Raw genomic sequence first — 56,316 nt, 5'->3', positions numbered from 1 at the left:
ACTACGAGGCGGCGCAGGCCACCTTGCAGACCACGCAGGCCAACATTGCCGCGCTGCAGGCGCAGATCAAGCAGGCCGCCATCACTGCAGACACGGCGCAGGTCAACCTGGGCTACACCAAGATCAGCGCGCCCATCGACGGTGTGGTGGTGGCGCTGGTGGCGCAGCAGGGCCAGACAGTCAACGCCAACCAGACCACGCCGACCATCATCAAGGTGGCGCAGCTCGACACCGTCACCATCAAGTCGCAGATATCCGAGGCCGACGTGGTCAAGGTGCAATCCGGGCAGAAGGTCTACTTCACCATCCTGGGCGAGCCTGACACGCGCTACTACGCAACCTTGCGCACGGTCGAGCCAGCGCCAGACTCGATCCTGACCGACAGCACCAGCTCGACCTCGTCCAGCAGCAGCTCGACCACCTCCAGCACCGCCATCTACTACAACGGCTTGTTCGACGTGCCCAACCCGCAGGGCAAGCTGCGCATCTCGATGACGGCGCAGGTCTCCATCGTGCGGGCCGAAGCCAAGGGCGCGGTGACCATCCCGTCATCAGCGCTGGGCAAGCACGACGCCGACGGCAGCTACACCGTGCGCGTGCTGGACGCCGATGGCAATGCCGCGCCGCGCAAGATCAAGATCGGCATCAACAACAACGTGAGCGCCCAGGTGACCGAGGGCCTGGCCGACGGCGACCGCGTGGTGCTGGGCGAGGCCACGGCCGGTGGCGCCGCATTTGGCCCGGGCCGGGGCGGCCCGCCGATGCGCTTCTGAGGAAAGGTCCGCCATGAAGCAGGACTTCTCCCAGACCGCCAGCGCCGGCCACGCACCGCACACCGCGCCCCCCGCCCTGCTGGAACTGCGCGGCCTGCGCCGCGAGTTCCCCGCAGGCGACACGCCGGTGGCGGTGCTGCAAGACATCAACCTGGCGATCCACGCCGGTGAGATGGTGGCCATCGTCGGCCAGTCGGGCTCGGGCAAATCGACGCTGATGAACATCCTCGGCTGCCTGGACCGGCCCAGCGCCGGCAGCTACCAGGTGGCCGGCCGCGAGACCGGCGCGCTCGGGCCTGATGAACTGGCCGCGTTGCGGCGCGAGCACTTCGGCTTCATCTTCCAGCGCTACCACCTGCTGTCAGACCTGACGGCGCGCGGCAATGTCGAGGTGCCAGCCATCTACGCCGGCACGCCGCCACCGGCGCGCCATGCGCGCGCCGAGGCGCTACTCAAGCGCCTGGGCCTGGCCGAGCGCATTGGCTACCGGCCCAGCCAGCTCTCGGGCGGGCAGCAGCAGCGCGTGTCGATTGCACGCGCGCTGATGAATGGCGGCAGCGTGATCCTGGCCGACGAGCCCACCGGCGCGCTCGATTCCGCCAGCGGCGAAGAGGTGATGAAGATCCTGCAAGAGCTGCACGCCGAGGGCCACACCATCATCATCGTGACCCACGACATGGCGGTGGCCGAGCATGCAGAGCGCATCATCGAGCTGCGCGACGGCCGCATCATCGGCGACCGCCCCACCGCGCGCATGGCCGGCAACGCGCGCAGCGCGCCCGCGCCGCAGCTGGCGCAGCGCCCGGCCGGCGCGCGCGGCCTGTCGGCGCTGGCCGACCGCTTTGGCGAAGCCTTCCGCATGGCGCTGCTGGCCATGAACGCGCACCGGCTGCGCACCTTTCTGACCATGCTCGGCATCATCATCGGCATCGCCTCGGTGGTGGCCGTGGTGGCGCTGGGCGCGGGGTCGAGCCAGAAGGTGCTGGCCAACATCAGCTCCATCGGCACCAACACCATCGAGGTGTTCTCGGGCACCGGCTTTGGCGACCCGCGCTCGGCGCGGGTGCGCAGCCTGGTGCCGGCCGATGCCGACGCATTGGCGCGGCAGGACTATGTCGACAGCGTCACGCCCACGCTCACCAGCTCGCTCACCGGGCGCTACCGCAACATCGAGGCATCGGTCACCGTCACCGGCGCAGGCGAGCAGTACTTCCGCGTGCGCGGCGTGGAGATCGCCCAGGGTTCGGCCTTCGACCACGGCCATGTGCAGCGCCTGGACCAGGTCGCCGTGATCGACGACAACACGCGCAAGACGTTGTTCCCGAACGACCCTGACCCGGTCGGCCAGGTGTTGCTGCTGGGCAGCGTGCCGGTGCGCGTGGTGGGCGTGGCGGCCAAGAAGGACAGCGCCTTTGGCAACAGCGAGGCGCTCAACATCTTCGTGCCCTACACCACGGCCATGAGCCGCATCGTCAACCAGAACTACCTGCGCAGCATCACGGTGCGGGTGCGCGACGACGCCTCCACCAGCGCGGCAGAGCAGGGCATCAACCAGTTGCTGCTGCAACGCCACGGGCGCAAGGACTTCTATGTACTCAACACCGACAGCATCCGCCAGACCATCGAAGCCACCACGCGCACCATGACGCTGCTGGTGGCTTCCATCGCGGTGATCTCGCTGGTGGTGGGCGGCATTGGCGTGATGAACATCATGCTGGTCTCGGTCACCGAGCGCACCCGCGAAATCGGCGTGCGCATGGCCGTGGGCGCGCGCCAGGGCGACATCCAGCAGCAGTTTTTGATCGAGGCCGTGCTGGTCTGCCTGCTGGGCGGCGCGCTGGGCATTGCCTTGGCGCTGGCGATTGGCGCGCTGTTTGCGCAGGTCGGCGGCGACTTCGCCATGGTTTATTCCACCGGCTCCATGGTCGCGGCCTTTGCCTGCTCGACGCTGATCGGCGTGGTGTTTGGTTTCTTGCCCGCACGCAGTGCGGCACGCCTGAACCCGGTCGATGCATTGGCCCGCGAGTAAAGCCCCCCAGAACATGCGCAAGTACCTTCTCACTCCCCTATTGGCCGCCGCCCTGCTGGCCGGCTGCGCCACCACGCAGGCGCCCTATGCCGCGCCGCAGGCCAGCGTACCCACGCAGTGGTCGCACGGCAGCAGCGACGCCCGCGCCGTTACCGGTGCCTGGTGGACCGCCTTTGGCGACCCGGCACTGGACCAGTTGGTGCAGGCCGCGCTGGCCGCCAACAACGACCTGGCCGCCGCCAGCATCCGCGTGCGCCGCGCGCAACTGCAGGCCGGCCTGGCCGATGCCAACCTGCGGCCGCAGCTGAGCGGCAGCGTCAACAGCAGCGCAGCGCGCAGCCTGGACGGCGGCGGCACGACGCGCGCCGGCTCCAGCACGCTGGGCGCCAGCTACGAGGTGGACCTGTGGAACCGCCTGGGCGCGCAGCGCGACGCCGCGCGCTGGGAGGCCCAGGCCACCGTGCAAGACCGCGAATCCACGGCACAGGCCCTGGTTGGCACCACCGCCACGCTGTACTGGCAACTGGGCTACCTGCGCGAGCGCATCACGGCGGCCGAGGCCAGCGTGGCCTATGCCGAGCGCACTCAAGCGCTGGTGCAAGCGCAGTACCGCGCCGGCGCCGTGTCTTCACTTGAAGTGGCCGAGACCACGCAGACCGTGGCCAGCCAGCGCGCGGCACTGTCGCAGCTGCAGCAACAGCAGGTCGAAGCCGCCAATGCGCTGGCCCTGCTGTTCGATGGCCAGCAGCCCGATGCCGCGGCCAAGGCGCCGCAGCAATTGCCGCGCAGCGCGCTGCCCAGCGTGGCCGAAGGCCTGCCGGCCGAGCTGCTGGGCCGCCGGCCCGACCTGCGCGCGGCCGAACTGCGCCTGCACGAGTCCTACGCCACCATCGACGCCACACGCGCCAGCTACTACCCGGCGCTGACGCTGACCGGCGCGCTGGGCGGCTCCAGCAGTGCGTTGTTCAACGTGCTGCAGAACCCGCTCGCCACGCTGGGCGCGGGCCTGAGCCTGCCCTTTCTGCAACGCACGCAGATGGACCTGAACATCAAGGTCTCGCAAACGCAGTACGAGGAGGCCGTCGTCAACTTCCGCCAGACGCTCTACCAGGCGCTGGCCGATGTGGACAACGCGCTGTCGGCGCGCAGCCGCTATGCCGAGCAGGCCACGCAACTGGAGCAGTCACTCGCCGCCGCGCAAAAGGCCGAGCGCCTGTACGAGACCCGCTACCGCCTGGGCGCCGTGCCGCTGCGCACCTGGCTAGACGCCCAGCAAACTCGCCGCAGCGCAGAGACCGCGCTGGCCGAGAACCGCTACAACCAATTGGTGAACCACGCCACGCTCTCCAAAGCCCTGGGTGGTAGCGCGGGCAGCACGAGCTGATGCTTCTATTTTTATAGCTATTAGCCCAGGCTGCACCTGGGCTATAGGCATATTTCGCGACTTAAAAACCTAGCCGCGGCCAGACACCACCAGCCCCGAAGCCACACCGCCGAACAAATCGCCCTCCACCAGCGGCACGCCAGGGAAGGCCGCCGCCAGCGCCTGCTGGAACGGCCGCAGCGCCGAGGAGCCGCCCGTCAGGTACAGCGCATCGGGCGCGGCCAGGCCGGCGCGGCGCACGCACTCCTGTGCGCAGGCCACCACGCGCGCCAGCAGCGCCCGCAGGTGCGCGGCCAGCGCGGCGGCATCCAGGCTGGCCGCCAGGTCGGTCTCGACAAAGGACAGGTCCACCGCCGCCGTCTCGCCACCAGACGCGGCGATCTTGGCCGCCTCCACCGCATGCGCGATGCGGTGGCCGTGGCGCTCTTCCAGCACCGCCACCAGCCGCGCATGCAGGCGCTGGTCGCTGTAGTCGGTACGCAGCGCGCGCGCCGAGCGCAGCGCCGCAGGCGTGGCCAGGCGGTGGATCAAATGCCAGGTGGCCAGCTCGAAGAACACGCTGCTGGGCACCTCGCGCCCGCTCGGGCCGGTGTGGCGCAAGCCCAGCAGCGGCATGACCTCGGCCAGATTCAGCGCGCGGTCGTAGTCGGTGCCGCCAATGTGCACGCCCGAGGTGGCCAGGATGTCGGCGCTGCGATCAGCACGCTGCGCACGCTCGGGCCCCAGGCGCACCACGGTGAAGTCCGAGGTGCCGCCGCCAATGTCCACCACCAGCACCCGCGCCTCGGCCGTAATGCGGCGCTCGTAGTCCAGCGCTGCGGCAATCGGCTCCAGCTGAAAGGCGATGTCCTCAAAGCCCGCGCTGCGCGCAGCCTGGCCCAGCGCGGCCTCGGCCTGGGCGTCGCGCGCCGGGTCTTCGTCCACGAAGTGCACCGGCCGCCCCAGCACCACGCGCTTGGGCCGCGTGCCCAGCACGGCCTCGGCACGCGTGGCCAGCTCGCGCAGAAAGGTGGCCACGATGTCGCGGAAGGAGACGGAAGCACCGTGCACCGCCGTTTGCTCGTCGATCAGCGCACTGCCCAGCAGGCTCTTGAGCGAGCGCATCAGCCGGCCCTCCTCACCCGCCAGATAGCGCGCGATGGCGTCGCGGCCATAGTGCGTGCTGCGCCCTTCGTCCTGGAAGAACATGGCCGTGGGCAAAGCCGTGGCCGTGCCCTCCAACTGCAGCAAACGCAGGCCACCATCGGCCGTGCGTGCAGCCACGGCGGAGTTGGAGGTACCGAAGTCAATGCCCAACACGGGCGAAGCAGAGGACGGGGAACGATGAGGCATGCGCGGCGAGGGCCACCCGCGCGGACAAGCCGGGCACGGAGCGACTGGCAAAAGGGGCCGGATTGTAGTGGCAGTGCTCCGGCCACGCCGCGCTACTGCTGCTGGATGCCGGCCTTCTCGATCACCGCCGTCCATTTGGCGATGTCCCGGTTGGTGCGCGCTGTCATTTCGGTGGGAGAGCAGGCCTGGGCGACAAAGCCCATGTTCTGCAATGGAACACGGAACTCCGGCGACGCCACCGCCAGCTGGATTTCCCTGGCCAGGCGCTCGACGATGGCCGCGGGCGTGTGGGCCGGTACGCTGATGCCGCCCCAGGAGCTGGCCTCGAAACCCGGCAGGCCGCTCTCGGCCAGCGTGGGCACCTCGGGCAGACCGGGGAAGCGCTTGCTCGATGTGACCGCAAGAGCCTTCACGCTCTTCGCCGTGATCTGCGCCACCAATGGCGGCAGGATGTCCACCGCGACCTGCACGTCCCGGGCCCGCAGCGCCGCCAGGATGTCGCCATTGGATTTGTAGGGAACGATGACCGCATCGATGCCCGATAGGGATCGGAACATCTCTGCCGCCAACTGCTGCGTGGTACCTATGCTGGCCGTACCAATGCTGAGCTGGCCTGGATGCGTCTGCGCATAGGCCAGCAGGTCGGCAATGGAGTTGAAGCGCGATTGCCCGTCGACGATGAACACCGGATCGAACGAGGCAATCGAGGACACGTGCAAGAAGTCTCTGCGCAGGTTGTAGGGCGCGTTCTTGAACAGGATGGAGCTGATGGCGGGGCCATTGCCGGTCAGCAGCAAGGTGTAGCCGTCTGGCTTGGCCTTGGCCGCCAAGGTCGTGGCTACCACGCCGCCTGCGCCCACGCGGTTCTCCACGATCACCGGCTGCCCCATGTTCTCGGACATCTTCTGCGCCAGCCGCCGCGTCATGATGTCGCCGGCGCCGCCAGGCGCGTACCCAATCAGCAGCATGAGCGGGCGGGAGGGGTAGTCGCCCGCACGGGCTGCGGCGCCCATCGCGGCCAGCGATAAGGCAGCGGCGCCACGAAGCATGGCGCGGCGCGGGAGCAGGCCTGCGGCGGCCCTCTGCGCGGCATAGGAAAACTGGCTCATCTTGTCTCCAACTCTTTTTGATCAGCCCAGGTTCTCAGGCTGTCGCAGATGTTTGCACTCGGGATGCGGCCCGTCTATTGAGTAATTTCTCTCCCTGCTTGAGTGAGCGGTTAATCGCGGCTGATGCCCGAGGCCTTCACCACGGTGGCCATGAGCTCACGGTCACCAAGGAACACCTGGTTGAACTCGGCCGTGCTCATAGGCGCCGGGTCAATGCCGAAGTTCACCAGGCGCTCCCTCACCTCCGGCACCGCCAGCGCCGTGTTGACTGCAGCATTGAGCTTGGCGACGACCTCAGGCGGCGTCTTGCCCGGTGCAAGCAGGCCAAACCAGGACTCGAACAGGAAGCGCGGCAAGCCCGACTCCGCCACCGTGGGCACCTTCGGCAGCAACTGCGAGCGCTTGGCCGCGGTGGTCGCGATGATGCGGACCCGGGCATCGCTCAGGTAGATGCCCGCGCCCGCCGCTGGCACAAACACCACATGGCCACGGCCGCCGACCACGTCGTTGGTGGCCTCCTGCGTGCCCTTGAAGGGGATGTGCGTCATCGCTATGCCGGCCATGTTGGCAAAGTAGGCGCCCGCCAGGTGGGTGGAACTGGCCACGCCCGCCGAGTTGTAGTTGAGCACGCCGGGCTGCTTCTTGGCATAGGCGATCAGCTCGGCCACGCTGTTGACCTTCAGCGCCGACTGCACGATCAGTACATAGCTCTGCATGCCGATCAGCGCCACAGGGGCAAAGTCCTTGACCGGCTCATAGGCTGGCTTGGCACCCATGGCGGCAGTGACGAAGTGGCTGGACGCCGCCATCAACAGGGTCTGGCCGTCGGGTGGCGAGTGCGCCACATAGCTGGTGCCGATGGCGCCACCGGCCCCCGGCCGGTTCTCGATGATCCAGGTCTGCCCCATGGCCTTGGCGAAATCGTGCTGGATCAGCCGGGCCGGCATTTCGCGTGCACCGCCGGGCGCAAAGGGCACGATGATGCGCGCCACGCCCTGGCCCGTCTGGGCAAAGCTGGACCCGGCGCAGGCCAGCAGCGCAGACGCGATCAGTTGCCGCCGCGTGTTGGAGAGAGCACCAAGAGACTCGATGGATGTGTGCATACAGGTCAGGCTCGCATTGCGTTGTTGAAGTCGGCGAACAGCTCGTCCACCGCATAGGGGCGCGGAATCAGCCCCTGCTGGTGGGAGTAATGCAGCAGCAGCTCCAGCGCGCTGCGATTGGCGTCTATGCCGAAGGGCGTCAGGTCAGGGCCTGACGGGTTCTCTGCCGCAACCAGGGCCTTGCTTTGCTGCAGCAGCGCGTAAAGCTCACGGACTACCTCTGGGTGCTCCTGCATCAGCTCGGTGCGCATGGCAATCATGTGGTTGATCGGCACCATGCGGTGCCGTGCGCCCCAGGCACGGGCCGCGGCCTGCGGGTCTGGCAGCACGGGCTTCAGGCGAGGGTCGTCGGGCAGCTCGGTGCCGATGATGGCTGCGTCCAACTGGCCAGACAAGAGCATGTCCACCATGCCGCTGCCGGGCGGCGCCCGCTCGAAGCCCGGCGGGTCCGGAAATTCCGCCAGGTGGCCGTCCTCGAAGGTGACCCAATGGACCTTGCCCAGCGGCACGCCGTATTCCTGCGCCAGCACGCCGCGCACCCAGGTCACCGTGGTCTGCGCGTGGGCGCGAATGCCTATGCGCTTGCCCGCCAACTGCGCCACCGTGACCCGCGGCCGCTCAGCGTTGTAGACCAGGCAGTGGTGCTGGAAGCGCCCTGCCCCCACCGCAGCCGGAATCAGCGACAGCGGCTTGCCATAGGCCTTGGCCTGGAAGAAGGTCACCAGCGCAAGCTCGGGGATGTCGAACTCCAGATCCCGTACTGCGCGCTTGAACGCGCGGTTGGGCACCTTCACATCGGCAAAGTCGAACTCGCATGTCTGCGGTGCCAGAACCCCGTCCCGCAGGGCGCGGGTGATGGGGTAATGGCCAAGCAGCAGTTTCAGCTTCAACAGCGTCGCACTCATGGCGACACCTTCGCGGCGTCTGCGGTCTCCAGCACCGGGTACAGCACGCGGGCGGTGCGCGAGAAAATCCAGGCCTGCTCCTCTGCGCTCAGGCTGGCGGTTGCCTCCAGCGCCTCCTGCAACAGTGCCCCCAGGCCGCCGGCGGATGCAGGGAAGTTGGAGCCCCAGGCCATCCGGTGTGCGCCAAAGCGATCCGCCAGTGCGCGAGCGAAGCTGCCCTGCGTGGCGCGTCCCTCCTTGGATTCACGGACGTTGTGCGTCGTGTACTTGAGGTAGAGGCACGGGTACTTGGCCAGCGCAAACAGCGGGTTGGCTTGGGCATAGGGTGGCCCATCCTCCAGCGCGGGCCGCGCGCAATGGTCCAGCAGCACCAGCGCATCGGGGCAGCGTGCAAGCACCGCCTGCAGCTGGTCCAGCTTGTCCGAGCGCAATTGCACGCTGACAGGGATGCGCCGCTGCGTCAGGTATTCCCAGGTCGAGATGGAGCGCGGATCGTCCAGCCGCACGCTGGCGTCCGCAGCCGTATGACCGGCGACGAACACTCGCGCGCCGCTGAGCCCCGCTTGCAGCCAGTGCTCTATCCGCTCAATCGCATCGGCACCAGCGAAGTCCACCGAGAACACACCGACGAACTCATTGGGGTGGTCCTGCACGCAGGCAGCGACATAGCGGTTGTCATGGCCGTAGCAGGTAGAGGCCTGCACCAGCACCGACTGCGCAACGCCGCCCACCTCCATGGCCTGCAGCATGCCCGTGGCGTTGACGGGCCGCTCCCTCGACCAGTCAGATTGCTTGCCTCCCATGGGGGCCGCAGGAAAACGATGTGTGTCGTCGGCGATCACATGGTTGTGGATGTCGACAACGGGAAACGGTAGCAATGCGCTCATGCAGTCCTCATGCGAAAAGATCGCCGCATGATGGGCGCGCAGACATAAGTTATCCACTCAAATCTTCTGCAAACTTCATAAGCAATCACTGATGCCTGACACAATCGCGGCATGGCACAACTCGACTGGTACATCCGCGCCAATCTCAAGCCCAAGCACCTGCAGTTGCTGGTGGCCCTGGATGACCTGCGGCATCTGGGCCGGGTGGCGATCAGCCAGCATGTGTCCCAACCAGCTGTCTCCCTGGCACTGGCCGAGATCGAGAAGGGCCTGGGCCTGAAGCTGTTCGAGCGCACGCCGCGCGGTGTGGTGCCCAACAGCTATGGCGAATGCCTGGTGCGGCATGCGCGCGTGGTGCTGGCGGCGCTGGCAGAGGCGCGGGACGAGCTGCACTCCCTGCAGACCGGCGCCTCCGGCAAGGTCACCGTGGGGGCGCTGCCCGCCGTCACGCCTGGGCTCATTCCGCAGGCCCTGCTGCTGCTCAAGCACGACACACCCCACACGCGCGCGGTAGTGCGAGAGGGCCCGATGGAAACCCTGCTGCCCGAGCTGCGCCGCGGTACGCTGGACATGGTGGTGGGCCGCCTGATACGCCGCGAGGCATCGGGAGACCTGCTGGACGAGACGCTGGACGTAGGCACCATGGTGCTCGTCGTAGCGCGCCAGCATCCGCTCGCCCGGAAGAAGCGCTTGCGCTGGTCCGATGTTGCCGGCTACCCCTGGGTGCTGCCACCGGTCGGTTCATTGCAGCGGGAACCGCTGGAGAACGCCCTTCAGCAGAACGGCTGCTCCCTGCCAGCAGACTTCATCGAGACGCTGTCGGTGCACGTGGTGGCGGGCTACCTGCAGTCGTCCGATGCGATTGGTTCGCTGTCGCGGGTGGCGGCTCAGCACTACATCAAGCTAGGCATGCTGGCGCAGTTGCCGCTGACACTGCCCGACCCGCAACGCCCGATCGGCATGATGTGGAGCCGGCACAAGCCGGCATCGCCTGCGCTCCAGGCTTTCCAGGAATGCCTGCGCCAGGCAGCGCGGGCGGCGGCACCATAGCCACTGGCTCAGCTTTCGCCCGACACATACAGGCGGCTCAGCTTGGCCGCGGCCTCTTCCAGGCAGGCGATCATCAGGTTGGCGCCAGGTGTCAGCGCCCGGTTCTTGTTCCACAGGACACCGGCCGGCCGCATCAGCTTGGGCAGGCTGAGCGGCAGGATGGCCAGCGGCTGAGACGGGTCCTTGGCCGCAGCGCCGGCCATCACGCCAATGGCATCCGTGATGTTGAGGTAGGCCCGCGCCAAAGGCGTCGACAACGTCTCTATGTAGTTGCTGGTCAGCGCAATATCGTGGCGCTCCAGAATGCGCTCCAGCGGGTCGCGCAGCAGGGAGCCAGCCGGTGGTAGCACCCAGGGGTAGGACTTCAGGTCCGACCACTTGAGCTTCTTCCTTTTCGTCAGCGGATGATCGCGCCGCGTCATCAGCACTACCGGGTCTTCGAGCAGCTCCTTTTCTTCGAAGCCGGTCAATGAATTGCGCGTGGGCAGGCGGCCCACCACCATGTCCATCTTGCCCTGCCAGAGTTCGGGCATGAGCGTGCTCACGGTGCCCTCGGTGACCAGCACGCTGGTACTTGGCGCGCGCTGCTTCAGCAGGGCCAGCGCACGCGGCAGCAGCACCGAGGTGGATGCGGGAAACACCCCCACATGGATCTTTCCTTCCGTGCCGGAGCTGAGCGCGCGCAGCTCATCCCGGGCCTGGTTGATGTCCGTCAGCATGGTGCGAGCATGGCGTATCAGGCACTCGCCATAGGCCGTCGGCCGCAGGCCCTGCGCCGTGCGGGAAAACAGCTCCAGCCCCAGGCCTCGCTCCAGCTCGGACAGCGCCTTGGAAACGGCCGGCACCGTGACGTGGGAAATCTCGGCCACCTGCTTGAGGTTGCCGAAATCATCCAGCGCCACCAGCAGGCGCAGGTGGCGCGCCTTCAGGTTGATCTGCAAGTACCAATCAATTTGCGACATGAAGCTCTCCGTGCGCCGACGCTGAGCGGCTGCATAGGGTCTATGGGCACGCACATGCCGCAGCCGGCGTGGCGCTTAACCGGATCTTCAAGCAGCCGGCCGCTTTACTCAATCGACGCATACCCACCCGTCGTGCGAAATTGATGCGCGCAATCGACACCCAAAACGAAGGAGACAACGTGATTCCAAGACACCTCGCCTTGAGTTGTGCCATGGCATTGGCCTGCGGCACCGGCAGCGCCCCGGTGGCAGCCCAGGCCTACCCCGCCAAGCCGCTGCAGCTGTACGTGGCCTTCGCGCCAGGCGGCGCAGGAGACATCGTCGCCCGCCTCGTGACCAGAAAGATGACGGAGAACATGGGCCAGCCCGTGGTCATTGAGAACCGCCCCAGTCCCGTCGTGGCCGTGCTCACCGTCGCCAAGTCCAGGCCCGACGGCTACACCATGGTGATGGCAGGCAGCGGCACCGCCCTGACCTCGGTGCTGTTCAAGACCCTGCCTTACGACCTGATCAAGGACTTCAAGCATGTGTCCACGCTGGCCTCTTTCGACCTCACAGTAATCACGGGCGGATCGTCCGCCTTCCAATCAGTCGAGGACGTCCTGGCCTATGCCAAGGCAAATCCTGGCAAGCTGAATATCGGCACGGTTCGGGTCGGCAGCACGCAGAACCTTGCCGCCGAAATGTTCAAGTCGATGGCCGGCATCAACGCCACCATCGTGCCTTACAGAACCACCGCCGAAGTCATCTCGGCGGTGCGCTCCAACGACGTGCAGGTAGCACTCGAGATCCTGCCGCCCATCCTGGGCCAGATATCGGGAAAGACCGTGAAAGCGCTGGCGGTGACCTCGACCAAGCGGTTCCCAGGCTTGCCCGATGTACCGACCTTGTCGGAAGGCGCCCTGCCCGGCTTTGAGGCCAGCTCCTGGAATGGGGTGAGCGTGGCCGCCAGCACGCCGGATGCGATCGTTCAACGCCTGGCCAGGGAGATTGGTGTCGCTGTCGAGTCACCGGAAGTACAGAAGGAGCTTCAGACCGTCGGCATGGTTGGCGCCGCCAGCACGCCGGAGCAGATGACCCAGCGCATGAAAAACGACATGGCCAAGTGGAAGGCCGTGATCGACAAGGCTGGCATCCCGCAGCAGTAAGCCTTCTGCCTGCGGCCTGGACCGCAGGCAGATCCACCATCAGGTGCCCAGCGCTGCCGTGGTCTCATCAAACAGTTCGTCGACCGATATCCTGCGCGGAATGATCTTCTGCTCGAAGGCCCACGCGATGGCCATCTCAAGCCCCTTGCGATTGGCCTCCAGCCCGATCGGCGGGAAGGTCGCAACCGCATCCGCCGGCGTGAGCTTGCGACTTTCCACCAGCATCCGAAAGATTTCGCGCACGATGTCCGGCCGCTGCCTGGAAACGTCCTGGTGCACCACAAACATGTGATTGATGGGGATCACGCCTTCACGCTCATACCACTGTCGGGCCGCAGTATGCGGATCAGGGATCAGCCGGCTGATGCGGGGGTCGTTGGGCATGTCGTTGCCCAGGATGGCCGCAGCCAGTTCACCCTTGAGCATCATCTCGGGGATCGAGGCGCCCTTGGGCAACTGCTGGCAATTCGGCGGGTCCTTGTACTCCGACAGATGCGACTCGTCTATGGTGAGCCAGGTCACCTTGTCCAGATCGACCCCGTACTCATGCTGCAGGATGCCGCGCACCCACAGTCCGGTGGTCTGCGCGTAGGTACGCACCCCCACCTTGCGGCCCTCGATGTCCTTGGGCTTCAGGTCACCAAATTCCCTGTTGAAGCCCACGCAGTGATGCTGGAAGCGCCCCACCACCGGCACCGGCAACAGCACATAGGGCTTGCCATAGGCCTTGGCTTGCAGGTAGGTGACGATGGCCAGCTCGCCTGCATCAAAGGCGTTGTTGCGCACCATGGGTTTAAATCCATCGTGCGCGGTCTTGGGGCCGCAGAAGTCGAACTTCACCAGCTCGGAGCTGACGCGCCCATCCTTCATGGCCATGTTGACCGGGTTGTCGGCCAGGTTGGTTTTCAGCGTGGTGCACGCCGCTGCAGTAGTGCTCATGCTTGTCCTTATGCGTTGAAGAGAATCGGATCCGGCCCCTCAATCAGCCAGGTGCGGGTAGAGCTTCTGCGCCGTGCCGGCCATGATCCAGTGCTGGTCTTCCGGCGACAGGAAGGCGATGCATTTCTTCAGGTCATCCACCATGTCCTGCAAACTGCCCTCGGTGGCCGGGAAGTTGGAGCCCCATGCAATACGCCGGGCACCAAACTCCTGCACCACGCGCCCGAAGAAACTCTCAGGCGCGGCCTTGCCAGCCTGCGCCTCTGCGGTGTTGCGGCTGGTCATCTTGAGATAGACGTTGTCGAAGCGCGCCAGGTCAAACAGAAACTGCGCCCCGGGATACGGCGCGCCATCGGCGATGGGTGGCTTGAGCATGTGGTCGATTACTACCGGCGTCTTGGGGAAACGCCGCAGCAGCTTCTCCAACTGCGGCAGTGCCGCCGGTGTCATCTGCACACAGATGGAAAGCCCCAGGTCGCCGGCCGCCTCCCAACCAGGCAGCAGACGCGGGTCTTCCAGCCACGGCGCCTGGCCCGGCATGGTGCTGCCGGTGGTGAAGATGCGCAGCCCGCCCAGGCCGCGCCCAACCCAGTGGCGGATCTTGTCCGAAGCGTCCGGTGCCAGGATGTCCACCGAGAACACGCCATCAACGCGCTCGGGCTGGGCAGCAACGGAATCCGCCAGGTAGGAATTGTCAAAGCCGTAGGTGGTCGACGAATGCACGATCGCGGCCTTGTCGATGCCCGCGGCGTCCATGGCCGCAAGGTACTGCTCGAAAGTGGCCGGCCGCTTGGCCGACCAGCCCGATTGCTCACCGCCAAGCGGGGCAAGCGGATAGCGCTTTGTGTCGGGCGAAATGATGTGAGGGTGAATATCGATAAGGCGCGTAGCCATGGTCTGTCTCCGTTTTTCGGTAGGTGTGCTCAGGCACCAGGGTTGATGAACATGTCATCAATCGCAAAGCGCTTCTTCAGCAAGCCTTGCTGGAAGCAGTAATTCATCATGGCCTCGATGGAAGGCCGGTTGGCGTCTATGCCGTAGGGCAGCGGGTCGCCCACGATCCGGGCCATGGCACGGTAGTGCTCGTCCTTGTCCGACACCGATTCGCCTGCGGCCAACTGCTGCAGATAGAGGTTCTTCGACTCCAGGAACGCGTCGTACAGCGCCTTGCCCAGCCAGGGATGCTTGGCCATCAGCTCATCCTTGATGACGATCAGTCCATGCACCGGATAGATGCCGGTCTTCTTGAACCAGGCGGCTTCGAGCTTCTCTGCATCCTGGAACATCTCCAGGTACTCGGGCGGCTTGATGCGGCCACCGGCCTGCCAGCCGTCGGCCGGCGCGCCGGCGCGGCCTATGCCGGCGTTGTCGGTGAAGGCGGCTGACAGGTAGCCGCTGGCCATCAGGTCCACCAGCGACTTGCCTTCAGCGGCCTGCTCTACATTGGGTGGCAGCACCAGCGAGCGAACATGCTCCTCGTCATCCACCACCCAGGTGATCTTCGAGTTGTCGACGCCGTAGTCATTGCTCATGATCCCGCGCGTCCAGATGCCCGTCGTGACCGAGTAGGCACGCACGCCCGCGCGCTTGCCCTCAAGGTCCTTGGGGCCGCGAATGCCTGCGTCATCGCGATACACCAGCCCCGCATGGTGGAAGCGGCGGAAGATGAAGATGGGCAGGGCCTTGAAAGGCGCGCCAGCTTCACGCGCAATCATGTAGGTGGCCGGCGCCATCTCGCACACGTCGAATTCGACATCGCGCACCATGCGCCGGAAAGCGGCAATGATGGGCTTGACCTCGACGAAGTCCGGTGTGACGCCGGCTATGGGCACCTTGCCCTGCTTCAGCGCGGCGGTGTGGCCATAGGTGGCGATGGCCATCTTGAGTGGAAGGGAGGCTGCGTTGCTCATTTGTCGGTCTTCTGGTTGGGGGTGGGCAGAGCGGGAGGCGGCTGAACAAGGGCGAGGCGCATCACAGGTCGTCAATGCTGTCGACGTACACCAGCCCGGCCGCCTCCAGGCCGGCGCGCATGCCGGCAACATCGAGCGACAGCTCTCCTGCCTCATAGCGCTTACGGGACTTGGCTTCTTTCTCGGTGCGCTGGGCTGCCAACTGGGCCACCCGCTCGATGTCCGCGAAGGGCACCACAACAACGCCGTCGTCATCGGCCACGATCACATCGCCCGGGTTCACCAGCGCACCTGCGCACACCACTGGCAGGTTGACGTTGCCCAGGGTCGACTTGACGGTGCCGCGCGCCGAGATGGCCCGTGACCAGACCGGGAAGCCCATCTCGGTCAACGTACGCACGTCGCGGCAACCCGCGTCAATCACGACCCCGCGCACACCGCGAGCCTTGAGCGCGGAGGAGATCAGGTCGCCAATCATTCCGTCCGTGTTCTCAACCATCACTGCCACCACCAGTACGTCGCCAGCACAGCACTGCTCCATCGCGACATGCAGCATCCAGTTGTCGCCCGGCGCGGCCAAGGCGGTGACAGCGGGGCCTGCAATGCTGGCACCGGCAAAGATCGGGCGCATGTAGGGCTGCATCAACCCGGCGCGCCCCATGGCCTCGTGCACGGTGGCCGTGCCTGCCTCCTGAAGGGCCTTGATGGCTGCTTGCGGGCCACGTGGAATGTTTCGTACGACGACGTTTCTCATCATGATGTTGCTGGCTCAGTTACGGGGAATATTGGCGCGCGCTATGACTGCTTTCCAGCGCGCGATCTCGGACACCATCAGTTGGCGTGTTTGCTCGGGTGTCAGCGGATAGGGCTCGGAGTTCATGTCGCGCAGCTTCTGCGACACCTCGGGCGAATTGATGGCGGCGACAAAGGCCTGGTTCAGCCGCTGGACGATCGGGCGCGGGGTGCCAGCCTTGACCGACACCGCGTTGAAGGAATTGACCACGTAGCCGCGCAGGCCACTCTCCGCAGTGGTGGGCACATCGGGCAGGCTGCTGTTGCGTCCATCGGCTGCAATGGCCAGCGCACGCGCATTGCCGGCCTTGATCTGCGACAGCACCGGTGGCACAAACTCGAATGCCAGGTCAATGTCGCCCGAATGCAAGGCCGTATAGAGTGCTCCGGTCACCTTGAACGGCACCACCTCTGCCTCGACACCCGCCACGGACTTGAACAGCTCGGCCGCAAGATGCTGCGTCGAACCAATGCTGGAGGTACCAAAGGTAAGTCGACCAGGATGGGTCTTGCCGTAGGCGATCAGCTCGGCGACTGAACGGAACTTCGAGTCGGGCTTGACGAGCAGCACCAAGCTGAACTTCGACATCGCCGATACCTGCACGAAGTCAGTGAGGATGTTGTAGGGCAGCGACTTGAACAGGGACTGGCTGATGGCCGTGCCATTGCCGCCCATGACCAACGTGTAGCCATCCGCCGGGGCCTGCATGCCGCCCAGGAAGGCCTGCACGCCGCCGGCACTCGCCCGGTTCTCTATGACGATCTGCTGGCCCATGTTCTCGCTCATCTTCTGGGCGATGACACGGGCGGTCGTATCCCCTATGCCGCCGGCGCCATAAGGCAGCAGAAGCCTGATCGGCTTGTTGGGAAAGTCCTGCGCCAGAACCGGCGTGCAGGCGCCCATGCTGAGCACCGAAAGCACGAGCGTGGCGATGCAATGCCGCAAGCTGGATGTCGACCTTTTCACGGAATACCTGTCTCCAATGTGTGCGGCTTTCAGACGCCGCTTTTCTTCGAAGGCAAATATTTGCACGCACTCGTTTTTCGGTCTATTGAGATAAATCTCTTGTGAGTTGAGTGTTTGGTTAAGTTTCGAAGAAGGTCTCTTCCAACACCTCCTCTCCAGGCACGCGCACCGCTTGCATCACCAGGCTGCACACAAGCAAGGGCGCCACTGGCGTGTTTCCCTATTGACCGGTATGCCATCCGGCCCAGCGAAGCAACTTATTTCCGTGCGTTAACCAACTACTCAACGTAGAGGAAACATTACTCAATAGACGGGAGCAGCCCCTGGAATGCAAAGTCCGCAGCCGTAAGCGCAGAGACGCTCACATACGTCATCAACCAGAACGGAGACAGGTGACGAGCGGGTGCGACGAGCACCCACTTGGCATCACGAATAGATGAAACACCACAGCATGGTCAGCAGGACCGCGACCTTGATCGCCCTTGGCGTCCTGGCAGGCAGCGCCTGCGCCCAATCCTCTGTCACGATCTTCGGCGTAGTTGACGCTGCAATGCGCAGCGCACATACCGACAATGCCGGTCATGTGAACTCTCTGGTCAGCGGCGCGTACTCCAGCAGCCGCTTTGGCTTTCGCGGGCAGGAGGACCTGGGCGGTGGCCTCAGCGCCTCGTTCTGGCTGGAGTCCTTCCTGAATACGGACACCGGCACCACCACACCGGCCGGCTTCCAGCGCCGCTCGACCGTGAGCCTGAGCCAGCGGGACTGGGGCGAACTTCGCCTTGGCCGCGACTACACGCCCACGCACTCCAACTGGGCCAGGTTCGACCCATTCGGCTATGTGGGCTTGGGCGCCGTCCAACTCTTCGCCCTGAGTGCCACGGGCAATACGCCCGCCACTGCGGCCTTTGGCACGGCACCCAACACCATCCAGCGCGCCAACAACGGCGTGCAGTACCTGCTGCCCCGCAATGCCTGGGGCCTGGAAGGCGGCCTGGCAGCCAACTTCGGCGAGAACGGCACTGCCGCCAACGACCAGCACAAGTCCGGCGGCGGGCGGCTCGGGATCAACCTGGGCCCGGTGTTCGTGTCGGCGGCCACCTTCAATACCCACGACGACAAGACCGTGGGTGCCTTCAAGGACTCGGCGCTTGCCGCGTCTTATGACGCATCCCTCGTGAGGATCTCAGGTGGCGTCCGGCGCTTCGAGTACCAGGCGGCCAGGCAGAACAACTACTTGCTGGCCGCGGTCATCCCGGTGGGCGTGCAGGAGTTCAAGTTCTCGTGGAACCGCGCCAGCATGGACGGCAGGGTGGGCACCGTGAACATCAGCAACGATCGCGCCGACCAGTTCGCCGTGGGCTACGTGTACCACCTCTCCAAACGCACGCACGCCTACACCACGCTGGCGACGATCCGCAACAAGGGTAATTCGCGCTTCGTCGTTCCCGGCGCGCCGGCAGGTGCGGCGGGCGTTACGTCAAGAGGCTTCGAGTTGGGCGTGAACCACGAGTTCTGATCAGCATGAAACCAAGCTACCTCCCAGAACCAGGAGCCCTTGTGGTCTCACGACGCACCATCCTGCGCTCCGCGCTTGCGCTGCCGCTGGCCTCCAGTTGCGCCTGGGCCGAAGCCACAGACGCCTATCCGTCCAAGCCCATCACCATCTTCGTGGCTTTTGGCCCTGGTGGGGCCGGCGACCTGGTCACGCGACGCGTGGCGCAGAAAATGTCCGAGCACATCGGGCAATCCGTGATCATCGAAAACCGGCCTGGCGCGGGGGCCGCGGCCGCCGCCGTTGCCGTCGCCAAGGCCAGGCCCGATGGCTACACGCTGTTGCTGTCAGGCAATGGCACGGCCATCAGCTCGGTGCTCTTCAATCGCCTGCCCTACGATCTGACGCGGGACTTCAGGCATGTGTCGTCCATCGCCTCCTTCGACCTGGCCCTGATCGTCAGTGGCCAGTCCGAGTTCAGTTCGGTAACCGACGTGCTGGCCTACGGCAAGGCCCATCCCGGCAAGCTCAGCATCGGCACTTCCCGCATTGGCAGCACGCAGCACCTGGCAGCGGAGATGTTCAAGGCCATGGCCCATATCGATGCCATGAGCATTCCATACAAGACCAGCGGCGACATGCTGGCCGGCTTGCGTTCGAACGACATCCAACTGGCCTTCGAGATCCTGCCCCCCATCCTGGGCCAGATCGCATCAAAGGCCGTGAAGCCTCTTGCCGTGGCTTCGGCCAGGCGCTTCCCGGGCCTGCCCGAAGTCCCCACCGTGGCCGAGAGCGGCGTCCCCGGCTTCGACGCCAGTTCATGGGCCGGCATCAGCGTACCCGCCAAGACGCCAACCGCCATCGTGGACCGCCTGGCCAAGGAGATCCAGCGTGCCGTTGCATCGCCCGACGTGCAGGAATCCCTGCAGGCCATGGGCTACGTAGCCAGCTCCAGCACTCCCGAGCAGATGACGCAACGGATCACGCAGGACATGGCCAAGTGGAAGGCCGTGATCGACAAGGCCGGGGTTCCCAAACAGTAAGGCAACGGCGCCTGCAGTACCGGGCCTTTGCGCCTCTTCTGATGCAAGAACTTCTCCGCTACCGATACTTCGTCCGCTTCTGGTTCGCCCGGGTCGCGGCCGTTGCAGGCACCCAGATGCTGCTGCTGGGCATAGGCTGGCATATGTACGAGTTGACGGGCAGCGCCTGGGACCTCGGCCTGGTCGGACTTTTTCAGTTTGCGCCTGCGCTGGTCACGACCCTGGTCGCAGGCCATGTTGCCGACCACTTCCACCGTGCACGCCTGGTCGCGCTGTGCCTTGCCATGCAGGCCGGCGTGGCAATCTTCCTGGTTGCAGCAACCCAGGCCCATGCGGCAACGCGCGAGTTGCTGCTCGCGCTGTCCGTCGTGCTGGGTGCGCTTAGGCCGTTCCAGATGTCCGCCCAGCAGGCGCTGGTTCCCTCGCTGATCCCCACGTCCCTGCTGTCACGGGCCATGGCCCTCAGTTCGTCAGGGCAGCAGGTAGCCGTCATTGGTGGACCGGCCGCCGGCGGCCTGCTGTTCGCCGTCGGTGTGAATGCCGTCTATGCAACCTGCGCCGCGCTCTTTGGCCTGGCCTGCATCGTGTGCCTGTACGTGCGCCACGAGCACACGCCAGCCGCGCGCGAGCCGGTCACGGCCCGCACGCTACTGGCCGGCGCCCGCTTCATCTGGGCCCATCCGCTGCTGTTGGGGGCTGTATCGCTCGATCTGTTTGCCGTCCTCCTGGGAGGCGCGACGGCGCTGCTGCCGATCTTCGCCAAGGAAATCCTGAAGGTAGGGCCAGAAGGGCTAGGACTGCTCCGGTCCGCGCCAGCCATTGGCGCGCTACTGGTCGGCGTGACGCTGGCCAGGCACCCGCTGTCCCGCGGGGTCGGCAAGAAGCTGCTGCTGGCCGTAGGTGTTTACGGGGTCTGCATCGTGGTCTTCGGCCTTTCCAAGTCGTTCTGGCTTTCAGCAGCAGCACTGGCGATGGCGGGTGGTGCCGACATGGTCAGCGTGGTGGTGCGCCAGACCCTGGTGCAGTTGGAGACACCCGACCACATGCGTGGCCGAGTCGCGGCGATCAACACGCTTTTTATCGGCGCCAGCAACCAGTTGGGCGAGTTCGAATCCGGCTTCACGGCAGCGGCATTCGGCCCGATCGGGTCTGTGGTCATGGGCGGTCTAGGGACGATCTTCATCAGCCTGGCATGGCTGCGGCTGTTCAAACCACTGGCCGCGCGCGAGAGTCTGGGTTGAGTGTCCTGCGTCCCTTGAACCCATCGGAGAAAGAAATGAAAACCGAGTCTGCACACACCCTGCCGCCGGACGTGGACCCCAGGTCACGCTGCCGCCTGCCCCTGCCGCATCGCGAAGACCTCAGCGAGGCGGGCCAGCAAGCCTTTGACCGCGCCAGCCGCCCCGGGATCATTGCCGGCCTGCAGGGCCCTGCCGGCATCCAGCTGCACAGTCCGGAGGTCGCGCCGCATCTCTCGGCACTTAACAGCTATCTGCGCTTCAGGGCGGGCTTCACGCCGCAGATCCGCGAGATCGCCATCCTGGCGACCGCCCGCGAGATGGACAGCCAGTTCGAATGGGCCGCGCATGAGCCCGAGGCACTGAAGGAAGGCGTACCCCAGGACGTGATCGACGCCATCAAGCACCGGCGCAACACCGGCGGCCTGGGCGCAGAGGAGGCACTGGTGATCGAACTCGCCAGACAGCTCTGGCGCGACCACAAGGTGGCGCCGAAGACCTTCGTGCAGCTGAAATCCCTGTACGGGCCGCGCAAGCTGATCGACCTGGTCGTGCTGATGGGCACCTATGCCAACACCGCCGCCATGCTGGCCGTGGTCGACATGCAGCTGGCCGAAGGAAAGCAGGCCTTGCTGCCCATCCCCTGATGCCGCTTAACCATTAACTCAAGCACCGGGCAGCTTTACTCAATAGACAGCCACGGAGGCGCGCGAGAACAATGCCGCCGCCCATGAACAGGTCCCACGACATGAATCAAGACGCGAGAACCACAGCATGACAAGCAGAGTCCTGGATATCCATCCCCACATCATCACTACCGACACGCAGCAGTACCCCCGCGATCCGCTGGGCGGCAACCAGTCGATCTGGTCGCGCGACCGTCCCACAACCACCGATCAGCTATTGAGTGCCATGGACGACGCGGGCGTCGCCAAGGCCGCCATCGTGCAGGCCTCGACCTGCTACGGCTTCGACAACAGCTATGTGGCCGATGCGGTGGCCGCGCACCCGGATCGCTTCACTGGCGTGTTCTCGGTGGACATGCTGGCCAGCGATGCGCCCCAGCGCATCCGCCACTGGGTAGACCGCAAGCTGGCCGGCCTGCGGCTCTTCACCGCCGGCAGCACCATGGCTGGCCAGGCCGACTGGCTGGCCGACCCCAGGAGCTTCCCGGCCTGGGACTGCGCGGCGGAACTGGGGATTCCCGTGTGCGTGCAGATGAGGGCCGCAGGCATGCCCCAGTTGCAGGTGCTGCTCGACCGCTATCCGCGTGTGCCCATCGTCATTGACCATTTCCTCAACATCCCCCTTGAGGACGGGCCGCCCTACGCGGCTGCGGACACGCTGATGGGACTGGCCCGTTTCCCCAACATCTACCTGAAGCTGACGCCGGTGATCGTCAACAACACGCGCAAGGGCAGGGCCACGCCCGAGTCCTTCTTCCCGCGTGTCGTGTCGGAGTTCGGTGCCTCGCGCATCGCCTGGGGCTCCAACTATCCAGCCAACGCCGGCACTTTGAAGGAACTGCTGGAGCAGACGCAGTCTGCGCTCGCCTGGGCGCCGCGGAGCGACCTGGACTGGATCTTCCACAAGACGGCCGAAGGCCTGTACCCCGCACTGAAGGCAGATGCGCGGTAAGGCGTCTCGCCCGGCACCCCCTTATCCATTTGACACTCACTAGAAGCAAGGTGTTTTCATGATCATCGATTGCCATGGGCACTACACGACCTCGCCCAAACAGCTGGACGACTACCGGCGCCTGCAGGTGGCCGGCTGCGGCTGCAACACTGGTGGCGGCAATCCGCTGCTGCCACGTCCGGTCATCTCGGACGACCAACTGCGTGAAAGCGTGGAGACGGCGCAGTTGCGCATACAGCGCGAACGCGGGACCGACCTGACCATCTTCTCGCCCAGGGCCATCGGCATGGGCCACCATGTCGGCGACGCTCAAACCAGCGCCGAATGGGCCACCGTATGCAACGACCTGATCCACCGCATCAGCCGGCTGTATCCCAGCAATTTCGTCGGTGTCTGCCAATTGCCCCAGAGCCCCGGCGTGGCGCCGGCCAACTGCATTCCCGAGCTGGAGCGCTGCGTCAAGGAGCTGGGTTTTATCGGCTGCAACCTCAACCCCGACCCTTCGGGCGGCTACTGGGCCGACCCGCCACTGCATGACAAGTGGTGGTACCCACTCTACGAAAAGATGGTCGAGCTGGATGTGCCCGCCATGATCCACGTCAGTGGCTCATGCAACCCCAACTTCCATGCGACGGGCGCGCACTACATCAATGGCGACACCACGGCCTTCATGCAGTGCCTCACGTCGGACCTGTTCAAACACTTCCCCACGCTCAAGTTCATCATCCCCCATGGCGGCGGTGCGGTGCCCTACCACTGGGGCCGCTATCGCGGCATCGCCCAGGACATGGGGCTGCCACCGTTGAAAGAGCTGCTGCTCCACAACGTGTTCTTTGACACCTGCGTCTACCACCAGCCCGGCATAGACCTGCTGCTCAAGGTCATCCCGCCGGAGAACATCCTGTTCGCATCGGAAACCGTAGGCGCCGTGCGCGGCATCGACCCGGAGACGGGCCACTACTACGACGACACCAAGCGCTATATCGACGGCGCCGTCCATCTGTCCGATGCCGACAAGGCCAAGATATTTTCAGGCAATGCCCGCCGGGTTTACAGCCGGCTGAAGGCCTGAGCGCCAAGCCCGCCCAAACAAAACTATGAAGGATTGATCCATGCGTTTTCTGCGTTTCAAGGATGGTGAGCGGCTCGGCTTGGCGGTCGCAACGGCGCACGGCGGCTTTGCCGGATGGCTCGAAGACGATGCCGGCTATCCGGGCGATCTCACGGCCGGACTGCTGGCGAGCAGCTCGCTCAAGGACTTGGCCGGCCGCCTGTGCGAAGGCCGACCGGTGGACCCTGACAAGGTGCAGCGCCTCCCGCCGCTGGCGAAGGCGGGAAAGATCATTTGCGTGGGGCTCAATTACCTGGACCACGCGGCCGAGTCCGGCCACAAGGTGCCCGAGTACCCAACAATCTTCTCCCGCTTCGAGACCAGCCTGATCGGCGACGGCGCGCCGCTGCTCAAGCCGCATTGCTCGGACCAATTCGACTACGAAGGCGAGCTGGTGGCGGTCATTGGCAAGCGTGGCCGCAACATCAGCCGGGCAGATGCCCTGCAGCACGTCATCGCCTACTCCATCTTCAATGACGGCTCGATCCGGGACTACCAACTGCGCACGCCGCAATGGACGATGGGCAAGAACTTCGACAGCACTGGCGCCTTCGGGCCGCTGCTCGTGAGTGCCGACGAACTGCCGGCCGGCGCTCGGGGCCTGCGGATCGAGACCCGTCTGAACGGGCAGGTCGTGCAGAGTGCTAACACCGATCAGATGGTGTTCGACGTGGCCCACTTGGTGGCAAGCCTGAGCGAGACCATGACACTGGAGCCCGGCGACGTGATCGTCACCGGCACGCCCTCTGGCGTAGGCATGGCCCGCAAGCCTCAGTTGTGGATGAAGGTCGGCGACATCTGTGAGGTGGAGATTGAGCAGATCGGAGTCCTACGCAACCAAGTGAAGAGCCCACCCGCACCTTGAATGGCGGGAAGGAGCCTGCATGCCTGCTGTCGCCCACCTATGGCGCCCTCGCCAAGACAGCGGGCAATTCTTCCACTGAGGAGGCATTTCATGCATTCGTGCTTCGGGGACCACTACGCCTTTCTCGGCATTCCCCGCTCGGCGTCCATGGACGAGATCAAGATTGCATGCCATGCGGCCAAATCGGAGCGGCCCTCATGGTTCACACGTTTTGTCGGACGAGATCCAGGTCAGATCGAAACAGCCTGCAAGACACTCGGCACGTCCGCGGCGAGGCAGCAATACGATGAGTGGCTTGCCATCACGGAGCTGTACCTGTCTTGCCAGCCCTTAATCTGAGGTGCCGGCCGCAAACCGGCCCGGGCAGAAACGACTAAGCCCGCACGAAAGCGGGCTTATCGCATTGATTCCAATAGTTGTCTGGTGCGGCTGGCGGGGATCGAACCCACGACCCTTGGCTTCGGAGGCCAATACTCTATCCACTGAGCTACAGCCGCATGCCCGGCAAACCGGGGCTAATCCGGCATTATCCCCTATTGCGGACCAATTCCATGGTCGAGCCGCGTTGTCGGCCAGGAATGATCGACTTGGGCGCATGCGCGGGTGGCGATGGCTCGGCATCTGCCACAGTGGCCGCAGTGGCAGGGGCGGCCACTGTGCCAAAACCCAGGCCGGTCAGGTACAGGTCCAGTACCGCATCGCCGGCCGCGCACAAGTCGAAGGCCTCGGGCGCCAGCAGCCAGTTCTGGATCAGGCCATCGACCAGGGCATGCAGGCCCTGGGCCGCCAGATCGACCGGCACCGGCAGGCTGCGGCCGGCGCGGGCCGCGGCGTGCTGCAGGCCATCTGCCACATGCAACAGGCATTCCGTGCGCGCCGCCAGGTGGCGCGCCTTCACAGCCTGCAGTTCGCCCACGTACTCGACCTTGTGCGTTGCGATCTCGAACACGGTGCGCACCTGCACGTCATGCGCGACCACATGCAGCGCACGACGCATCGAGGTCCGGATTTGCGCGACCGGGTCCACCATCGGGTCCTTGCCCACCTGGTACACCGAGTTCTCCAGCGGCAGCGTGACGCGCTCCATCATGGCGTTGAACAGGTCGGCCTTGTCCTTGAAATGCCAATAGATGGCGCCGCGCGTAGTGCCCGCCGCCGCCGCGATGTCGTGCAGCGAGGTGCGCGAAACACCCTGGTCGTGGAACAGCTTTTCTGCCGCATCCAGCAACTGCGAGCGGGTGGCTAGAGCGTCTTCCTTGGTTCTGCGGGCCATGTGCGGCTTTCTGTTGGGCGATCGGGCAACAAGCCGGAACGCGATTGTCTCGGTGGCGTGGCACGATGGGCTGCCACGTCTCTATACATTCATCATTGTATGTATACTGGCGCGCTTTCGTGCCCTGTTCACGTTTTAATACCCACGCCTGTCCGGCGACCCTGTGGAATCCACGGGGTCGCCAGTCTGCGCTTTGCTCCCAGTCGATGCCGATTCCCGGAAGGATTCCCATGTCTGCACTGCCCCCATCTCCGCGCCCCCTGGCGCGCATCCCCACCGCTCTGGCCGTTGCCGGCCTGGTCATCATGCTCGCAGCCTGCGGCAAGAAGGATGCAGCGCCTGCTGCCGCAGCCGGCGGAGGCATGCCGCCACCCGAAGTCGGTGTGGTGACGGTCCAGCTCGGTGACGTCGGGCTCACGACCGAGTTGCCTGGCCGCGTAGAGGCCGTGCGCATTGCCGAAGTGCGTGCCCGTGCTGCCGGCATCCTGCAAAAGCGCCTGTTCCGCGAAGGCAGCGACGTCAAGGCCGGGCAGGCACTGTTCCAGATCGACTCCGCGCCCTACAGCGCGGCCTACCAGAGCGCACAGGCCTCGCAGGCCCGCGCCGAAGCCACGCTGTCGCAGGCTGCGGCCACGGTGGATCGCTACAAGCCGTTGGTGGCCGTCAACGCCATCAGCAAGCAGGACTTCGTGAACGCGGAAGCGGCCCAGAAGCAGGCTCAGGCCGACGTGGCCGTGGCCCGTGCCAGCGTGCAGACAGCCAAGATCAATCTCAACTACGCCAGCGTGACCGCGCCGATCTCCGGCCGCATCGGCCGCGCACTGGTGACGGAAGGCGCGCTGGTCGGCCAGGGTGAGGCCACGCAGTTGGCCGTGATCCAGCAGATCAACCCGGTCTACGTGAACTTCACCCAATCCGCCACGGATGTGATGAAGCTGCGCAATGCGCTGCAAAGCGGCAGCCTCAAGCGCGCCACCGGCGCCGAAGCCGCCAGCGTGCGCATCGTGATGGAAGACGGCAGCGAGTACGCCAGCCCCGGCCGGCTGCTGTTCTCTGACCTGACGGTGGACTCCACCACCGGTCAGATCACGTTGCGCGCCGAGGTCCCCAACCCCAACGGCCAACTGCTGCCGGGCCTGTATGTGCGGGTGCGGCTGGAGCAGGCCCAGGCCGCCAACGCCATCCTGCTGCCGCAGCAGGCTGTCACTCGCGCCACCAGCGGCGATACGGTGACCATCGTCAGCGCCGACGGCAAGCTGGCCAAGCGCCCGGTGAAGATCGGCAGCTCCAATGGCAGCAACTGGGTCGTGCTCGACGGCCTGCAGGTCGGCGAGCAGGTCATGGTCGACGGCTTCCAGAAGATGCAGATGGTGCCGCCGGGCACGCCGGTGAAGGCAGTCCCGTGGAAAGCCCCGGCCCCGGCCGGCAGCGCACCGGCCGCCGCACCCGGCGCCGCCCCTGCGGCCAACCCGGCCGCCGCACCCAAGGATGGGGCCGCCGCCGCATCCCCTGCGGCCGCCCCTGCGCGCCAGTAAGGAGCAGCTTCGATGGCAAAGTTCTTTATCGATCGGCCGATCTTCGCGTGGGTGATCGCGCTGTTCATCATCGTGATGGGCAGCGTCGCGATCACGCAGTTGCCGATCGCCCAGTACCCCCCGGTGGCGCCTCCCGCCATCATCATCAACACCGCCTATCCAGGCGCCTCGGCCCAGACGCTGGAAGACAGCGTGCTCTCGGTGATCGAGCGCGAGATGAACGGCTCGCCCGGCCTCATCTACATGGAATCGGTCGCGCAGGCCGATGGCACAGGCTCGATCACCATCAGCTTCGAGCCCGGCACCAACCCCGACCTGGCACAAGTGGACGTGCAGAACCGGCTGGCACGCGCCACGCCGCGCCTGCCCGCGACGGTGACCCAGCAGGGCGTGCGCGTGGACAAGTCGCGCAACAACTTCCTGCTGTTCACCATCCTGTCCTCGGATGATCCGGCGATCGACCCGACCGCGCTGGGCGACTACGCCTCGCGCAATGTGCTGCCCGAGCTGCAGCGCGTGCCCGGCATCGGCCAGGCACAGCTGTTCGGCACGGAGCGTGCCATGCGCATCTGGATCGACCCGGCCAAGCTGCAGGGCCTCAACCTGTCCGCTGCCGACGTCAATACGGCGATCAGCACGCAGAACGCGCAAGTGTCCTCCGGCTCGATCGGTGACCTGCCCAACATCCCGGGCCAGACCATTGCCGCTACCGTGGTGGTCAAGGGCCAGCTCTCCAGCGTCGAGCAGTTCGGCAACATCGTGCTGCGCGCCAACACCAACGGCTCGACCGTGCGGCTCAAGGACGTGGCACGCATCGAGCTGGGTGGCCAGGCCTACTCGACCTCGGCCCGCCTGAACGGCCAGCCTGCGGTCGGCATCGGCGTTCAGCTGTCCCCCAGCGGCAACGCCCTGGCTGCCGCCAAGGCGGTGCGCCAGAAGATGACCGAGCTGGAGCACTTCTTCCCCAAGGGCGTGAAGTGGGACATCCCCTACGACGCCTCGCGCTTCGTCAAGATCTCGATCTCGCAAGTGGCCGAAACCCTGTTCGAGGCCGTGGCCCTGGTGTTCCTGGTGATGTTCCTGTTCCTGCAGAACTGGCGCTACACCATCATCCCGACCATCGTCGTGCCTATCGCCCTGCTGGGCACTTTCGCCACGCTGCTGGCGCTGGGCTTCTCGATCAACGTGCTGACCATGTTCGGCATGGTGCTGGTGATCGGCATCGTGGTGGATGACGCCATCGTGGTGGTCGAGAACGTCGAGCGCATCATGAGCGAGGAAGGCCTGCCGCCGCTCGAAGCCACGCGCAAGGCCATGAAGCAGATATCCGGCGCCATCATCGGCATCACCGTGGTGCTGATCTCGGTGTTCGTGCCGCTGGCCTTCTTTGCTGGCTCGACCGGCAACATCTACCGCCAGTTCTCGGCGACGATGGTGGCCTCGATTGCCTTCTCGGCTTTCATGGCGCTGTCACTCACGCCAGCGCTGTGCGCCACCCTGCTCAAGCCGGTCGACGCCGGCCATCACCACGAAAAGAAGGGCTTCTTTGGCTGGTTCAACCGTGGCTTCTCGCGCACGGCCAAGAGCTACGAGGGCCTGGTGTCGCGCATCCTGCGCCGCGCCGCTCGCTACCTGGTGATCTACGCCGCCATCATCGCGGCGGTGGTGTTCGCCTACCTGCGCGTGCCGACCTCGTTCCTGCCCCAGGAAGACCAGGGCAACATCATCGTCAACGTGCAGTTGCCGCCGGGTGCCACGCAAGAGCGCACCTTGAACGTGATGGAGCAGGTCGAAGGCTTCATCCTCAAGCAGCCTGAAGTGCAAAGCATGGTCGCCGTGCTGGGCTTCAGCTTCTCGGGCCAGGGGCAGAACGCGGGCCTGGCCTTCGTCACGCTCAAGGACTGGGATGAGCGCAAGGGTGCGGGCCACTCGGCCGACGCTCTGGCCGGCCGTGCCTTTGGCGCGCTGTCGAGCATCCGCGACGCCTTCATCTACCCGCTGAGCCCACCGCCCATCCCTGAGCTAGGCAACGCCAGCGGCTTTACCTTCCGCCTGCAGGACCGGGGCAGCCTGGGCCACGATGCGCTGGTCAATGCACGCAACCAGATGCTGGGCATGGCCTCCCAGAGCCCCATCCTCACGCAGGTGCGGCCGGATGGCCTGGAAGACGCGCCACAGCTGCAGATCGACATCGACCGCGACAAGGCCAATGCGCTGGGTGTGAGCTTCAGCGCCATCAACTCGACGCTGTCGACCGCACTGGGTTCGAGCTACATCAACGATTTCCCGAACCAGGGCCGCCTCCAGCGCGTGGTGGTGCAAGCCGATGCTCCTGCGCGGATGCAGCCCTCGGACCTGCTCAACCTCACGACCAGCAACGGCCAGGGAACCGCGGTACCGCTGTCGGCCTTTGCCTCGACGCGCTGGGTGACCGGCGCGCAGCAGACCATCCGCTACAACGGCTACCCGGCAATGCGCATCACCGGCAACGCCGCGCCGGGCTACAGCACGGGTGCAGCCATGGCCGAGATGGAGAAGCTCGCCACCAAGCTGCCGCCAGGCTTCGGCTACGAGTGGACAGGCCAGTCGCGAGAAGAAAAGCTCGCTGGCTCACAGGCCATGATCCTGTACGGCTTCGCCATCCTGGCGGTGTTCCTGTGCCTTGCGGCGCTGTACGAGAGCTGGTCGATCCCGCTGGCGGTGATCCTGGTGGTGCCGCTGGGCGTGCTCGGTGTGCTGGTGGCGACGATGCTGCGCTCCTACTCCAACGACGTGTACTTCCAAGTGGGCCTGATCACCATCATCGGCCTGTCGGCGAAGAACGCGATTCTGATCATCGAGTTCGCCAAGGACCTGCAGGCGCAGGGCAAGGGCGTCATCGAGTCGGCGCTGGAGGCCGCGCACCTGCGCTTCCGCCCGATCATCATGACCTCGCTGGCCTTCGGCCTGGGCGTGGTGCCGCTGGTGATCGCCTCGGGCGCAGGCTCGGCCAGCCAGCGTGCCCTCGGTACCGGCGTGCTGGGTGGCATGGTGACGGGCACCTTGCTGGCCGTGATCTTCGTGCCGGTGTTTTTCGTGGTGGTGCGTACCCTGTTCAAGGGCAGCGAACGCCAGCAGAAGATCTATGCAGACCATGCGCGCCACGCCGGCATGGACGCACAAGCAGCCAAGGATGACCATGTCTAAGCTCTCCACGATGCGCCTTTCGGCGTTGGCAGCAGCGGCCTTGCTGGCCGGCTGCAGCCTGATCCCGACCTACGAGCGGCCCGCCGCCCCGGTGGGCACGGACTGGCCCGGCACCCCCGCCACGGCAGCCACTGCGGCACCCGCCGCGACAGAGCTGCCCTGGCAGGAGTACTTCGCCGACGAGCGGCTGCGCCGCCTGATCGGCCTGGCGCTGGAGAACAACCGCGACCTGCGGGTCTCGGTGCTCAACATCGAGCAGGCGCGCGCGCAGTTCCAGATCCAGCGTGCCGCGCAATTCCCGGCGGTGGGCCTGGGGGCCTCCGCCACCCGCGGGCCGAGCGTCGTCGACGGCAAGATCGGCAACAGCTTCTCCGTCGGCCCGACCATCTCGGCCTGGGAGCTCGACTTCTTCGGCCGGATCGGCAGCCTGAAAGAGCAGGCGCTGGCGCAATACCTGGCCACCGAAGAAGGCCGCAAGGCCGCGCAGATCAGCCTCGTGTCTTCCGTTGCCAACGGCTGGCTCACCTTGCTGGCCGATGAAGAGTTGCTGGACATCTCGCGCAATACGCTCAAGACCCGCGAAGAGTCAGTGCAGCTCACCAAGCTGCGACTGGACAACGGCGTGTCTTCTGCACTGGACTTCCAGCAAGCACAGTCGCTAACCGAAACCGCGCGCGCCACGCTGGCGCAGCAGCAGCGCCAGCGCGCCCAGGACGAAAACGCCCTGGTGCTGCTGCTCGGCCAGCCGCTGCCGGATGACATCCGGGCCAGCACCGCACAACTGCGCCTGGCAGACGCGCCCCTGATGGTCGAGCTGCCGGCTGGCCTGCCCTCCGACCTGCTGATCAACCGGCCCGACATCCGCCAGGCCGAGCAGCAGTTGATCGGTGCCAATGCCAACATCGGCGCGGCGCGCGCGAACTTCTTCCCGCGCATCTCGCTGACCGCGCAAGCGGGCACCAGCAGCAGCGAGCTGTCGGGCCTGTTCAAGAGCGGCTCCTGGGGCTTCTCGCTGGCGCCGCAACTGGTGTTGCCGATCTTCAATGCCGGCAGCAATCGCGCCACCCTGGCTTCGGCCGAGGCTGGCCGCTCCATTGCTGTTGCGCAGTACGAGAAAAGCATCCAGACCGCATTCCGCGAGGTTGCCGACGCCCTTGCCGGCCGAGCAACGCTGGGCGAGCAACTGCGCGCGCAGCAGGCCCAGACCGCAGCCCAGGCCGCCGTGTTGCAGTTGTCGGATCTGCGCTACCGCAACGGCGTGGCCAGCTACCTCGACCTGCTGGATGCACAGCGCTCGCTGTTCACCGCGCAGCAGCAGACCGTCAGCACGCGCCTGACGCAATTGCAGAACCAGGTCACGCTGTATTCGGTGCTGGGAGGCGGCTGGAGCGAGCCCGCGCCCGCCCCCGTGGCCAGCGCGCCCGCCGCGCAGCCACCGTCGCGCTGAAGCGCGCCGCCCCGGGCCGGCACATCGGCCTGGGGCGGCCTAGGAACGTGTTTACGATCTCTATGGGGTCGCGCAAGAGCCTTTGCGGGATGGGATGCAAGGCGCGGTGCGCAGCCAATAGCACCGCTATTGGCAAGCGCCGCAACGCCGCAGACCGCCCGCAAAGACTCTTGCCCGAAGGGTTGGAGTGAAATCGGGCGATTGAGCGCCCCGGCCCCTTGCATGGGCATGAGCCCATGCGGCGGGATCCGCGCCACTCACTCATCCCGATTGCACTCCAACGCGATCCCCATACAGATCGCAAACACGTTCTAAAAGGGGCGCTGTCTATAATCAAAGGTTGATTTTCAAAGCCCCCGAAAAACGCTGAGGACGCTATGAGCGACACCCCCCACGAAGAAGCGCACACCGGCCCGATCAAGACCCCCAAGCAACTGCTGGCGACCGTCTTTCTATCGTTTGTGGTCCCGATCTTCGTGATCATTGGACTGGTGCTCTTCGTGACCTCGGCCAACAAGCCTGCGGCCGGCGCCGCCGACATGGAAAAAGCCATCGACGCCCGCATCGCGCGTGTCGGCACGGTGGAGATCCGCGACGCCAACCGTCCGCTCAAGTCCGGCGAAGACGTGTTCAAGGCCCAGTGCACCACCTGCCACAGCGCAGGTGTGGCAGGTGCTCCCAAACTTGGTGATGTCGCGGCCTGGGCCGCACGCATCAAGACCGGCTACGACGCGCTGCTGCACTCGGCCCTGGCCGGCAAGGGCGCCATGGCGCCGCAGGGCGGCGGCGATTTCGACGACATCGAGATCGGCCGTGCCGTGGTCTACATGGCCAATGCGGCTGGCGCCAAGCTCCCCATCCCCGACCGCCCGGCAGCCACCGCCTCTGCGGACAGCGCCGCCAGCCCGGCCGCAGCAGCACCTGCCGCAGAAGCCGCAGCCCCAGCAGCAGCACAGCCGGTGGCGCAAGCAGCCCCGGCCGCAGTCCAGACCGCTGCCGCAGCCGGCGGCGGCGCGGGCGAGGCGCTCTACAAGCAGACCTGCCAGATGTGCCACGCCGCTGGTGTGGCCGGCGCGCCCAAGTTCGGCGACAAGGCCGCCTGGGCCCCGCGCCTGGCGGATGGCATCGACGGTATGACCAAGATCGCCATCCAGGGCAAGGGCGCCATGCCACCGCGCGGCGGCTCGCAAGCCTCGGATGCCGACATGCACGCCGCCGTCGAATACATGGCCAACGCTGCACGGTAGCCCCCAGGGCTGCGCACTGCCAGCACTCTGAATCAGCCGGTCATTGACCGGCTTTTTTATTGGGCGCTGGCTGCGGGACTCAAAACGTAGCCGAAGCGCTGGGGCAGCGTGGCGGCTTGCACCTCTTGCGGCACCCACAGGCCCTGCTCTACCGCGTCGCCGACCAGCGCCATGTCCAGCGTGTGCACCAGGCCAAAACCGAGGTGGGTGTCCAGGTATACACGCCCGGCTTCGTCGACCAGGCAGCGCTGTACGCGGGCCTCAGCGCCGGTGTGGGCACTGACCTCAAAGCCCTCGGCCACGCGCCAGATGAATGGCGTGGCCTCCAGCTCCACATAGACGCACTGCGGTCCGTTCTGGAAGAACCAGCGGCCCTGGGCGTCGGCCTCGTAGTTGCGCTGGATGAAGTCGATCAGCTTGTCATGCCGCAGCAGCGAGCCACGGCTTTGCGTGAACGGACCTGCGGCCTGGGCCTGGTCGTCGCGCATGTACCACTGGCCGCGCGCATCCAGGCCCAGCCAGCCGTAGCAGGCGGGGACGTTGGGCCACTTGGCCAGGGCTTGCTTGACGATGTCATCCATGCGGCGATTCTGACAGCCGGCCACCAAGCCCATGCTGCGCCAGCCAGCCGCCTACGGCCTGCGGCATGGCCAGCACATGGCCCGGCGGCCACCCCTGCGGGAAGCCTACGTGGCCGCCCTGCGCCGGCCGCCACAGCGTGACCCAGGGGCCGGCCACCGCGCCCGGCAAGGAGGCCTCCGGCACGAAGGGGTCGTTGCGGGCATTGAGCAGCAGCGCCGGCACGCGGATGCGCGCCAGGTGCGGCGCAGCCGATGCGCGCGCCCAGTAGTCGCGCGCATCACGAAAACCGTGCAGCGGCGCGGTGAAGATGTCGTCGAAGGCGTGCAGGTCGCGCGCGGCGCGCAGCGCTGCCTCGTCGAACAGGCCTGGGTGCTGCGCCAGTTTGGCCAGCGCCTTGGGCTTCATGGTGGCCAGGAACATGCGCGTGTAGACATAGCGGTTGAAGCCACGGCCAATGGCCTCGGCGCCAGCGGCGAGGTCCAGCGGCGCGGAGACCGCCGCCACGGCAGCCACCGTGCGAGCCGCGCCTTCGCCGGCCTCTTCGGCCCAGCGCAGCAAGGCATTGCCGCCCAGCGACACGCCCACAGCCAGCAGCGGGCCGGCCTGCGCCCCGCGCTGCGCGCGCAGGCGCTCCAGCACCCAGCCGATCTCTTCAAAATCGCCCGAGTGGTAGGCACGCGGCGCCAGGTTGAGGCTGCCGCCGCAGCCGCGGAAATGCGGCACGGCATAGTCCCAGCCGCGCTCTGCGGCAAAGGCGGCGAAGGCCTCGGCGTAGTGGCTGCGCGACGAGCCCTCCAGGCCATGGAACAGCACCAGCAGCGGCCGCGGGCCAGCGGGGCCAACGGCCGTGCCGGCTGCGCGCAGGAAGTCGACCTCGATGAAATCGCCATCGGCCGTGTCCCAGCGCTCACGCTGGTAGGCCGGCGGCGCCTCCGGGCCGCGGCGGCCATAGAGTGCGGGCCAGATGGTTTGCAGGTTGCCGCCCGGCAACCAGCGTGGCGCTACATACTTCATAGCTATATGCCGGCGTGCAGCCTGGGCTGCAGGCACTTTTCTTTCAAAAATTCAGTGCAACACCTGGGGTCCGTCCTGCGCCGTCGCCTGTGCCTCCTGCGGCGTGCCGGGGCTGGCGTGGTGGGCCACCATGCGCCAGCCCTGCGCGGTCTTGTGGTAGACGTTGGTGGCGACCACGCAGGCCTCCTGCCGGCCGCCGGGCAGCTCCAGCTCGATGCGCTCGACCAGGGTATGGACGGCGCTGGCCAGCGCGTCTATGCGCCGCACGCCCTCGGTGCGCACCCGCAGCGTGCCATGGTTGAACAAGGCCTCGAATGCGGCGCGGATCTCGCCCGGGCCCACCAGCCGGGGGCCGCCGGGGTGCACGCAGACGATCTCGTCTTCGTCGGCCCAGCAGGCCATCAGCTGGCGGATATCGCCCTTTTGCAGGGCCTCGTAGAACTGCGCCTCCACGTCGTCGGCGGTACCGCCGACAGTAGCGGCGCGAAGCGGTCTGGTACTCATGGCGCGGAGGATGCCACAGGCCGGCTGACAACAGGTAACGCCTGCGTTTGCGACCGCCTGCCACTGCATGGATACTTGGCCGCATTCCTGAACTCTAGGTGCCCGCCATGCGACGCCTCTTCCTGCTTCTTCTTGCCACGCTGGCCCTCAGCGGCTGCGGCTACAACGACTTCCAGCGTCTGGACGAACAGACAAAATCCGCCTGGAGCGAGGTACTCAACCAGTACCAGCGCCGCGCCGACCTGATCCCCAACATCGTCGCCACCGTCAAGGGCCAGGCCAACTTCGAACAAGACACCCTGACCAAGGTGATAGAGGCGCGTTCCAAGGCCACCTCGATCCAGGTCACGCCCGAGACGCTGAACGACCCGCAGGCCTTCGAGCGCTTCCAGCAGGCGCAGAGCCAGCTCAGCGGCGCGCTGTCGCGCCTGCTGGCGGTATCCGAGAACTACCCCACGCTGCAGGCCAACCAGGCCTTCCGCGACCTGCGGGTGCAGTTGGAAGGCACCGAGAACCGTATCACCGTGGCCCGCAACCGCTACATCCAGGCGGTGCAGGAGTACAACGTGAAGGCCCGCAGCTTCCCGACCAACCTCACGGCCAAGGTGTTTGGCTACCCGCCCAAACCCAGCTTCACGGTGCAGAACGAGGCGCAGATCTCCGCCCCGCCCACGGTGGACTTCGGCACCGAGAAGAAGTAGGCGCCAATGCTGCTTCGCTTCCCCGATCCGGCGACCGCGCTGCGCCGGCTGCTGGCCTGGCTGCTGCTGGCGGCCGCCTGCCTGCTGGTGCTGGCGCCCACCGCGCACGCCCAGAAGCTGCAGCCGGTGCCGCCGCTGGCCAGCCGCGTGACCGACAACACCGGCACGCTCAGCACCGAGCAAAAAACCGCACTGGAGCAGCGCCTGGCCGCCTTCGAGCAGGCCACCGGATCGCAGGTGGCCGTGCTGCTGGTGCAGACCACGGCGCCCGAAGACATCGCCGCCTACGCCAACCGTGTCTCCAACGCCTGGAAGATCGGCCGCAAGACCATAGGCGACGGCCTGCTGCTGCTGGTGGCCAAGCGCGACCGCAAGGTGCGCATCGAGGTCGCCAAGGCGCTCGAAGGCGCGGTGCCCGACCTGGCCGCCAAGGAAGTGATCGACGAGGCCATCACACCGGCCTTCCGGCGCGACGACTACGCCGGCGGTATCTCTGCCGCACTGGACCGGCTGGAGACCCGCATCCGCGCCGAGGCGCTGCCCGCACCGGTGCAGCCTGATGCGGCCCAGGCCTCGATCGACGGCGACGAGCGCACGCGCGGCACGCATGGCTTCCAGTGGCTGGACCTGGCGGTGTTCCTGTTCATCGCCGTGCCGGTGCTGTCGGCCGTGTTGCGCCGCGTGCTGGGCCGGCCGCTGGGCGCCGTCGCCGGCGGCGTGGCCGTCGGCGGGCTGGCTTTTGTCTTCACGCTGAGCCTGGTCGCCGCCGGCCTGGCCGCCGTGGCGGCGCTGGTGTTTGGCCTGCTGGCGCGCACCGGGCCGCTGGGCGGCGCGCTGCCCGGCAGCTTTGGTGGGCTGGGTGGCCTGGGCGGAGGCCTGGGTGGCTTTGGTGGCCGCGGCGGTGGCGGCGGTTTTGGTTCTGGCGGAGGCGGCTTCAGCTCCGGTGGCGGTGGTGACTTTGGTGGCGGTGGCGCCTCGGGAGACTGGTGATGGCAGGCCTGATCGCAACCCTGGCGCGCATCGTGCGCCACCGCTGGCGCGACGAGCGCGACACGCACCGCGCCATCCCGCCCGACATGCTCGAGCGCCTGATGCGCCGTGTTGCCGCCAGCGAGCAGCGCCACACCGGCGAGATCCGCATCTGCGTGGAAGCCGGCCTGCCCACCAGCTACCTCTGGCGCCACGCCACGGCACGCGAGCGCGCAGTGACCCTGTTCGGCAAGCTGCGCGTCTGGGACACCGAGGACAACAACGGCGTACTCATCTACCTGCTGCTGGCCGACCACGCCATCGAGATCGTCGCCGACCGCGGCCTGAACCGCCACGTCGACGCCACCCGATGGCAGCACCTGGTCGCCCACATGGGCGACGCCTTCGGCGCTGCGCGCTATGAAGACGGCCTGACCAAGGCGCTGGAAGAGGTGTCGGCCCTGCTGGTCGAATACTTTCCCGCCCCGGCCGCCGGCAGCGACGAACCGGCCCGCGTCAACGCATTGCCCGACGCGCCAGTGCTGGAAGGCGATTCGCTACTAAATTAATAGCCACCAGCCCAGGCCACGCCTGGGCTAGAGGCCTTTTTTCTTCAAATTTCGTAACTACTCCCCCCCATTCGCCCTGAGCCTGTCGAAGGGCTTGGTGATGCAGGGCAGGGCTTCGACAAGCTCAGCCCGAGCGGTGTGGAGACTGAGTAGTTACCAAATTTCAATAAGCCCAAGAAAAAACCGCCCGAAGGCGGTTTTTTTGCATGCGCAGAGCAGGGCTCAGCGCTTTTGGCGGTACTTGCGCAGCGCAGCGATCTGGGCCGCCATCACGGCCAGCTCGGATTGCGCGCGGGCCAGATCGAGGTCGGTCTTGGCGTTCTTCAGCGCCTCTTCGGCAGACGCCCGGGCCGCATTGGCCTTCTCTTCGTCGAGGTCCTTGCCGCGCACTGCCGTGTCGGACAGCACCGTCACGCAGTCCGGCTGGATCTCGAGGATGCCGCCAGCCACGAAGACGAATTCCTCGCCGCCGTCAGCCGTCTCGATGCGCACCGTGCCGGGCTTGATACGGGTGATCAGCGGCGTGTGGCGCGGGTACACGCCCAGCTCGCCGGCCTCGCCGGGCAGCGCCACGAAGCGCGCCTCGCCCGAGAAGATCGACTCTTCCGCGCTGACGACGTCGACATGAATGGTGTTGGCCATTTGGATTCCTTTTGCCTATCGGAAGGAAGAAGTGGGGGTAAGCAAGCAGGCGGGTGTCTGGCAAGGCGCCGCGCGAAAACGTACTGGAGTACGTTGAGCACGGCAACGCCGCCAGGCGCCCGTATACGCCGCTTACGCCAGCTTCTTGGCCTTTTCGAAGGCTTCGTCGATCGTGCCGACCATGTAGAAGGCCTGCTCTGGCAGGTGATCGGCCTCACCGGAGACGATCATCTTGAAACCACGGATGGTTTCAGCCAGCGGCACGTACTTGCCGGGCGAGCCGGTGAACACTTCAGCAACGTGGAAGGGCTGCGACAGGAAGCGCTGGATCTTGCGGGCGCGGGCCACGATCAGCTTGTCTTCCGGTGCCAGCTCGTCCATGCCCAGAATCGCGATGATGTCGCGCAGTTCCTTGTAGCGCTGCAGCGTGACCTGCACCGCGCGGGCGGTCGAATAGTGGTCTTCGCCGACGACGTTCGGGTCGAGCTGGCGGCTGGTCGAATCCAGCGGGTCCACGGCCGGGTAGATACCCAGCGAGGCGATGTCACGCGACAGCACCACGGTGGAGTCCAAGTGGGCGAAGGTGGTGGCAGGCGACGGATCGGTGTAATCGTCGGCTGGCACGTACACGGCCTGGATCGAGGTGATCGAGCCCACCTTGGTCGAGGTGATCCGCTCTTGCAGGCGGCCCATTTCTTCTGCCAGCGTCGGCTGGTAGCCCACGGCGGAAGGCATACGGCCCAGCAGTGCGGACACTTCGGTACCGGCCAGCGTGTAGCGGTAGATGTTGTCCACGAAGAACAGCACGTCACGGCCTTCGTCGCGGAACGACTCGGCAATGGTCAGGCCGGTCAGCGCCACGCGCAGACGGTTGCCCGGGGGCTCGTTCATCTGGCCGTAGACCATGGCCACTTTGGACTCCTCGAGGTTCTCGAGGTTCACCACGCCGGAGTCGGCCATCTCGTGGTAGAAGTCGTTCCCTTCACGGGTACGCTCGCCCACGCCAGCGAACACGGACAAGCCCGAGTGCGCCTTGGCGATGTTGTTGATGAGTTCCATCATGTTCACGGTCTTGCCCACGCCGGCGCCGCCGAACAGGCCGACCTTGCCGCCCTTGGCGAACGGGCAGATCAGGTCGATCACCTTGATGCCGGTTTCCAGCAACTCTTGCGACGGCGACAGTTCGTCGTATGCAGGAGCCTTGCGGTGGATGGAGGCGGTGAGTTCCTGGCTGACCGGGCCGCGCTCGTCGATGGGCGCGCCGAGCACGTCCATGATGCGGCCAAGCGTGGCCTTGCCGACCGGCACGGTGATCGGGGCGGCGGTGTTGGACACCACCAGGCCGCGACGCAGGCCGTCGGACGAGCCCAGCGCAATCGTGCGGACCACGCCGTCGCCGAGCTGCTGCTGCACTTCGAGCGTCAGGGTCGAACCTTCGAGCTTGAGAGCGTCGTAGATCCGGGGCATCTGGTTGCGCGGGAATTCCACGTCAACCACGGCGCCGATGCATTGCACGATCTTGCCCTGCGCGCCTGCTTGGATGTTGGCTTGAGCCATTGTTTGCTCCAAAAATGTGTACGTGACTTGCGGGCCGTCAGACAGCCGCGGCACCCGCAACGATTTCCGAAAGTTCTTTCGTAATCGCAGCCTGGCGCGTCTTGTTGTAGACCAGCTTCAGTTCGCCGATGACGTTGCCGGCGTTGTCGGTGGCGGCCTTCATGGCCACCATACGGGCCGACTGCTCGGACGCCATGTTCTCCGCCACCGCCTGGTAAACCAGGGATTCGGCATAGCGCACCAGCAACTCGTCGATGACGGTCTGCGCGTCGGGCTCGTAGATGTAGTCCCAGGCCGGTGCGCCGGGGTCTTTCTTGAGCGTCTCGGCGGCGAGCGGCAGCAGCTGTTCCACCACCGACTCCTGCTTCATCGTGTTGATGAAGCGGGTGTAGCAGAGGTAGACAGCGCTGACGCGGCCTTCCGCATAGGCGTCCAGCAGCACCTTGACCGGGCCAATCAGCTTGTCCAGGTGCGGCGTGTCGCCCAGCGCGGTGACGTGGGAGACCACGCGCGCGCCGATGCGGTTGAGAAAGCCCAGGCCCTTGTTGCCAATCGCCACGGCCTCGGCCTGCACGCCCTGCGACTGCAGCTCGCGCAGCTTGGTCGTGACGGCACGCAACACGTTGGTGTTCATGCCGCCGCACAGGCCCTTGTCGGTGGTGACCACGATGAAGCCGGCGGTCTTCGCATCGTTCGTTTGCATGAACGGGTGCGTGTACTCCGGATTCGCCTCGCCCAGGTGGGCGGCGATGGCGCGAACCTTCTCGCTGTATGGGCGCGCCGCACGCATGCGGTCCTGCGCCTTGCGCATCTTGGACGCGGCCACCATTTCCATGGCCTTGGTGATCTTCTTGGTGTTTTCCACCGATTTGATCTTGCCGCGGATTTCCTTGCCTGCTGCCATTGGGACTCCTTAAGTCTTCACCCGACCGGAATCAGGCGAAGGACTTCTTGAACGAGGTGATCGCGGTGGTGAGTTCTGCCTCAGCGTCCTTGTCCAGAGCCTTGGCCTTCTCGATCTTGTCGAGCAGAGCGCCGTGGCTGGTCTTCAGGAACTGGTGCAGGCCGTGTTCGAAGGACAGAACCTTCTTCACGTCCACGTCGTCGAGGAAACCCTTGTTCACCGCGAACAGCGTGGCGCCCATCAGGCTGATCGGCAGCGGGCTGTACTGGGCCTGCTTGAGCAGTTCGGTCACGCGGGCACCGCGGTCGAGCTGCTTGCGGGTGGCTTCGTCCAGGTCCGAGGCGAACTGCGCGAACGCAGCCAGTTCACGGTACTGGGCCAGATCGGTACGGATACCGCCGGACAGGCTCTTGATGAGCTTGGTCTGGGCTGCACCACCGACGCGCGACACCGAGATACCCGCGTTGATGGCGGGACGGATGCCGGCGTTGAACAGGCTGGTTTCCAGGAAGATCTGGCCGTCGGTGATCGAGATCACGTTGGTCGGCACGAAGGCGGACACGTCGCCAGCCTGCGTTTCGATGATCGGCAGTGCCGTCAGCGAACCGGTCTTGCCCTTGACGGCGCCCTTGGTGAAGGCTTCGACGTAGTCGGCGTTCACACGAGCGGCACGCTCCAGCAGACGGCTGTGGAGATAGAACACGTCGCCAGGGTAGGCTTCGCGGCCTGGCGGGCGGCGCAGCAGCAGCGACACCTGGCGGTAAGCCACGGCCTGCTTGGACAGGTCGTCATACACGATCAGCGCGTCTTCGCCGCGATCGCGGAAGTACTCGCCCATGGTGCAGCCGGAGTAGGCCGACACGTACTGCATGGCAGCCGATTCAGAAGCGGATGCAGCAACCACGATGGTGTAGTCCAACGCACCGGCTTGTTCCAGCGCGCGCACCACGTTCTTGATGGTCGATGCCTTCTGGCCGATGGCGACGTAGATACACGTCACGCCCTGGCCCTTCTGGCTGATGATGGCGTCGATGGCCACGGCCGTCTTGCCGGTCTGGCGGTCGCCGATGATCAGTTCGCGCTGGCCACGGCCCACGGGAACCATCGAGTCGATCGACTTCAGGCCGGTCTGCAGCGGCTGGTCCACCGACTGGCGTGCGATCACGCCTGGGGCGACCTTCTCGATCACGTCGGTCAGCTTGGCGTTGATCGGGCCCTTGCCGTCGATCGGCTGACCCAGCGCATTGACCACGCGGCCGATGAGCTCGGGGCCCACTGGCACTTCCAGAATGCGGCCCGTGCACTTGACGGTGTCGCCTTCGGAGATGTGCTCGTACTCGCCCAGAATCACGGCGCCGACCGAGTCGCGCTCGAGGTTCAGTGCCAGGCCGTACGACGGCTGGCCGTCGGAGCCGGCCGGGAACTCGAGCATTTCGCCCTGCATCACATCAGACAGGCCGTGGATGCGAACGATACCGTCGGTCACGGACACGACCGTGCCCTGGTTGCGGATGTCGGCGCTTCCCGCCAGCCCTTCGATGCGGCTCTTGATCAGTTCGGAAATTTCTGCGGGATTGAGTTGCATGACTCTTTCCTTCTCTTTGAGGTTAGCGGGAAGCCCGGACCGCGCATCACGCGGAGAGGGCCACCTTCATTTGTTCAAGACGGGCCTTGACCGAGGTGTCGAGCACCTCGTCGCCAACCACGACGCGTACGCCGCCGATCAGCGCAGAGTCCTGCTGCACGCTCAGATTGAGCTGGCGGCCGAAGCGCTTCTGGAGCGCTTGGCCGAGCTCGGCCAGCGCTGCTGCGTCAATCGGGAAAGCGCTGTAGACCACCGCATCGGAAGAGCCGCCCTGCGCGTTTTTGAGCGCGCGGAACTGCTTCGCCACTTCGGGCAGCGCCGCAAGGCGGCCGTTCTCGACCACGGCGCGCAGAAAATTGCGCGCCGCGTCGGGCAAGGGCGTACGAGCGACGTCAGCGATCAGGCCCAGCACCTGCTCGGCCGTCACCTTGGGGCTGTCGGCGAACTGCGCGAGCTGCGGGTTCTCAGCAATCGCAGCCAGCTCGTCGACCCAGGCCGCCGTAGCAGTCAGGTCGCCGCCAGTCGCGGACTTGAACAGCGCCTCGGCATAGGGACGCGCAATCGTGGCGAGTTCTGCCATGGTCGGTCCCCTTACAGCTCGGTCTTCAGGCGCGACAGCAGGTCGGCGTGAACGCCGGCGTCGACTTCCTTACGCAGGATCTGCTCGGCGCCCTTCACAGCCAGCGCTGCCACCTCTGCACGCAAGGCTTCACGTGCACGGACGGTTTGCTGGTCAGCTTCAGCGCGGGCGGCTGCAACGATCTTGCTGCCTTCCTCGCTGGCACGGGCCTTGGCTTCTTCGATGATGGCCTGGGCGCGGCGCTCGGCATCAGCCAGGCGCTGCGTGGTCTCGTTGCGCGTATCGGCCAGTTCCTTTTCGACGCGCTGGTTGGCAGCGGTCAATTCGGACTTGGCACGGTCGGCGGCAGCGAGGCCATCGGCGATTTTCTGGGCTCGTTCGTCAAGCGCCTTCGCGATCGGCGGCCACACGAACTTCATCGTGAACAGCACGAGGATCAAGAAGACGATCGCCTGAACGAACAGGGTCGCGTTGATACTCACGGCAACACCTTTCTAAAAGGGGGCGTTGGTCGGGAATCAGGCCAGAACGAAGGGATTGGCAAAAGCGAACAGCAGAGCGATAGCCACGCCGATCAGGAAAGCTGCGTCGATCAGACCGGCCAGAATGAACATCTTGGTTTGCAGTTCGTTGATCAGTTCAGGCTGGCGAGCCGACGCTTCCAGGAACTTGCCACCCATCAGCGCGATACCAATCGAGGCGCCAATAGCGCCGAGACCCACGATCAGACCACAAGCCAGAGCGACGAGACCGAGAACGTTTTCCATGATGATTCCTTTGGTGAAATAGAGAGAGTTGGAAAGAGAACGAAAAAACTAGCGAGAACTAGTGGGCGTCATGCGCCTGGCCCAGATAAATCAGGGTCAGCATCATGAAAATGAACGCCTGGAGCGTGATCACCAGAATGTGGAAGATCGCCCAGACCGTACCGGCGATGATGTGCCCGACAGGCAGCAACACCCCCGACAACGACGCCGCCGCCGCGCCACCCATGAGCGCGATCAGCATGAAGACCAGTTCACCCGCATACATGTTGCCGAACAACCGCATGCCGTGCGACACGGTCTTGGCGACGTACTCGATGATCTGCATCAGCAGATTGATGATGCCGAGGATCACGGCAAACACCGGATTCTTGCTGGTGCCGAACGGGGCCGACACAAGCTCATGCGCCCAACCGCCCAGGCCCTTGATCTTGACGCTGTAGAACAGGCACAACAGCAGCACGGAGGTCGACAGGCCCAGTGTGGTGGACAAGTCAGCGGTCGGCACGACACGCATGTAGGCATGGTGCGGATCGCTGCCAACCGCGCTGTGCGCGCCCTGCCAGACCAGCGGCAGAAGGTCGACCGGCAGCATGTCCATGGCGTTGAGCATGAAGATCCAGACGAACACGGTCAGGGCCAGCGGTGCAATGAAGCGGCGGCTCTGGGCGTTGTGGATGTTGGCCTTGGCCTGGTTGTCCACCATCTCGACCAGCATCTCGACGGCAGCCTGGAAGCGCCCGGGCACGCCCGAGGTGGCCTTGCGCGCGGCCAGCCAAAGAATGAAGCAGCCCAGGGCCCCCAGCACAGCGGCGTAGAGGACCGAATCCAGGTTGATCACATTGAAATCGATGATCTTGACCTGCTTCACAGGTTCAAGATCCCAGTTGACCTGCCAGTGCGTCAGGTGGTGAACGATGTATTCACTGGCGGTCGGGGCGTGTCCTTCTGCGGCCATCTCAGTAATTTCCTTGAACTCTTCTCGACAATGAACGATCCATCAACCAGTTGTGCGCTTTGACCGCACCAGCAGTGCGATCCAGTACGCCTTCATCGTCAACACCATGCCCAACAGCAGCACAAGCCAGCTGAGCCCCGGGACCACCCGGGGCGCTGCCGCCACGAAGGCGACAGTCAGTACGATCTTGACGATTTCCCATCCCAGAAACCTGGCAACCGCGGCCGCCGGATTCCCTGCAGCCCGCCGGCGTGTAATGCCGCGCGCAAACAATGCGGCGGGCACCACCACGGCCAGCGCCCCCCAGGCCGCTGACCATGCCATGCGCGACTGCCCGGTGGCCAGCCAGACCCCAAGGGACAGCAGCACACCGACGATCACTTGCCCGCCGATCACCCGCCAGGGCGATACCTGCGGATGACGCTCACGCAGCTGCTGCGCCTCTTCGGCAGACAGCGGCTTGAATTCGGGCTCGCCTGCCTCAATATCGGAATCTGTAGTCACGGGTTTCATCTGTTGGCGAAGCCTGTGTTACGGTTTCCAAAATTCAGCAAAGCCATTGATTATAGGTATAAGCCCAGGCACTTCTTCCATGACCCGGCAGGTTATGGGAGAAGGCTGCGCGCAAAGGTCCTTTTCGGGGCCGCGCCACAATGCCATGCAGAACCCTCGGCCGAGGGGTTTCCAGCCCGGGAATCGGCACCCGATGCCGCCCCGGACGCCACCACAGCACAGCCGAACTTGAACCCCTACTACGACGCAGCCAAGCCACACCATCGCCCGGATGGCTTCCAGAACCGCTACGGCGATTTCACGCCCCCTAATTTGCGCGACGTGCTGCGCTGGAAGCGCGAGGCACGGCACGCCGGGCTGCCACAAGCCCCGCGGGAAGCACCTCCCACCGTCGTGCCCGACCATGCCTTTTTGCGGGCCAACGCCGAGGCCGGCGCGGCGATGCAGCCGGCTCTCACCTTCATCGGCCACTCTACGATGCTGGCGCAGTTGCCTGTCGGCACGCGTGGCCTCACGGTATTGACGGACCCGGTGTTCTCCAAGCGCGCCTCGCCCCTCTCCTTTGCCGGACCACGCCGCCTGCAGCCTCCCGCCTTGACTGCGGCGCAGCTGCCGCATGTGGACCTGGTGCTGATCAGCCACAACCACTACGACCACCTCGACACGGCCTCGGTTCGCGCCCTCGCCGCACAGGCCGGCGGACCGCCCTTGTTCATCGTGCCGCTGGGAATCGGCCCCTGGCTGGCACGCCAGGGGATCCCGGGCGCGGTCGAACTCGATTGGTGGGACACACACCTGGTAGAAGCCGGCAATGCCACGGCAGAAATCACCCTCACGCCAGCCCAGCACTGGAGTGGCCGCGGCCTGCGCGATCGGCTTGCCACGCTGTGGGGTGGTTTCGCGGTACTGGCGCCGGAGTTCCACCTGTTCTTTGCCGGCGATACCGGCTACTCGCCCGACTTCGCAGACATTCGCGCACACTTCGCAACCCGACAAGCCGCAGCGCAGGGCGGTGGCTTCGATGCGGCGCTGATTCCCGTTGGCGCCTACGATCCCCGCTGGTTCATGCGCGAACAGCATGTGGACCCACCCGAGGCCGTACAGATCCACCACGACCTGGGCGCCAAGCGCAGCATCGGCATCCACTGGGGTACCTTTGCCCTGACCGACGAGGCGCTGGACCAGCCACCGCGCGATCTGGCCACCGCCCGCGCGGCACAAGGACTGACCGAAGCGGATTTTTCGGTCATGGCCATTGGCGAAACGCGCAGACTGCCACGCCGTACCATTTCGCCCCCTCCCTCCAAGGACACTGCATGAGCACCACGCCCACCACTCCCGAAAACGATCCGCGCAAGGATTCGCTGATCGAATACCCCTCGCTGTTCCCGATCAAGGTCATGGGTACCAAGGTCGATGGGCTGGTGCATGCCATCACAGCCATCGCCGAGCAGTACGACCCGCAGTTCGATGCCACTACCGTCGAGCTGCGCGACAGCAAGGCCGGCAACTACCTGGGCATCACCATCACCGTGACGGCCACCAGCCGCGAGCAGCTCGACAACCTGTACCGCGCGCTGTCCTCCCACCCCATGGTGAAGGTCGTGCTGTGACAACACGCGCTGCCGCATGAGCCTTGTGGCCTCGAACCTCGGCCGCGTGGACTATGCCGCCACCTATGCGGCCATGCAGGACTTCACCGCGCAGCGCACACCGGAGACCGCCGATGCGCTCTGGATCTGCGAGCACGACCCGGTCTTCACCCAGGGCCTGGCCGGCAAGGCCGACCATGTGCTGAACCCCGGCGCGATCCCCGTCGTCACCACCAACCGCGGCGGCCAGGTGACCTATCACGGCCCCGGCCAGGTGGTGGCCTACCCGTTGCTGGACCTGCGACGCGCTGGCTACTACGTCAAAGAATACGTCTACCGCCTGGAAGAATCGGTGATCCGCACCCTGGCGCATTTTGGCGTCACCGGCCACCGCGTGACGGGTGCGCCTGGCATCTACGTGCGGCTGGACGACCCGTTTTCGCACGCGGCGCTCACCGGCCCGATGCCTGCGGGCGACCCATTTCACGGCCTGGGCAAGATCGCCGCGCTAGGCATCAAGGTGAGCCGGCACTACAGTTACCACGGCCTGGCCTTGAACGTGGCGATGGACCTGGAACCCTTTCTGCGCATCAACCCTTGCGGCTATGCCGGACTGCAAACGGTGGACCTTTCTACAATCGGCGTTACCGCCTCCTGGGATGAGGCCGCGTTGGTGCTGGGGCAGAAGCTCGGCATCTACCTCGCGCCCTGACCCCACTCCCCCTCGCCGGAACCGCGCCATGAGCACCACAGAAGTCGTCCGCGAAGCCCAGAGCCTCGCCACCTACAACCCGCTGGCCAAACAGAAGGCCGGGGCCAAGCTCGCGCGCATCCCGATCAAGGTCGAGCAGGGCGAGACGCTCAAGAAGCCCGACTGGATCCGCGTCAAGGCCGGCAGCCCGACCACGCGCTTCTACGAGATCAAGCAGATCCTGCGCGAGAACAACCTGCACACGGTGTGCGAGGAAGCCTCCTGCCCCAACATTGGCGAATGCTTTGGCAAGGGCACGGCCACCTTCATGATCATGGGTGACAAGTGCACCCGGCGCTGCCCGTTCTGCGACGTCGGCCATGGCCGGCCCGACCCGCTCGACAAGGACGAGCCGCTGAACCTGGCGCGCACCATTGCCAAGCTGCGCCTCAAGTACGTGGTGATCACCAGCGTGGACCGCGACGACCTGCGCGACGGCGGCAGCGGCCACTTCGTCGAATGCATCCAGAACATCCGCGAGCTGTCGCCTCTGACGCAGATCGAGATCTTGGTGCCCGACTTCCGCGGCCGCGATGACCGCGCGCTGGAAATCCTCAAGGCCGCACCGCCGGACGTGATGAACCACAACCTGGAAACCGCGCCACGCCTGTACAAGGAAGCTCGTCCGGGCAGCGACTACCAGTTCAGCCTGAACCTGCTGAAGAAGTTCAAGGCCCTGCACCCCAGCGTGCCAACCAAGAGCGGCATCATGGTCGGCCTGGGCGAAACCGACGAAGAAATCCTGCAGGTGATGCGTGACATGCGCGCACACGACATCAACATGCTGACCATCGGCCAGTACCTGTCGCCCAGCACCAGCCACCTGCCGGTGCGCCGCTACGTGCACCCGGACACCTTCAAGATGTTCGAGGAAGAGGCCTACAAGATGGGCTTCACGCATGCTGCCGTAGGCGCCATGGTGCGCTCCAGCTACCACGCCGACCAACAGGCCGAACACGTACTGAACCCGATCGCCGGCTGATGTCGGCGACCCTCCTGCTGGACCCGCAGTCTCTGCAGACGCGGGTCTCGTCAGGCACCTACACACGCGGGCTGGAGGTCTACCGTGGCCAGTTGGTGCTGGACTACGAACTGACCGCCGCCAGCAGCAGCGAGTGGCACATCGAGGGTGAAGTCCGCGGCACCGAGCGCCTGCCCTACGAGACCAGCGTGGAACTGGAGGTGGGCGAGAACGGCCGCATCCTGCTGTTCAATAGCTCTTGCACCTGCCCGGTCGGGTACAACTGCAAGCATGCGGTGGCGCTTACGCTCAAGGCCGCCTACAAATCAGGCAATGTGCTGAAGCAGGCGGCCGCCACAGCCCCGCCACCGCAGCAGCCGCCATCGCCCGCCCAGGTGCTGGCGCAGGCACAGGGTCAGGTGGACCAATGGCTGGACCTGTTCGGCGCAGCCGACACCACACCGCCACCGCCCGCCCCCACCGCAGACCGGAATGTCTACCTTTTGTCCGAACGGCCGCGTCGAGGACGCGAGGGTGAGGGGCCTCGGCTACTGATGCTGGGCTGGGGCCGCGCGCACCCGCTGCGCCGTGGCGGCTGGACCAAGGTCAAAACCCCTTACTACCAGTCGTACAGCGGCGGCAGCCAGGCTGTCGGGGCCGCCGAAGACCAGGAATGCGTGCGGCTGATCGCCTCGCTGGAGCAGCAGGGCTACGGCACGCTCCAGGGCCTGCTGCAGGGCCGCGCCGGCGTGCTGGCGCTGCAACTGGCGGCGGGCACGGGCCGGCTCTTCATGGCCGACTCGCAGGGGCAGATCAGTGGTGACGCATTGCAGTGGGGCCCGCCGCGCAGTATCTGCTGGCAATGGAGCGAGATCGCCCGGCCGTCGGACCCGGAGCCGCTGTGGGCACTGCGCCCGCAGCTTGCCGAGAACACACCCGAGGCCCGCCTGTTCACCAGCCAACCGCCGTTCTACCTGGACACTGCGGCCGGCCTCTGCGGTCTGGCGGAAGCGCCCGGCGTCGCCGAACAGCACCTGCCGCTGCTGCTGAACGCGCCGCCGATCCCGCAATCCGCCTTCGCCCGCCAACAGGCTGCGCTGCTGGGCCGCCTGGCCGGCCTGCCGCTGCCGCCCACCGTGACGCCACCGGAGACGCTGCAGGATGTCATCCCGGTCCCGCGACTGCTCCTGGAGCCTGTGCCGCCGCAAGACACGGCCCGCCTCGGCTTGCTGCGCGCCACGCTGCGCTTCGACTACGCCGGCCTGCGCCACTACTGGCCGCACCATGAAGGCCGGGTACTGGTGGAGCAAGGCGCGCGCCGGGTAGTGCTGCAACGACACATGGCCACCGAGCTAAGCGCGCGGCTGGCGCTGAACCGCCTGGGCTTGCTCGACGACGGCCAGGGCCAGCACCATCTGGTGCCCAGTGCCGGGCCATCGCCCTGGCTGGACTGGGCCGACCGTGACTATGCGCCGCTGCGCGAGGCTGGCTTCACACTGGAAATCGACCAACGCCTGCTGGGCTTCATCCAGTATGCAGATGCGCTTGACGTGCGACTGGTCTCCGCTGCCACGGGCGAAGACCTGGAGCTGCACGGCGACGCGCCTGAAGAAGGCAGCATCTCGCCCTGGTTCGACCTATCGCTGGGCATCGAGATCGATGGCCGGCGCCAGAACGTGCTGCCCTGGCTGCCCGAGCTGCTGGACCAGCTACGCCCCACGGCCGACGGCGCCGAACTGCCCGAATGGATCTGGCGCCCGCGCGAGGACGGCGGCTTTGTGCGCCTGCCGTCCGCACCGCTGCGCCCCTGGCTACAGGCCTTGCTCGACCTGGTGGGCGACCACGACCTGGACGGCGAACTGCTGCGGCTGTCGCGCATGGAGGCGTTGCGCCTGGGCGCCTCGCTAGGAGCAGGTGCGCAGTGGGAAGGTGCGGCGCAATTGCGCGAGATGCTGCGCCAGCTCGGCGGCCATGAGCGCCTGCCCGAAGTGCCGCTGCCCGCGGGCCTGCAGGCCACGCTGCGGCCTTATCAACATCGCGGCCTGGACTGGCTGCAGTTCTTGCGCACGCATGGCCTGGCCGGCATCCTGGCCGACGACATGGGCCTGGGCAAGACCTTGCAGACCCTGGCCCACATGCTGGTCGAGAAAGAAGCTGGCCGGCTCGACCGGCCCTGCCTCGTCGTGGCTCCTGTGAGCCTGCTGGGCAACTGGCGGCACGAGGCCGCCCGCTTTGCGCCTGGGCTGCGCACCCAGGTCTGGCACGGCAAGGAGCGGCATGCGGCGGCCGACGCGCTGGCGCGCTGCGACCTGGTGATTGCGCCCTACTCCCTGCTGCAGCGCGACCGCGCGCGCTGGCAGGCCCAGGCCTGGCACCTGGTGGTGCTGGACGAGGCGCAGAACATCAAGAACGCCAGCACCCATGCAGCGCAGGTGGTGGCCGAGCTCGACGCCCGGCACCGCCTGTGCCTGTCCGGCACGCCGCTGGAGAACCACCTGGGCGAGTTGTGGAGCCTGTTCCACTTCCTGATGCCGGGCTTTCTGGGTAGCCAGACGCGCTTCAAGGAGCTGTTTCGCACGCCAATCGAGAAGCACGCCGACCCCGAGCGCATGGACCAATTGCGCCGCCGCATCACGCCCTTCATGCTGCGGCGGAACAAGAGCGAGGTCGCCGACGAGCTGCCCGCCAAGGTGGAGAACATCACCAGCATCACGCTGGAGGGTGCGCAGGCCGACCTCTACGAAACCATTCGCCTGACCACCGAAAAAGCGGTGCGCCAGTCGCTGCAGGACAAGGGGCTGGCGAAGTCGCAGATCCAGGTGCTGGATGCATTGCTCAAGCTGCGCCAAGTCTGCTGCGACCCACGTCTGGTGTCCTCGGTGCCGGCGGCGCAACGCCTGCGCCAGTCCGCCAAGCTCGAACTGCTGATGGAGCTGCTGCCCGAGATGCTGGCCGAGGGCCGGCGGGTGCTGCTGTTCTCGCAGTTCACCACCATGCTGGGCCTGATCGAGGACGAGCTGAAAACCCGCAACATCGCCTGGACCAAGCTCACCGGCCAGACGCAGCAGCGCGACCGTGCCATCGCACGCTTCACCTCGGGCGAGGTGCCACTGTTCCTGATCAGCCTGAAGGCCGGCGGCACCGGCCTGAACCTGCCGCAGGCCGATACCGTCATCCACTACGACCCCTGGTGGAACCCGGCGGTAGAAGACCAAGCCACCGGCCGCGCCCACCGCATCGGCCAGCGCAGCCAGGTCTTCGTCTACAAGCTGGTGGCCGAGGGCACGATAGAAGAGCGCATCCTGGCGCTGCAGGCGCGCAAGGCCGCGCTGGCCGAGAGCCTCTACAGCGGCGCCGTGGCGCGGCGCGAGCCCTTGTTTACCGAGAACGACGTGGCCGAGCTGCTGCGGCCGCTGGGCGACTGAGCCAGACTCAGACTCAGCCAGCCATGGCGGCCGCCGGGTCCTCGGCCTGCACCACGCGCTGCGCCCAGGGCGCGAGACGGCCGGTGTCAGAGCGCAGCACCTCTTGCTTGACCGCCAGGATCTGCGCCGGGTGCATGGAGAAGCTGCGCAGGCCCAGGCCCAGCAGCAAGCGCGTCATGCTGATGTCGCCCGCCATCTCGCCGCAGATGCTCACGCCCTTGCCACGGCGCCGGCATTCGGTGATGGTGTCTGCCACCAGGCGCAGCACCGCCGGATGCAAGGGGTCATACAGGTGCGCCACGGATTCATCGGCCCGGTCGATCGCCAGCGTGTACTGGATCAGGTCATTGGTGCCGATAGACAGGAAGTCGAAGTAACGCAGGAACAGCGGAAGCGTGAGCGCCGCCGCCGGGATCTCGATCATGGCGCCGATCTGCGGGTTGCCGTAGGCGATGCCGGTGTTGTCGAGCTCAGCGCGCGCATGGTCGATCAGGGCCAGCGTGTGGCGAATCTCGCTGCCATGCGCGAGCATGGGAATCATCATGTGCACCGGCCCGTGCACCGAGGCGCGCAGGATGGCGCGCAGCTGGGTGCGGAACATGGCCGGATCGGCCAGGCTCCAGCGGATAGCGCGCAGGCCCAGCGCAGGATTGAGGTGGGAGGCATCGCGCCGCGTATCGTCCAGCGGCTTGTCCGCGCCGATGTCCACGGTGCGGATGGTGACCGGCAGGCCCTGCATGCCTTCCACAGCCTTGCGATAGGCCTGGTACTGCTCTTCTTCGTCAGGCAGGTGGCCCTGCCGGCCCATGAACAGGAATTCGCTACGAAACAGCCCCACGCCCGCGGCGCCGGCCTTGACGGCGGCCTCAGCGTCCTCGGGCATCTCGATGTTGGCCAGCAGCTCCACCCGCTCACCGTCGAGCGTGATGGCCGGCGTGTGGCGCAGCCGCGCCAGGCGCTCGCGCTCCAGGTCGCCGCGCCGCTGCTTGAAGCCGTACTCGGCGAGGATGATGGCCGACGGGTCGACGATCACCACACCGGCGTCGCCGTCGATGATCACCCAATCGTCCTGCCGCACCAGCTGGCTGGCACTGCGCGCACCAACCACTGCGGGTATATCCATGCTGCGCGCGACGATGGCCGTGTGCGAGGTCTTGCCGCCCACGTCGGTCACGAAGCCGGCGAACACGCTCTGCTTGAACTGCAGCATGTCGGCCGGTGACAGGTCATGCGCCACCAGCACCAGCGGCACGTCCTCGGTGTCGCCCAATTGCAGGTCTTGCTGGCGCGGTGCCGGCCGCACGGGCGGCGGCGCCACCGGCGAGGCCACGCCCTTCATGTAGCGCAGGATGCGCTCGACCACCTGCTCCAGATCGGCCTTGCGCTCGCGCAGGTAGGGGTCTTCCATCTCGTCGAACTGGCGCGAGATCACCTCCAGCTGCGTGGTCAGCGCCCATTCGGCGTTGTAGAGGCGGTCGGTGATCCAGTGCTTGACGCCCTCTTCCAGCTCCTTGTCCTGCAACAGCATCAGGTGCACGTCGAGGATGGCGGAGAGCTCCTGTGGGGCTTCCTTGGCGCTCATCAGCGCCACGGTCTGCTGCAGCCGCTGGATCTCTTCGATCACCGCATCGCGCGCCGAGCGCACCCGCGCGATCTCGGACAGCACTCGGCCGGCATCGACGAAATAGTGCGCAACGTCGATCCGGCTGGATGCTGCCAGCACAGCGCGCCCGATGGCGATGCCACGGGCAACAGCCAGGCCATGCACGGCAAAGGTCACGACGCCTCCCGCTCAACCTGCAGATGGAGCAGCGTCACGTCACTCTCCTTCGCCGAACTTGTCCTGGATCAGCGCGAGGATCGCCTCCATCGCCGCCTGCTCGGAGGCACCATCGGTCTCGATGCGGACCTCGGTGCCGATGCCCGCGGCCAGCATCATCACGCCCATGATGCTCTTGGCGTTGACCTTGCGGTCGCCGCGCGCGATCCATACATCGCACGGGAAGCTGCCGGCGAGCTTGGTGAGCTTGGCCGATGCACGGGCGTGCAGCCCGAGCCTATTGCTGATGGTTATGTTCGTCTGGATCATGTTTGCGGCGGGCCTGGTTCTGCGGTGCGGTAATGGCGACCTGCATCACGCCCTGCGTGCCGCCGACCACCGCGCGCGCGACCAGCGCGTCAAGCGCCTCGTGGCGGTAGGTGACGGTGCGCAGCAGCATCGGCAGGTTGACGCCGGTGACCAACTTGGAGCGCACGCCATCGACCAGCCGCTGCGCGACATTGCAGGGCGTGGCGCCGAACACGTCGGTCAGCACCAGCGTCCCGCCACTGCGCTGCTGCTGCAGGATGATGCGTGCGGAGGCCAGCGTCTCCTCGGGGGAGACGTTGGGCTGTACATCGAGCGCCATCACGCCTTCGCCACTGTCCGGGAACACGTGGAGCACGCACTGGCGCAACGCGTGGGCCAATGGCGCGTGGGCGATGATGAAGATGCGGTTGGGCGTGGCGTTGCGGTGCACCATTCGATTATGTGCCGGCCGTCAGGGCACGCGCAGGCCGGCGAGGAAGTTCTCTGCCGTTGCCAACTCGGCCCGCGAGCTGTACATGGCCGCCTGGTAGGCGTAGGCCCTGCCGCCGCGCGTGCTGGCAAACCAGGCGGCCTGCACGGTCACGGCCCCCCGGTCATCCGGACGCCGCCCGGTGGCCGCCAGCCGCACCGACTGTGGCAGCGAGATGGCACCTATCGGCGCAAAGGACTGGCCAGCCGGCGCATCAGGCCCCGGCAGCAGGCCCATCCGTGCCAACGACGCATCCTGCCAGGCCCCCAGTACGGCCCCCAGTTGCTCCGGCTCGGTCAGCTCGACCCAGGCCAGGGTGAAGGTGGCGCCGGCAGCATCGCAGCCCAGCATGTGCATGCGCAAAGCCTGGCCGGCCAGCATCACCGGCCGCTCGCCATCGTCCGGTTTGCAGGGCAGCAGCGCCTGCAGCGGCGTGGGTGGCAATTGCACCTCGCGCCAATTCAGATCAGGCGTGCAGCCAGCCAGGGAAACGGCGCAGGTCAGCAGGGCAGCACATACGGGCAATCGCATGCCGCCGATTATCGGAGCGCGGGCCGCCACCGGCGCATCCACGTATCACAACGCTACAAGGAACCTTTGCGCGCCGGCACGGCTCCACTCCCCTGCAGCGACACGGCAAACGGCCTACACTTCGCAGGCTGCGCCCCCGACTGCCGCCCCACCATCCCGCCATGAAACGCATCCTCTACGCCACCGCGACTGCCGCCGTACTCGGCCTGGGCGCCGCCGCTTTCTGGAGCAGCGGGACCTCGGCCGCCCCCACCTCCACCTTCGTGTTGCTCGACGGCTCGCAGCACACCACGCAAGACCTGCGCGGCAAGGTGACGCTGGTCAATTTCTGGGCCACCAGTTGCGTCACTTGCGTGGCCGAGATGCCCCAGGTGATTGCCACCTACGACAAGTACCAGTCGCGCGGCTACGACACCCTGGCCGTGGCCATGAGCTACGATCCGCCGAGCTACGTCGTCAACTACGCGCAGACGCGCAAACTACCGTTCAAGGTGGCGATCGACAACACCGGCAGCGTGGCGAAGGCCTGGGGCGACGTGCAGCTCACGCCGACCAGCTACGTGGTCAACAAGCGTGGTGAAATCGTCAAACGCTACGTCGGCCAGCCAGACTTCGCCGAACTGCACCAACTGATCGAAAAACTGCTCGCCGAAGCCTGAGGCCCATGGTTTGTCGTCAACAGCCTGTTTTTGCAAGAAAACAGGCTGTTTCGCTTATTGGGCGCCGGCTTACAGCTATATATTAGATAGCAACCGCCCGAGTGAAGTTGGCACGCGTGACAATCCCCGGGCATGTCCGGTAGCCGCCCGGGCGACCGACGGCGAAAGACCGGCCCCGGCACGGGCGTTAAACTGGCCGGCCGACCTTTCTCCGCCGCACGCGTGTCTTCCGCTCCCCGTCCGCAGATTCAGCTCCGCCCTCCCGCCACGCCCGACGAATGGGCTGCCACCCGCGAGATCCTGCGCGAGTACGTCCAGAGCCTTGAGGCCGAACTGGACATGGCCACCCTTGAACACGAACTGGCCCACCTGCCCGGCGACTATGCCGAGCCGCGCGGCGGCCTGCTGCTGGCCTGGGTCGACGGTGAGCTGGCGGGCTGCTGCGCCCTGCGGCCGCTGGACACCTCGGACTACCCCAACGCCAGCGAGATGAAGCGCCTCTACGTGCGCCGCGCCTTCCGCGGCTTCGGCCTGGGCCGCCAGCTCGCCGAGGCCACCATGGACCTGGCGCGCCGCGGCGGCTACGCCTGCGTGCTGCTCGATACGCTGGATGCGATGGAGGCCGCCCGCGC

The 56,316-nt window shown here is 66.0% G+C and carries 55 protein-coding genes and 1 tRNA gene (2 of these 56 running past the window's edge); 27 read left to right on the top strand and 29 right to left on the bottom strand.

The genetic code is table 11. From position 1 onward, the window contains the following. The 3 genes in view from AAFF27_03210 to AAFF27_03200 are tightly spaced (at most 13 nt apart) and all read left to right on the top strand, a layout consistent with a single transcriptional unit that may run on beyond the window. Positions 1–773: the 3' portion of an efflux RND transporter periplasmic adaptor subunit gene (locus AAFF27_03210; GenBank protein XAH24214.1), read on the top strand. 448 nt of this gene lie to the left of the window's left edge; only the last 773 of its 1,221 coding nucleotides appear in the window; its start codon lies beyond the left edge, outside the window; the stop codon is at positions 771–773. 13 nt (positions 774–786) lie between these two features. Further along, entirely contained in the window at positions 787–2,802 is a 2,016-nt protein-coding gene (locus tag AAFF27_03205) for a MacB family efflux pump subunit (protein XAH24213.1), read from the top strand. Between the two features lie 13 nt (positions 2,803–2,815). Further along, positions 2,816–4,186, top strand: a complete 1,371-nt coding sequence (locus AAFF27_03200) for an efflux transporter outer membrane subunit (protein ID XAH24212.1) — start codon at positions 2,816–2,818, stop codon at positions 4,184–4,186. Positions 4,187–4,255: 69 nt separating this feature from the next. Here AAFF27_03200 and AAFF27_03195 read toward each other — a convergent pair whose 3' ends face one another. The 5 genes from AAFF27_03195 to AAFF27_03175 all read right to left on the bottom strand — a co-directional run bounded on the left by AAFF27_03195 (position 4,256) and on the right by AAFF27_03175 (position 9,522). Beyond that, positions 4,256–5,518 carry an Hsp70 family protein gene (locus AAFF27_03195; protein XAH24211.1) on the bottom strand — a complete coding sequence of 421 codons (1,263 nt, stop codon included), beginning with the start codon at positions 5,516–5,518 and terminating at the stop codon, positions 4,256–4,258. Between the two features lie 92 nt (positions 5,519–5,610). Further along, positions 5,611–6,627, bottom strand: a complete 1,017-nt coding sequence (locus AAFF27_03190; protein ID XAH24210.1) for a tripartite tricarboxylate transporter substrate-binding protein — start codon at positions 6,625–6,627, stop codon at positions 5,611–5,613. Between the two features lie 110 nt (positions 6,628–6,737). Beyond that, on the bottom strand, positions 6,738–7,730 hold the full coding sequence (locus tag AAFF27_03185) for a tripartite tricarboxylate transporter substrate binding protein (protein XAH24209.1): 993 nt from the start codon (positions 7,728–7,730) through the stop codon (positions 6,738–6,740). A gap of 5 nt (positions 7,731–7,735) precedes the next feature. After that, positions 7,736–8,635, bottom strand: a complete 900-nt coding sequence (locus tag AAFF27_03180; protein XAH24208.1) for a hypothetical protein — start codon at positions 8,633–8,635, stop codon at positions 7,736–7,738. Further along, positions 8,632–9,522 carry an amidohydrolase family protein gene (locus AAFF27_03175; GenBank protein XAH24207.1) on the bottom strand — a complete coding sequence of 297 codons (891 nt, stop codon included), beginning with the start codon at positions 9,520–9,522 and terminating at the stop codon, positions 8,632–8,634. The genes AAFF27_03180 and AAFF27_03175 overlap by 4 nt, the downstream gene beginning before the upstream one ends. Positions 9,523–9,633: 111 nt before the next feature. Between AAFF27_03175 and AAFF27_03170 the strand changes: the two genes are divergently transcribed. Beyond that, complete coding sequence (locus AAFF27_03170) at positions 9,634–10,572, top strand: LysR substrate-binding domain-containing protein (GenBank protein XAH24206.1); 939 nt, start codon at positions 9,634–9,636, stop codon at positions 10,570–10,572. A gap of 8 nt (positions 10,573–10,580) precedes the next feature. Here the strand turns inward: AAFF27_03170 and AAFF27_03165 are convergent, their stop codons facing one another. Continuing rightward, positions 10,581–11,534, bottom strand: coding sequence for a LysR substrate-binding domain-containing protein (locus tag AAFF27_03165; protein ID XAH24205.1), 954 nt, complete (start codon positions 11,532–11,534; stop codon positions 10,581–10,583). A gap of 212 nt (positions 11,535–11,746) precedes the next feature. Between AAFF27_03165 and AAFF27_03160 the strand changes: the two genes are divergently transcribed. Further along, a complete protein-coding gene (locus AAFF27_03160; GenBank protein ID XAH24204.1) occupies positions 11,747–12,682 on the top strand; it encodes a tripartite tricarboxylate transporter substrate-binding protein in 936 nt (311 codons plus the stop codon). Between the two features lie 39 nt (positions 12,683–12,721). On the opposite strand, the gene AAFF27_03155 is transcribed toward AAFF27_03160, so the two are convergent. The 5 genes from AAFF27_03155 to AAFF27_03135 all read right to left on the bottom strand — a co-directional run bounded on the left by AAFF27_03155 (position 12,722) and on the right by AAFF27_03135 (position 17,290). Continuing rightward, positions 12,722–13,621, bottom strand: coding sequence for a phosphate ABC transporter substrate-binding protein (locus AAFF27_03155; GenBank protein ID XAH24203.1), 900 nt, complete (start codon positions 13,619–13,621; stop codon positions 12,722–12,724). Positions 13,622–13,660: 39 nt separating this feature from the next. Beyond that, positions 13,661–14,515, bottom strand: coding sequence for an amidohydrolase family protein (locus AAFF27_03150; protein ID XAH24202.1), 855 nt, complete (start codon positions 14,513–14,515; stop codon positions 13,661–13,663). Positions 14,516–14,544: 29 nt separating this feature from the next. After that, complete coding sequence (locus AAFF27_03145) at positions 14,545–15,531, bottom strand: ABC transporter substrate-binding protein (protein ID XAH24201.1); 987 nt, start codon at positions 15,529–15,531, stop codon at positions 14,545–14,547. A 61-nt stretch (positions 15,532–15,592) separates the two neighbouring features. Beyond that, complete coding sequence (locus AAFF27_03140; protein ID XAH24200.1) at positions 15,593–16,288, bottom strand: 4-carboxy-4-hydroxy-2-oxoadipate aldolase/oxaloacetate decarboxylase; 696 nt, start codon at positions 16,286–16,288, stop codon at positions 15,593–15,595. 12 nt (positions 16,289–16,300) lie between these two features. Then, complete coding sequence (locus AAFF27_03135; GenBank protein XAH24199.1) at positions 16,301–17,290, bottom strand: tripartite tricarboxylate transporter substrate binding protein; 990 nt, start codon at positions 17,288–17,290, stop codon at positions 16,301–16,303. A 436-nt stretch (positions 17,291–17,726) separates the two neighbouring features. Between AAFF27_03135 and AAFF27_03130 the strand changes: the two genes are divergently transcribed. The 8 genes from AAFF27_03130 to AAFF27_03095 all read left to right on the top strand — a co-directional run bounded on the left by AAFF27_03130 (position 17,727) and on the right by AAFF27_03095 (position 25,016). Next, a complete protein-coding gene (locus tag AAFF27_03130; GenBank protein ID XAH24198.1) occupies positions 17,727–18,806 on the top strand; it encodes a porin in 1,080 nt (359 codons plus the stop codon). A 41-nt stretch (positions 18,807–18,847) separates the two neighbouring features. Beyond that, positions 18,848–19,825 carry a tripartite tricarboxylate transporter substrate-binding protein gene (locus AAFF27_03125; GenBank protein ID XAH24197.1) on the top strand — a complete coding sequence of 326 codons (978 nt, stop codon included), beginning with the start codon at positions 18,848–18,850 and terminating at the stop codon, positions 19,823–19,825. A gap of 41 nt (positions 19,826–19,866) precedes the next feature. Beyond that, positions 19,867–21,066, top strand: a complete 1,200-nt coding sequence (locus tag AAFF27_03120) for an MFS transporter (GenBank protein XAH24196.1) — start codon at positions 19,867–19,869, stop codon at positions 21,064–21,066. Positions 21,067–21,101: 35 nt separating this feature from the next. Beyond that, positions 21,102–21,710 (top strand): carboxymuconolactone decarboxylase family protein, encoded by a 609-nt coding sequence (locus AAFF27_03115; GenBank protein XAH24195.1) that lies wholly within the window; start codon positions 21,102–21,104, stop codon positions 21,708–21,710. Between the two features lie 127 nt (positions 21,711–21,837). Next, positions 21,838–22,701, top strand: a complete 864-nt coding sequence (locus tag AAFF27_03110; protein XAH24194.1) for an amidohydrolase family protein — start codon at positions 21,838–21,840, stop codon at positions 22,699–22,701. A 58-nt stretch (positions 22,702–22,759) separates the two neighbouring features. Next, entirely contained in the window at positions 22,760–23,773 is a 1,014-nt protein-coding gene (locus AAFF27_03105) for an amidohydrolase family protein (GenBank protein ID XAH24193.1), read from the top strand. 40 nt (positions 23,774–23,813) lie between these two features. After that, entirely contained in the window at positions 23,814–24,677 is an 864-nt protein-coding gene (locus tag AAFF27_03100; GenBank protein XAH24192.1) for a fumarylacetoacetate hydrolase family protein, read from the top strand. 147 nt (positions 24,678–24,824) lie between these two features. Then, a complete protein-coding gene (locus AAFF27_03095; protein ID XAH24191.1) occupies positions 24,825–25,016 on the top strand; it encodes a hypothetical protein in 192 nt (63 codons plus the stop codon). An 82-nt stretch (positions 25,017–25,098) separates the two neighbouring features. Here AAFF27_03095 and AAFF27_03090 read toward each other — a convergent pair. Next, positions 25,099–25,174 (bottom strand) — tRNA-Arg (locus AAFF27_03090). A 29-nt stretch (positions 25,175–25,203) separates the two neighbouring features. Beyond that, positions 25,204–25,950 carry a TetR family transcriptional regulator gene (locus AAFF27_03085; protein ID XAH24190.1) on the bottom strand — a complete coding sequence of 249 codons (747 nt, stop codon included), beginning with the start codon at positions 25,948–25,950 and terminating at the stop codon, positions 25,204–25,206. A gap of 230 nt (positions 25,951–26,180) precedes the next feature. Between AAFF27_03085 and AAFF27_03080 the strand changes: the two genes are divergently transcribed. The 4 genes from AAFF27_03080 (at position 26,181) to AAFF27_03065 (ending at position 33,365) form a co-directional block, all read left to right on the top strand. Next, a complete protein-coding gene (locus tag AAFF27_03080; protein ID XAH24189.1) occupies positions 26,181–27,485 on the top strand; it encodes an efflux RND transporter periplasmic adaptor subunit in 1,305 nt (434 codons plus the stop codon). Positions 27,486–27,497: 12 nt separating this feature from the next. Further along, positions 27,498–30,671, top strand: coding sequence for an efflux RND transporter permease subunit (locus AAFF27_03075; protein ID XAH24188.1), 3,174 nt, complete (start codon positions 27,498–27,500; stop codon positions 30,669–30,671). Continuing rightward, a complete protein-coding gene (locus AAFF27_03070; protein XAH24187.1) occupies positions 30,664–32,118 on the top strand; it encodes an efflux transporter outer membrane subunit in 1,455 nt (484 codons plus the stop codon). Before AAFF27_03075 ends, AAFF27_03070 begins: the two co-directional genes overlap by 8 nt. Positions 32,119–32,495: 377 nt before the next feature. Then, the gene (locus AAFF27_03065) at positions 32,496–33,365 is read left to right on the top strand and encodes a c-type cytochrome (GenBank protein XAH24186.1); all 870 of its coding nucleotides are present in this window, start codon (positions 32,496–32,498) and stop codon (positions 33,363–33,365) included. Positions 33,366–33,421: 56 nt separating this feature from the next. Here AAFF27_03065 and AAFF27_03060 read toward each other — a convergent pair whose 3' ends face one another. From AAFF27_03060 to AAFF27_03050, 3 genes are read right to left on the bottom strand one after another with little or no spacing between them, the layout of a single operon-like run. Beyond that, positions 33,422–33,946 (bottom strand): DUF2946 family protein, encoded by a 525-nt coding sequence (locus tag AAFF27_03060; GenBank protein ID XAH24185.1) that lies wholly within the window; start codon positions 33,944–33,946, stop codon positions 33,422–33,424. Next, positions 33,939–34,961: an alpha/beta fold hydrolase gene (locus AAFF27_03055; protein XAH24184.1), complete on the bottom strand. Its 1,023-nt coding sequence runs from the start codon at positions 34,959–34,961 to the stop codon at positions 33,939–33,941. The genes AAFF27_03060 and AAFF27_03055 overlap by 8 nt, the downstream gene beginning before the upstream one ends. Before the next feature lie 51 nt (positions 34,962–35,012). Then, a complete protein-coding gene (locus tag AAFF27_03050; GenBank protein ID XAH24183.1) occupies positions 35,013–35,465 on the bottom strand; it encodes a nuclear transport factor 2 family protein in 453 nt (150 codons plus the stop codon). Between the two features lie 107 nt (positions 35,466–35,572). Between AAFF27_03050 and AAFF27_03045 the strand changes: the two genes are divergently transcribed. The 3 genes from AAFF27_03045 to AAFF27_03035 are packed head-to-tail and all read left to right on the top strand — an operon-like array spanning position 35,573 to position 37,704. Further along, the gene (locus AAFF27_03045) at positions 35,573–36,166 is read left to right on the top strand and encodes a LemA family protein (protein ID XAH24182.1); all 594 of its coding nucleotides are present in this window, start codon (positions 35,573–35,575) and stop codon (positions 36,164–36,166) included. 6 nt (positions 36,167–36,172) lie between these two features. Continuing rightward, positions 36,173–37,156 carry a TPM domain-containing protein gene (locus AAFF27_03040; GenBank protein ID XAH24181.1) on the top strand — a complete coding sequence of 328 codons (984 nt, stop codon included), beginning with the start codon at positions 36,173–36,175 and terminating at the stop codon, positions 37,154–37,156. Then, positions 37,156–37,704, top strand: coding sequence for a TPM domain-containing protein (locus tag AAFF27_03035; GenBank protein ID XAH24180.1), 549 nt, complete (start codon positions 37,156–37,158; stop codon positions 37,702–37,704). The genes AAFF27_03040 and AAFF27_03035 overlap by 1 nt, the downstream gene beginning before the upstream one ends. A 222-nt stretch (positions 37,705–37,926) precedes the next feature. On the opposite strand, the gene AAFF27_03030 is transcribed toward AAFF27_03035, so the two are convergent. From AAFF27_03030 to AAFF27_02990, 9 genes are all read right to left on the bottom strand, one after another. Beyond that, positions 37,927–38,346: a F0F1 ATP synthase subunit epsilon gene (locus tag AAFF27_03030; protein ID XAH24179.1), complete on the bottom strand. Its 420-nt coding sequence runs from the start codon at positions 38,344–38,346 to the stop codon at positions 37,927–37,929. Positions 38,347–38,478: 132 nt separating this feature from the next. Beyond that, the gene (atpD, locus tag AAFF27_03025; GenBank protein XAH24178.1) at positions 38,479–39,903 is read right to left on the bottom strand and encodes a F0F1 ATP synthase subunit beta; all 1,425 of its coding nucleotides are present in this window, start codon (positions 39,901–39,903) and stop codon (positions 38,479–38,481) included. A 37-nt stretch (positions 39,904–39,940) separates the two neighbouring features. Continuing rightward, positions 39,941–40,807, bottom strand: coding sequence for a F0F1 ATP synthase subunit gamma (gene atpG, locus AAFF27_03020; protein ID XAH24177.1), 867 nt, complete (start codon positions 40,805–40,807; stop codon positions 39,941–39,943). 31 nt (positions 40,808–40,838) lie between these two features. Then, positions 40,839–42,392, bottom strand: a complete 1,554-nt coding sequence (atpA, locus tag AAFF27_03015) for a F0F1 ATP synthase subunit alpha (GenBank protein XAH24176.1) — start codon at positions 42,390–42,392, stop codon at positions 40,839–40,841. Between the two features lie 46 nt (positions 42,393–42,438). Further along, on the bottom strand, positions 42,439–42,972 hold the full coding sequence (locus AAFF27_03010; GenBank protein XAH24175.1) for a F0F1 ATP synthase subunit delta: 534 nt from the start codon (positions 42,970–42,972) through the stop codon (positions 42,439–42,441). A gap of 11 nt (positions 42,973–42,983) precedes the next feature. Continuing rightward, the gene (locus AAFF27_03005; protein XAH24174.1) at positions 42,984–43,454 is read right to left on the bottom strand and encodes a F0F1 ATP synthase subunit B; all 471 of its coding nucleotides are present in this window, start codon (positions 43,452–43,454) and stop codon (positions 42,984–42,986) included. Between the two features lie 36 nt (positions 43,455–43,490). Further along, positions 43,491–43,739: a F0F1 ATP synthase subunit C gene (gene atpE / locus AAFF27_03000; GenBank protein XAH24173.1), complete on the bottom strand. Its 249-nt coding sequence runs from the start codon at positions 43,737–43,739 to the stop codon at positions 43,491–43,493. A gap of 58 nt (positions 43,740–43,797) precedes the next feature. After that, complete coding sequence (gene atpB, locus AAFF27_02995; GenBank protein ID XAH24172.1) at positions 43,798–44,694, bottom strand: F0F1 ATP synthase subunit A; 897 nt, start codon at positions 44,692–44,694, stop codon at positions 43,798–43,800. Between the two features lie 42 nt (positions 44,695–44,736). Next, positions 44,737–45,207: an ATP synthase subunit I gene (locus tag AAFF27_02990; GenBank protein XAH24171.1), complete on the bottom strand. Its 471-nt coding sequence runs from the start codon at positions 45,205–45,207 to the stop codon at positions 44,737–44,739. Between the two features lie 228 nt (positions 45,208–45,435). Here AAFF27_02990 and AAFF27_02985 point away from each other — a divergent pair, with 228 nt between their 5' ends. From AAFF27_02985 to AAFF27_02965, 5 genes are read left to right on the top strand one after another with little or no spacing between them, the layout of a single operon-like run. After that, positions 45,436–46,527, top strand: a complete 1,092-nt coding sequence (locus tag AAFF27_02985; GenBank protein ID XAH24170.1) for an MBL fold metallo-hydrolase — start codon at positions 45,436–45,438, stop codon at positions 46,525–46,527. Beyond that, positions 46,524–46,820 carry a DUF493 family protein gene (locus AAFF27_02980; protein XAH24169.1) on the top strand — a complete coding sequence of 99 codons (297 nt, stop codon included), beginning with the start codon at positions 46,524–46,526 and terminating at the stop codon, positions 46,818–46,820. Before AAFF27_02985 ends, AAFF27_02980 begins: the two co-directional genes overlap by 4 nt. Positions 46,821–46,836: 16 nt before the next feature. Continuing rightward, the gene (gene lipB / locus AAFF27_02975) at positions 46,837–47,511 is read left to right on the top strand and encodes a lipoyl(octanoyl) transferase LipB (protein ID XAH24168.1); all 675 of its coding nucleotides are present in this window, start codon (positions 46,837–46,839) and stop codon (positions 47,509–47,511) included. Positions 47,512–47,539: 28 nt separating this feature from the next. Then, a complete protein-coding gene (gene lipA, locus AAFF27_02970; protein ID XAH24167.1) occupies positions 47,540–48,532 on the top strand; it encodes a lipoyl synthase in 993 nt (330 codons plus the stop codon). Beyond that, on the top strand, positions 48,532–51,936 hold the full coding sequence (locus AAFF27_02965; protein ID XAH24166.1) for a DEAD/DEAH box helicase: 3,405 nt from the start codon (positions 48,532–48,534) through the stop codon (positions 51,934–51,936). The genes lipA and AAFF27_02965 overlap by 1 nt, the downstream gene beginning before the upstream one ends. A gap of 13 nt (positions 51,937–51,949) precedes the next feature. On the opposite strand, the gene ptsP is transcribed toward AAFF27_02965, so the two are convergent. Genes ptsP through AAFF27_02945 form a run of 4 tightly spaced genes read right to left on the bottom strand, consistent with a single transcriptional unit; the run spans position 51,950 to position 55,025 of the window. Beyond that, positions 51,950–53,716, bottom strand: a complete 1,767-nt coding sequence (gene ptsP, locus AAFF27_02960) for a phosphoenolpyruvate--protein phosphotransferase (GenBank protein ID XAH24165.1) — start codon at positions 53,714–53,716, stop codon at positions 51,950–51,952. A gap of 39 nt (positions 53,717–53,755) precedes the next feature. Continuing rightward, on the bottom strand, positions 53,756–54,025 hold the full coding sequence (locus AAFF27_02955; GenBank protein XAH24164.1) for an HPr family phosphocarrier protein: 270 nt from the start codon (positions 54,023–54,025) through the stop codon (positions 53,756–53,758). Next, positions 53,994–54,458: a PTS fructose transporter subunit IIA gene (locus AAFF27_02950; GenBank protein ID XAH24163.1), complete on the bottom strand. Its 465-nt coding sequence runs from the start codon at positions 54,456–54,458 to the stop codon at positions 53,994–53,996. Before AAFF27_02950 ends, AAFF27_02955 begins: the two co-directional genes overlap by 32 nt. A gap of 18 nt (positions 54,459–54,476) precedes the next feature. After that, complete coding sequence (locus AAFF27_02945; protein XAH24162.1) at positions 54,477–55,025, bottom strand: hypothetical protein; 549 nt, start codon at positions 55,023–55,025, stop codon at positions 54,477–54,479. Positions 55,026–55,186: 161 nt separating this feature from the next. On the opposite strand from AAFF27_02945, the gene AAFF27_02940 reads away from it, so the two are divergent. Then, on the top strand, positions 55,187–55,684 hold the full coding sequence (locus AAFF27_02940; GenBank protein XAH24161.1) for a TlpA disulfide reductase family protein: 498 nt from the start codon (positions 55,187–55,189) through the stop codon (positions 55,682–55,684). A 246-nt stretch (positions 55,685–55,930) separates the two neighbouring features. Beyond that, positions 55,931–56,316 carry the 5' portion of a GNAT family N-acetyltransferase gene (locus AAFF27_02935; GenBank protein ID XAH26371.1) on the top strand. The gene runs 88 nt beyond the window's last position, so the window shows 386 of its 474 coding nt (coding positions 1–386); the start codon lies at positions 55,931–55,933; the stop codon falls past the right edge of the window.

The organism is Xylophilus sp. GW821-FHT01B05 (assembly GCA_038961845.1).
Taxonomy (GTDB): domain Bacteria; phylum Pseudomonadota; class Gammaproteobacteria; order Burkholderiales; family Burkholderiaceae_C; genus Xylophilus.
Note: the sequence above shows the minus strand (reverse complement) of the source record. Positions and strands in the feature narration are given on the sequence as shown.

Coding starts and splice junctions, on each gene's coding strand:
- AAFF27_03205 (XAH24213.1), top strand. CDS start 787: ATGAAGCAGGACTTCTCCCAGACCGCCAGCGCCGGCCACGCACCGCAC.
- AAFF27_03200 (XAH24212.1), top strand. CDS start 2,816: ATGCGCAAGTACCTTCTCACTCCCCTATTGGCCGCCGCCCTGCTGGCC.
- AAFF27_03195 (XAH24211.1), bottom strand. CDS start 5,518: ATGCCTCATCGTTCCCCGTCCTCTGCTTCGCCCGTGTTGGGCATTGAC.
- AAFF27_03190 (XAH24210.1), bottom strand. CDS start 6,627: ATGAGCCAGTTTTCCTATGCCGCGCAGAGGGCCGCCGCAGGCCTGCTC.
- AAFF27_03185 (XAH24209.1), bottom strand. CDS start 7,730: ATGCACACATCCATCGAGTCTCTTGGTGCTCTCTCCAACACGCGGCGG.
- AAFF27_03180 (XAH24208.1), bottom strand. CDS start 8,635: ATGAGTGCGACGCTGTTGAAGCTGAAACTGCTGCTTGGCCATTACCCC.
- AAFF27_03175 (XAH24207.1), bottom strand. CDS start 9,522: ATGAGCGCATTGCTACCGTTTCCCGTTGTCGACATCCACAACCATGTG.
- AAFF27_03170 (XAH24206.1), top strand. CDS start 9,634: ATGGCACAACTCGACTGGTACATCCGCGCCAATCTCAAGCCCAAGCAC.
- AAFF27_03165 (XAH24205.1), bottom strand. CDS start 11,534: ATGTCGCAAATTGATTGGTACTTGCAGATCAACCTGAAGGCGCGCCAC.
- AAFF27_03160 (XAH24204.1), top strand. CDS start 11,747: ATGGCATTGGCCTGCGGCACCGGCAGCGCCCCGGTGGCAGCCCAGGCC.
- AAFF27_03155 (XAH24203.1), bottom strand. CDS start 13,621: ATGAGCACTACTGCAGCGGCGTGCACCACGCTGAAAACCAACCTGGCC.
- AAFF27_03150 (XAH24202.1), bottom strand. CDS start 14,515: ATGGCTACGCGCCTTATCGATATTCACCCTCACATCATTTCGCCCGAC.
- AAFF27_03145 (XAH24201.1), bottom strand. CDS start 15,531: ATGAGCAACGCAGCCTCCCTTCCACTCAAGATGGCCATCGCCACCTAT.
- AAFF27_03140 (XAH24200.1), bottom strand. CDS start 16,288: ATGATGAGAAACGTCGTCGTACGAAACATTCCACGTGGCCCGCAAGCA.
- AAFF27_03130 (XAH24198.1), top strand. CDS start 17,727: ATGAAACACCACAGCATGGTCAGCAGGACCGCGACCTTGATCGCCCTT.
- AAFF27_03120 (XAH24196.1), top strand. CDS start 19,867: ATGCAAGAACTTCTCCGCTACCGATACTTCGTCCGCTTCTGGTTCGCC.
- AAFF27_03115 (XAH24195.1), top strand. CDS start 21,102: ATGAAAACCGAGTCTGCACACACCCTGCCGCCGGACGTGGACCCCAGG.
- AAFF27_03110 (XAH24194.1), top strand. CDS start 21,838: ATGACAAGCAGAGTCCTGGATATCCATCCCCACATCATCACTACCGAC.
- AAFF27_03105 (XAH24193.1), top strand. CDS start 22,760: ATGATCATCGATTGCCATGGGCACTACACGACCTCGCCCAAACAGCTG.
- AAFF27_03100 (XAH24192.1), top strand. CDS start 23,814: ATGCGTTTTCTGCGTTTCAAGGATGGTGAGCGGCTCGGCTTGGCGGTC.
- AAFF27_03095 (XAH24191.1), top strand. CDS start 24,825: ATGGACGAGATCAAGATTGCATGCCATGCGGCCAAATCGGAGCGGCCC.
- AAFF27_03085 (XAH24190.1), bottom strand. CDS start 25,950: ATGGCCCGCAGAACCAAGGAAGACGCTCTAGCCACCCGCTCGCAGTTG.
- AAFF27_03080 (XAH24189.1), top strand. CDS start 26,181: ATGTCTGCACTGCCCCCATCTCCGCGCCCCCTGGCGCGCATCCCCACC.
- AAFF27_03075 (XAH24188.1), top strand. CDS start 27,498: ATGGCAAAGTTCTTTATCGATCGGCCGATCTTCGCGTGGGTGATCGCG.
- AAFF27_03070 (XAH24187.1), top strand. CDS start 30,664: ATGTCTAAGCTCTCCACGATGCGCCTTTCGGCGTTGGCAGCAGCGGCC.
- AAFF27_03065 (XAH24186.1), top strand. CDS start 32,496: ATGAGCGACACCCCCCACGAAGAAGCGCACACCGGCCCGATCAAGACC.
- AAFF27_03060 (XAH24185.1), bottom strand. CDS start 33,946: ATGGATGACATCGTCAAGCAAGCCCTGGCCAAGTGGCCCAACGTCCCC.
- AAFF27_03055 (XAH24184.1), bottom strand. CDS start 34,961: ATGAAGTATGTAGCGCCACGCTGGTTGCCGGGCGGCAACCTGCAAACC.
- AAFF27_03050 (XAH24183.1), bottom strand. CDS start 35,465: ATGAGTACCAGACCGCTTCGCGCCGCTACTGTCGGCGGTACCGCCGAC.
- AAFF27_03045 (XAH24182.1), top strand. CDS start 35,573: ATGCGACGCCTCTTCCTGCTTCTTCTTGCCACGCTGGCCCTCAGCGGC.
- AAFF27_03040 (XAH24181.1), top strand. CDS start 36,173: ATGCTGCTTCGCTTCCCCGATCCGGCGACCGCGCTGCGCCGGCTGCTG.
- AAFF27_03035 (XAH24180.1), top strand. CDS start 37,156: ATGGCAGGCCTGATCGCAACCCTGGCGCGCATCGTGCGCCACCGCTGG.
- AAFF27_03030 (XAH24179.1), bottom strand. CDS start 38,346: ATGGCCAACACCATTCATGTCGACGTCGTCAGCGCGGAAGAGTCGATC.
- atpD (XAH24178.1), bottom strand. CDS start 39,903: ATGGCTCAAGCCAACATCCAAGCAGGCGCGCAGGGCAAGATCGTGCAA.
- atpG (XAH24177.1), bottom strand. CDS start 40,807: ATGGCAGCAGGCAAGGAAATCCGCGGCAAGATCAAATCGGTGGAAAAC.
- atpA (XAH24176.1), bottom strand. CDS start 42,392: ATGCAACTCAATCCCGCAGAAATTTCCGAACTGATCAAGAGCCGCATC.
- AAFF27_03010 (XAH24175.1), bottom strand. CDS start 42,972: ATGGCAGAACTCGCCACGATTGCGCGTCCCTATGCCGAGGCGCTGTTC.
- atpE (XAH24173.1), bottom strand. CDS start 43,739: ATGGAAAACGTTCTCGGTCTCGTCGCTCTGGCTTGTGGTCTGATCGTG.
- atpB (XAH24172.1), bottom strand. CDS start 44,694: ATGGCCGCAGAAGGACACGCCCCGACCGCCAGTGAATACATCGTTCAC.
- AAFF27_02990 (XAH24171.1), bottom strand. CDS start 45,207: ATGAAACCCGTGACTACAGATTCCGATATTGAGGCAGGCGAGCCCGAA.
- AAFF27_02980 (XAH24169.1), top strand. CDS start 46,524: ATGAGCACCACGCCCACCACTCCCGAAAACGATCCGCGCAAGGATTCG.
- lipB (XAH24168.1), top strand. CDS start 46,837: ATGAGCCTTGTGGCCTCGAACCTCGGCCGCGTGGACTATGCCGCCACC.
- lipA (XAH24167.1), top strand. CDS start 47,540: ATGAGCACCACAGAAGTCGTCCGCGAAGCCCAGAGCCTCGCCACCTAC.
- AAFF27_02965 (XAH24166.1), top strand. CDS start 48,532: ATGTCGGCGACCCTCCTGCTGGACCCGCAGTCTCTGCAGACGCGGGTC.
- AAFF27_02955 (XAH24164.1), bottom strand. CDS start 54,025: ATGATCCAGACGAACATAACCATCAGCAATAGGCTCGGGCTGCACGCC.
- AAFF27_02950 (XAH24163.1), bottom strand. CDS start 54,458: ATGGTGCACCGCAACGCCACGCCCAACCGCATCTTCATCATCGCCCAC.
- AAFF27_02945 (XAH24162.1), bottom strand. CDS start 55,025: ATGCGATTGCCCGTATGTGCTGCCCTGCTGACCTGCGCCGTTTCCCTG.
- AAFF27_02940 (XAH24161.1), top strand. CDS start 55,187: ATGAAACGCATCCTCTACGCCACCGCGACTGCCGCCGTACTCGGCCTG.